Source organism: Arthrobacter sp. PAMC25564, from assembly GCF_004798705.1.
In the GTDB taxonomy this organism is placed as follows: Bacteria; Actinomycetota; Actinomycetes; order Actinomycetales; family Micrococcaceae; genus Arthrobacter.
The window spans coordinates 1,947,948-2,003,853 of the sequence record NZ_CP039290.1 but is presented as its reverse complement, the minus strand read 5'-3'; the positions used below and the strand labels follow the sequence as shown (position 1 = coordinate 2,003,853).

General features: G+C 68.5%; 54 protein-coding genes (2 of these 54 only partly in view). 15 read left to right on the top strand and 39 right to left on the bottom strand.

Annotation, left to right across the window (positions count from 1 at the left end; all coding sequences use genetic code 11):
• The 4 genes in view from nadC to E5206_RS09125 are tightly spaced (at most 2 nt apart) and all read right to left on the bottom strand, a layout consistent with a single transcriptional unit that may run on beyond the window.
• On the bottom strand, positions 1-477 hold the 5' portion of the coding sequence (nadC, locus tag E5206_RS09140; protein WP_136322213.1) for a carboxylating nicotinate-nucleotide diphosphorylase. Its footprint begins 471 nt before the window's first position; the window shows 477 of its 948 coding nt (coding positions 1-477); its start codon is at positions 475-477; the stop codon falls past the left edge of the window.
• A gap of 2 nt (positions 478-479) precedes the next feature.
• Positions 480-2,273, bottom strand: a complete 1,794-nt coding sequence (gene nadB, locus E5206_RS09135) for an L-aspartate oxidase (RefSeq protein ID WP_136322212.1) — start codon at positions 2,271-2,273, stop codon at positions 480-482.
• Positions 2,270-3,580, bottom strand: a complete 1,311-nt coding sequence (nadA, locus tag E5206_RS09130; RefSeq protein ID WP_136322211.1) for a quinolinate synthase NadA — start codon at positions 3,578-3,580, stop codon at positions 2,270-2,272. The genes nadB and nadA overlap by 4 nt, the downstream gene beginning before the upstream one ends.
• Positions 3,577-4,287 (bottom strand): NUDIX domain-containing protein, encoded by a 711-nt coding sequence (locus tag E5206_RS09125; RefSeq protein WP_136322210.1) that lies wholly within the window; start codon positions 4,285-4,287, stop codon positions 3,577-3,579. The genes nadA and E5206_RS09125 overlap by 4 nt, the downstream gene beginning before the upstream one ends.
• Before the next feature lie 212 nt (positions 4,288-4,499).
• Here E5206_RS09125 and E5206_RS09120 point away from each other — a divergent pair, with 212 nt between their 5' ends.
• A complete protein-coding gene (locus tag E5206_RS09120) occupies positions 4,500-5,126 on the top strand; it encodes a maleylpyruvate isomerase N-terminal domain-containing protein (protein WP_136322209.1) in 627 nt (208 codons plus the stop codon).
• A gap of 34 nt (positions 5,127-5,160) precedes the next feature.
• On the opposite strand, the gene E5206_RS09115 is transcribed toward E5206_RS09120, so the two are convergent.
• Positions 5,161-5,634, bottom strand: coding sequence for an Lrp/AsnC family transcriptional regulator (locus tag E5206_RS09115; RefSeq protein ID WP_136322208.1), 474 nt, complete (start codon positions 5,632-5,634; stop codon positions 5,161-5,163).
• A gap of 187 nt (positions 5,635-5,821) precedes the next feature.
• Between E5206_RS09115 and E5206_RS09110 the strand changes: the two genes are divergently transcribed.
• The 5 genes from E5206_RS09110 (at position 5,822) to E5206_RS09090 (ending at position 10,572) form a co-directional block, all read left to right on the top strand.
• Entirely contained in the window at positions 5,822-7,192 is a 1,371-nt protein-coding gene (locus E5206_RS09110) for an amino acid permease (RefSeq protein ID WP_136322207.1), read from the top strand.
• A gap of 146 nt (positions 7,193-7,338) precedes the next feature.
• Positions 7,339-8,376, top strand: coding sequence for a thiamine pyrophosphate-dependent enzyme (locus tag E5206_RS09105; protein ID WP_136322206.1), 1,038 nt, complete (start codon positions 7,339-7,341; stop codon positions 8,374-8,376).
• A complete protein-coding gene (locus E5206_RS09100; RefSeq protein WP_136322205.1) occupies positions 8,369-9,418 on the top strand; it encodes an alpha-ketoacid dehydrogenase subunit beta in 1,050 nt (349 codons plus the stop codon). The genes E5206_RS09105 and E5206_RS09100 overlap by 8 nt, the downstream gene beginning before the upstream one ends.
• Positions 9,411-9,740, top strand: coding sequence for a biotin/lipoyl-containing protein (locus tag E5206_RS09095; RefSeq protein WP_043482513.1), 330 nt, complete (start codon positions 9,411-9,413; stop codon positions 9,738-9,740). Before E5206_RS09100 ends, E5206_RS09095 begins: the two co-directional genes overlap by 8 nt.
• 4 nt (positions 9,741-9,744) lie before the next feature.
• Positions 9,745-10,572, top strand: coding sequence for an alpha/beta fold hydrolase (locus tag E5206_RS09090; RefSeq protein WP_136322204.1), 828 nt, complete (start codon positions 9,745-9,747; stop codon positions 10,570-10,572).
• A gap of 149 nt (positions 10,573-10,721) precedes the next feature.
• Here E5206_RS09090 and E5206_RS09085 read toward each other — a convergent pair whose 3' ends face one another.
• The 3 genes from E5206_RS09085 to E5206_RS09075 form a co-directional block, all read right to left on the bottom strand.
• Complete coding sequence (locus E5206_RS09085) at positions 10,722-12,086, bottom strand: MFS transporter (protein WP_136322203.1); 1,365 nt, start codon at positions 12,084-12,086, stop codon at positions 10,722-10,724.
• 253 nt (positions 12,087-12,339) lie between these two features.
• A complete protein-coding gene (gene hpaB, locus E5206_RS09080) occupies positions 12,340-13,794 on the bottom strand; it encodes a 4-hydroxyphenylacetate 3-monooxygenase, oxygenase component (RefSeq protein WP_136322202.1) in 1,455 nt (484 codons plus the stop codon).
• Positions 13,795-13,875: 81 nt separating this feature from the next.
• The gene (locus E5206_RS09075; protein ID WP_136324050.1) at positions 13,876-14,412 is read right to left on the bottom strand and encodes a flavin reductase family protein; all 537 of its coding nucleotides are present in this window, start codon (positions 14,410-14,412) and stop codon (positions 13,876-13,878) included.
• A gap of 178 nt (positions 14,413-14,590) precedes the next feature.
• Between E5206_RS09075 and E5206_RS09070 the strand changes: the two genes are divergently transcribed.
• Positions 14,591-15,307 (top strand): helix-turn-helix domain-containing protein, encoded by a 717-nt coding sequence (locus E5206_RS09070; protein ID WP_136322201.1) that lies wholly within the window; start codon positions 14,591-14,593, stop codon positions 15,305-15,307.
• Between the two features lie 111 nt (positions 15,308-15,418).
• On the opposite strand, the gene E5206_RS09065 is transcribed toward E5206_RS09070, so the two are convergent.
• The 5 genes from E5206_RS09065 to E5206_RS09045 all read right to left on the bottom strand — a co-directional run bounded on the left by E5206_RS09065 (position 15,419) and on the right by E5206_RS09045 (position 21,566).
• The gene (locus E5206_RS09065; RefSeq protein WP_136322200.1) at positions 15,419-18,475 is read right to left on the bottom strand and encodes an SMC family ATPase; all 3,057 of its coding nucleotides are present in this window, start codon (positions 18,473-18,475) and stop codon (positions 15,419-15,421) included.
• Positions 18,472-19,659 carry an exonuclease SbcCD subunit D gene (locus E5206_RS09060; RefSeq protein WP_136322199.1) on the bottom strand — a complete coding sequence of 396 codons (1,188 nt, stop codon included), beginning with the start codon at positions 19,657-19,659 and terminating at the stop codon, positions 18,472-18,474. Before E5206_RS09060 ends, E5206_RS09065 begins: the two co-directional genes overlap by 4 nt.
• A gap of 128 nt (positions 19,660-19,787) precedes the next feature.
• Positions 19,788-20,714: an aquaporin gene (locus E5206_RS09055; protein ID WP_136322198.1), complete on the bottom strand. Its 927-nt coding sequence runs from the start codon at positions 20,712-20,714 to the stop codon at positions 19,788-19,790.
• Between the two features lie 148 nt (positions 20,715-20,862).
• Entirely contained in the window at positions 20,863-21,213 is a 351-nt protein-coding gene (locus E5206_RS09050; protein WP_136322197.1) for a DUF202 domain-containing protein, read from the bottom strand.
• Positions 21,210-21,566 (bottom strand): DUF202 domain-containing protein, encoded by a 357-nt coding sequence (locus tag E5206_RS09045; protein ID WP_136322196.1) that lies wholly within the window; start codon positions 21,564-21,566, stop codon positions 21,210-21,212. Before E5206_RS09045 ends, E5206_RS09050 begins: the two co-directional genes overlap by 4 nt.
• Positions 21,567-21,663: 97 nt before the next feature.
• On the opposite strand from E5206_RS09045, the gene E5206_RS09040 reads away from it, so the two are divergent.
• Positions 21,664-22,833 (top strand): ADP-ribosylglycohydrolase family protein, encoded by a 1,170-nt coding sequence (locus E5206_RS09040; protein ID WP_136322195.1) that lies wholly within the window; start codon positions 21,664-21,666, stop codon positions 22,831-22,833.
• A gap of 23 nt (positions 22,834-22,856) precedes the next feature.
• On the opposite strand, the gene E5206_RS09035 is transcribed toward E5206_RS09040, so the two are convergent.
• The gene (locus E5206_RS09035; protein WP_136322194.1) at positions 22,857-23,405 is read right to left on the bottom strand and encodes a DUF4395 domain-containing protein; all 549 of its coding nucleotides are present in this window, start codon (positions 23,403-23,405) and stop codon (positions 22,857-22,859) included.
• A gap of 133 nt (positions 23,406-23,538) precedes the next feature.
• Entirely contained in the window at positions 23,539-24,555 is a 1,017-nt protein-coding gene (locus E5206_RS09030; RefSeq protein WP_136322193.1) for an exonuclease domain-containing protein, read from the bottom strand.
• Between the two features lie 125 nt (positions 24,556-24,680).
• Here E5206_RS09030 and E5206_RS09025 point away from each other — a divergent pair, with 125 nt between their 5' ends.
• Positions 24,681-25,448, top strand: coding sequence for a VTT domain-containing protein (locus E5206_RS09025; protein WP_136322192.1), 768 nt, complete (start codon positions 24,681-24,683; stop codon positions 25,446-25,448).
• A gap of 105 nt (positions 25,449-25,553) precedes the next feature.
• Here the strand turns inward: E5206_RS09025 and rdgB are convergent, their stop codons facing one another.
• The 6 genes from rdgB to clpS form a co-directional block, all read right to left on the bottom strand.
• Positions 25,554-26,207 (bottom strand): RdgB/HAM1 family non-canonical purine NTP pyrophosphatase, encoded by a 654-nt coding sequence (gene rdgB, locus E5206_RS09020; RefSeq protein WP_136322191.1) that lies wholly within the window; start codon positions 26,205-26,207, stop codon positions 25,554-25,556.
• On the bottom strand, positions 26,204-26,962 hold the full coding sequence (gene rph / locus E5206_RS09015) for a ribonuclease PH (protein ID WP_136322190.1): 759 nt from the start codon (positions 26,960-26,962) through the stop codon (positions 26,204-26,206). Before rph ends, rdgB begins: the two co-directional genes overlap by 4 nt.
• 68 nt (positions 26,963-27,030) lie before the next feature.
• Complete coding sequence (locus E5206_RS09010; protein ID WP_136322189.1) at positions 27,031-27,828, bottom strand: MBL fold metallo-hydrolase; 798 nt, start codon at positions 27,826-27,828, stop codon at positions 27,031-27,033.
• Complete coding sequence (murI, locus tag E5206_RS09005) at positions 27,825-28,826, bottom strand: glutamate racemase (RefSeq protein ID WP_240690069.1); 1,002 nt, start codon at positions 28,824-28,826, stop codon at positions 27,825-27,827. Before murI ends, E5206_RS09010 begins: the two co-directional genes overlap by 4 nt.
• 152 nt (positions 28,827-28,978) lie before the next feature.
• Positions 28,979-29,545 carry a DUF2017 domain-containing protein gene (locus E5206_RS09000; RefSeq protein WP_136322187.1) on the bottom strand — a complete coding sequence of 189 codons (567 nt, stop codon included), beginning with the start codon at positions 29,543-29,545 and terminating at the stop codon, positions 28,979-28,981.
• Positions 29,538-29,909 carry an ATP-dependent Clp protease adapter ClpS gene (gene clpS, locus E5206_RS08995; RefSeq protein WP_136322186.1) on the bottom strand — a complete coding sequence of 124 codons (372 nt, stop codon included), beginning with the start codon at positions 29,907-29,909 and terminating at the stop codon, positions 29,538-29,540. The genes E5206_RS09000 and clpS overlap by 8 nt, the downstream gene beginning before the upstream one ends.
• 37 nt (positions 29,910-29,946) lie before the next feature.
• Here clpS and E5206_RS08990 point away from each other — a divergent pair, with 37 nt between their 5' ends.
• The 3 genes from E5206_RS08990 (at position 29,947) to E5206_RS08980 (ending at position 32,405) form a co-directional block, all read left to right on the top strand.
• Positions 29,947-31,275: a nicotinate phosphoribosyltransferase gene (locus tag E5206_RS08990; RefSeq protein ID WP_240690067.1), complete on the top strand. Its 1,329-nt coding sequence runs from the start codon at positions 29,947-29,949 to the stop codon at positions 31,273-31,275.
• Entirely contained in the window at positions 31,275-31,931 is a 657-nt protein-coding gene (locus tag E5206_RS08985) for an isochorismatase family protein (protein WP_136322185.1), read from the top strand. The genes E5206_RS08990 and E5206_RS08985 overlap by 1 nt, the downstream gene beginning before the upstream one ends.
• Before the next feature lie 126 nt (positions 31,932-32,057).
• The gene (locus tag E5206_RS08980; protein WP_136322184.1) at positions 32,058-32,405 is read left to right on the top strand and encodes a hypothetical protein; all 348 of its coding nucleotides are present in this window, start codon (positions 32,058-32,060) and stop codon (positions 32,403-32,405) included.
• Positions 32,406-32,457: 52 nt separating this feature from the next.
• Here E5206_RS08980 and E5206_RS08975 read toward each other — a convergent pair whose 3' ends face one another.
• From E5206_RS08975 to E5206_RS08940, 8 genes are all read right to left on the bottom strand, one after another.
• Positions 32,458-34,242, bottom strand: coding sequence for a DEAD/DEAH box helicase (locus E5206_RS08975; protein WP_136322183.1), 1,785 nt, complete (start codon positions 34,240-34,242; stop codon positions 32,458-32,460).
• Between the two features lie 230 nt (positions 34,243-34,472).
• Positions 34,473-34,799, bottom strand: a complete 327-nt coding sequence (locus E5206_RS08970) for a DUF3039 domain-containing protein (protein WP_136322182.1) — start codon at positions 34,797-34,799, stop codon at positions 34,473-34,475.
• A 50-nt stretch (positions 34,800-34,849) separates the two neighbouring features.
• Positions 34,850-35,632, bottom strand: a complete 783-nt coding sequence (gene nagB / locus E5206_RS08965; RefSeq protein WP_136322181.1) for a glucosamine-6-phosphate deaminase — start codon at positions 35,630-35,632, stop codon at positions 34,850-34,852.
• Between the two features lie 160 nt (positions 35,633-35,792).
• Positions 35,793-37,364 (bottom strand): transporter, encoded by a 1,572-nt coding sequence (locus E5206_RS08960; protein ID WP_136322180.1) that lies wholly within the window; start codon positions 37,362-37,364, stop codon positions 35,793-35,795.
• Positions 37,346-38,152, bottom strand: coding sequence for an ABC transporter ATP-binding protein (locus E5206_RS08955; protein ID WP_240690065.1), 807 nt, complete (start codon positions 38,150-38,152; stop codon positions 37,346-37,348). The genes E5206_RS08960 and E5206_RS08955 overlap by 19 nt, the downstream gene beginning before the upstream one ends.
• A 39-nt stretch (positions 38,153-38,191) precedes the next feature.
• A complete protein-coding gene (locus E5206_RS08950; RefSeq protein WP_136322179.1) occupies positions 38,192-39,292 on the bottom strand; it encodes an NADH:flavin oxidoreductase/NADH oxidase in 1,101 nt (366 codons plus the stop codon).
• Positions 39,292-40,308 (bottom strand): tetratricopeptide repeat protein, encoded by a 1,017-nt coding sequence (locus E5206_RS08945; protein WP_136322178.1) that lies wholly within the window; start codon positions 40,306-40,308, stop codon positions 39,292-39,294. The genes E5206_RS08950 and E5206_RS08945 overlap by 1 nt, the downstream gene beginning before the upstream one ends.
• A 70-nt stretch (positions 40,309-40,378) precedes the next feature.
• Positions 40,379-42,253, bottom strand: a complete 1,875-nt coding sequence (locus tag E5206_RS08940) for a hypothetical protein (RefSeq protein WP_136322177.1) — start codon at positions 42,251-42,253, stop codon at positions 40,379-40,381.
• A gap of 330 nt (positions 42,254-42,583) precedes the next feature.
• Between E5206_RS08940 and E5206_RS08935 the strand changes: the two genes are divergently transcribed.
• The gene (locus tag E5206_RS08935; RefSeq protein ID WP_136324047.1) at positions 42,584-43,756 is read left to right on the top strand and encodes an AI-2E family transporter; all 1,173 of its coding nucleotides are present in this window, start codon (positions 42,584-42,586) and stop codon (positions 43,754-43,756) included.
• A 27-nt stretch (positions 43,757-43,783) separates the two neighbouring features.
• Here E5206_RS08935 and E5206_RS08930 read toward each other — a convergent pair whose 3' ends face one another.
• Both E5206_RS08930 and E5206_RS08925 read right to left on the bottom strand, forming a co-directional pair.
• A complete protein-coding gene (locus E5206_RS08930) occupies positions 43,784-44,599 on the bottom strand; it encodes an alpha/beta fold hydrolase (RefSeq protein ID WP_136322176.1) in 816 nt (271 codons plus the stop codon).
• 10 nt (positions 44,600-44,609) lie between these two features.
• Positions 44,610-44,963, bottom strand: coding sequence for an ATP/GTP-binding protein (locus E5206_RS08925; RefSeq protein ID WP_136322175.1), 354 nt, complete (start codon positions 44,961-44,963; stop codon positions 44,610-44,612).
• Between the two features lie 59 nt (positions 44,964-45,022).
• On the opposite strand from E5206_RS08925, the gene nucS reads away from it, so the two are divergent.
• Both nucS and E5206_RS08915 read left to right on the top strand, forming a co-directional pair.
• Complete coding sequence (nucS, locus tag E5206_RS08920) at positions 45,023-45,718, top strand: endonuclease NucS (protein WP_136322174.1); 696 nt, start codon at positions 45,023-45,025, stop codon at positions 45,716-45,718.
• Positions 45,719-46,049: 331 nt separating this feature from the next.
• Complete coding sequence (locus E5206_RS08915; RefSeq protein WP_050687909.1) at positions 46,050-46,253, top strand: cold-shock protein; 204 nt, start codon at positions 46,050-46,052, stop codon at positions 46,251-46,253.
• A gap of 344 nt (positions 46,254-46,597) precedes the next feature.
• Here the strand turns inward: E5206_RS08915 and E5206_RS08910 are convergent, their stop codons facing one another.
• The 8 genes from E5206_RS08910 to E5206_RS08875 all read right to left on the bottom strand — a co-directional run.
• Entirely contained in the window at positions 46,598-49,219 is a 2,622-nt protein-coding gene (locus E5206_RS08910; protein ID WP_136322173.1) for a rhomboid family intramembrane serine protease, read from the bottom strand.
• The gene (locus E5206_RS08905) at positions 49,216-50,583 is read right to left on the bottom strand and encodes an alpha/beta hydrolase-fold protein (RefSeq protein ID WP_136322172.1); all 1,368 of its coding nucleotides are present in this window, start codon (positions 50,581-50,583) and stop codon (positions 49,216-49,218) included. The genes E5206_RS08910 and E5206_RS08905 overlap by 4 nt, the downstream gene beginning before the upstream one ends.
• A gap of 5 nt (positions 50,584-50,588) precedes the next feature.
• Positions 50,589-51,020, bottom strand: a complete 432-nt coding sequence (locus tag E5206_RS08900; protein ID WP_136322171.1) for a DUF2550 domain-containing protein — start codon at positions 51,018-51,020, stop codon at positions 50,589-50,591.
• A 10-nt stretch (positions 51,021-51,030) separates the two neighbouring features.
• Complete coding sequence (locus E5206_RS08895; protein ID WP_104172348.1) at positions 51,031-51,315, bottom strand: F0F1 ATP synthase subunit epsilon; 285 nt, start codon at positions 51,313-51,315, stop codon at positions 51,031-51,033.
• A gap of 1 nt (position 51,316) precedes the next feature.
• Positions 51,317-52,771, bottom strand: a complete 1,455-nt coding sequence (gene atpD, locus E5206_RS08890) for a F0F1 ATP synthase subunit beta (RefSeq protein ID WP_136322170.1) — start codon at positions 52,769-52,771, stop codon at positions 51,317-51,319.
• An 82-nt stretch (positions 52,772-52,853) separates the two neighbouring features.
• Complete coding sequence (locus tag E5206_RS08885; RefSeq protein ID WP_136322169.1) at positions 52,854-53,747, bottom strand: F0F1 ATP synthase subunit gamma; 894 nt, start codon at positions 53,745-53,747, stop codon at positions 52,854-52,856.
• 76 nt (positions 53,748-53,823) lie between these two features.
• On the bottom strand, positions 53,824-55,461 hold the full coding sequence (gene atpA, locus E5206_RS08880; protein ID WP_136324046.1) for a F0F1 ATP synthase subunit alpha: 1,638 nt from the start codon (positions 55,459-55,461) through the stop codon (positions 53,824-53,826).
• A gap of 87 nt (positions 55,462-55,548) precedes the next feature.
• A protein-coding gene (locus E5206_RS08875; RefSeq protein ID WP_136322168.1) for a F0F1 ATP synthase subunit delta crosses the window boundary here: on the bottom strand, positions 55,549-55,906 show its end. The gene runs 467 nt beyond the window's last position; the window shows 358 of its 825 coding nt (coding positions 468-825); its start codon lies off the right edge, out of view; it ends in the stop codon at positions 55,549-55,551.

The window sequence follows — 55,906 nt, the reverse complement described above, 5'->3', positions numbered from 1 at the left end:
CAGCCCCGGCGTCGTCTTGCGGGTGTCGGTGATCCGGGCCCCGGTGCCGGCCACAAGCGCGACGAATTCCGCCGTCCTGGTGGCGATGGCGCTCATCCGCTGGACCAGGTTCAAGGCCACCCGCTCCGCCAGCAGCACGGCGCGGGCATTCCCGGTGACCCTGGCCAGCACCGTGCCGGCTTCAAACGAGGCGCCGTCCGCCACAAGCAGTTCGACGGCGGCGTCCGGGTCCGTCAGCTTCATCGCGGCGGCGAACACGTCACCGCCGCTCAGCACGCCGGACACACGGGCGGCCAGGACCGCCGTCGCGCGTGCCTGCGCCGGAATGAGCGTCTGGGACGTGATGTCACCGTACGGGGCGTCCTCGGCGAGTGCGGCGCGCAGGACGGCCTGGACGGCGGAATCCGGCAGGGTTCCGGCGAGCGCGGCGGGGGCGGGTGTGGTGCGGCCGGCGGCGGGGGCGGCGGTTGCTGTCATCGTCAGATCCTTTGCATGGGGCGGGTACCGGCGGCGTGCCGGTCCTTGGACTTACTGGATGCGGCTGCTGGACGGGCACGTCCGCCAGGCCCGACGGGCTGTGCGGCCGCCTGCGCGGCAGCTGGCGCGGTGTCTGCCCGGTAGTGGGCGCCGACAGAGACTGTCCGCTTCCGCGCCGCTGCGACGAGCAGCCGGGCGGCGAGCAGCAGGTTCCGGTCCTCGTGGCCGGACCGGTCCAGGGTTGCCGGATCCTCGGCTCCGGTGCCGGCTGCCCAGCGGGCCAGCTGCTCGCCGGCGGCGTCGAGTTCGGCTCCGGTGCGCATCACTCCGGCGGCACCCGTCATAAGCCGTCCCAGCGCCTCGCGGCTGAACGGAACCTCAGCCTGCCCCGGGGCCGGTACCGTGTTCACGCGCCCGTCTCCGGTGCCGGCCGGGACGCCGGGCAGGACACCGGAAGTGGCGTCGGCTGTGGCCTGCCTTCCACGGACCGGCCAGGGCGCCGGTTCGGACAGGAAGGCCTCGACGGCACGGCGGCCGAACACGAGGCCTTCGAGCAGCGAATTGCTGGCCAGCCGGTTGGCGCCCTGCACGCCCGTGCGGGCAACCTCGCCGGCGGCGTACAGTCCCGGCACCGAGGTGCGGCCCCACAGGTCGGTAGACACCCCGCCCATCCAGTAGTGGGCGGCCGGAGACACGGGAAGCGGTTCCGCGGTCCAGTCGTAGCCGGCGGCACGCGTGGCGGCGCTGATCGTGGGGAAGCGCCGGGCGAGGAAGCCCGCGCCATGGGCCGCTTCGATGCCCCGGGCATCGAGGTAGACCGGGCTGCCGGCCGGGGCGCCGGTGGCGGCCAGGTGCAGGGCGATGCTGCGGGAGACGACGTCGCGCGGGGCCAGTTCCGCGTCCGGGTGGTAGTCCGGCATGAACCGGTAGCCGGTGGCATCGAGCAGCAGTGCCCCCTCGCCGCGAACCGCTTCGGAGATCAGCAGCGCGGGCGGTCCGCCCGGGATTTCCTCCGCGGCCAGTGTGGTGGGGTGGAACTGGAAGAACTCCAGGTCCCGTACCTCCGCGCCCGCCCGCCAGGCCAGGGCAAGGCCGTCGGCGGTCGCAACGGACGGGTTGCTGGTCCGGGCAAAAAGCCGGCCGGCGCCCCCGGTGGCGAGGAGCACGGCGTCGGCGTCCAGTTCCTTCGGCGCCCCGTTGGACAGGTAGGCGACGCCGGTGACCCGGCCCGCCGCCGCCGGAGCGCCAGCCGGCTCTGTCAGGAGTCCGGTCACGAAGGCGCCGGTCTCCACCCGGAGCCGGCCCTGGGCTGTCCGGTCCAGGACGGCGCGGTCCAGGACAGCGGCGACCAGCCCCCGGGCAATGCGGGCACCGGTCGCATCTCCTCCGGCGTGCAGGATGCGCGGGGCCGAGTGCGCGGCCTCGAGGCCCAGCGCAGGTCCGCCGTCGGGCCCGGTGTCGAAGTGCACGCCAAAGCGGCGCAGCCCTGCGATGTCCCGGACGGCTTCCGTGCACAGGATCCGGACGGCCTCGGGGTCGTTCAACCCGGCGCCGGCGGCGAGTGTGTCGGCGATGTGGGCCGCCACGCTGTCGCCCGGGGATGCCTCCCCCGGCGCCAGCACGGCCGAGATGCCGCCCTGGGCGTAGAAAGTGTTGCTGGCCTCGAGCGTGCCCTTGCTCAGGAGCACCACCTCGGCGGCCGGACCGCCATCAGCCGCGGCCTCGGAGGCCAGCAGCGCAGCGTACAGACCGGCGATCCCGCTGCCGACAACCACCAGGCGCAGCGGCCTCGTCACGGCCGCGCCGCCAGCATCCGCTCGAGCGCGACCCTGGCCGGGGCCGCGACGTCGTCCTCAACCGTGATGCGGTTGACCACTTCACCGCGGACCAGCGACTCCAGGACCCACGCGAGGTAACCGGGATGGATGCGGTACATCGTGGAGCACGGGCAGATGACCGGGTCCAGGCAGAAGATGGTGTGCTGCGGGTATTCGGCGGCCAGCCGGTTCACCAGGTTGATTTCGGTGCCGATCGCAAACGTGGTGGGTTCCGTGGCCGCGGCGATGGCCTTGCGGATGAAGTCGGTGGAACCGGCGGAATCCGCGGCATCCACCACCTCCATGGGGCATTCCGGGTGCACGATGACCTGGACGCCGGGGAACTCGGCGCGGGCCTTCTCGATCTGGCCCACGTTGAAGCGCTTGTGGACCGAGCAGAAGCCGTGCCACAGGATCACGCGGGAATCTTCGAGGGTCTGTTCGTCGTTGCCGCCAAGGTCCTTGCGCGGGTTCCACATCGGCATCTGCTCCAGCGGCACGCCCATGGCCTTGGCGGTGTTGCGGCCCAGGTGCTGGTCCGGGAAGAACAACACGCGCTGCCCTCGCTCGAACGCCCACTCAAGCACCGTGGCGGCGTTGGAGGAGGTGCAGACAATGCCGCCGTGCTCCCCGCAGAAGCCCTTGAGCGCAGCCGAGGAGTTCATGTAGGTGACCGGGATCACCGGAACCCGGCCGTGGGCGTCGGGCTCCGTGCCGAACAGCTCTTCGAGCTGCTCCCAGCATTCGGTCACCGAGTCGATGTCCGCCATGTCCGCCATCGAGCAGCCGGCGGCGAGGTTGGGCAGGATCACGGCCTGCTCCGGCCGGGACAGGATGTCCGCGGTCTCGGCCATGAAGTGCACGCCGCAGAAGATGATGGCCTCGGCATCGGGCCGGGTCAGTGCCGCGTTTGCGAGCTGGAAGGAGTCGCCCACGAAGTCGGCGTATTCGACGACCTCGTCGCGCTGGTAGAAGTGGCCCAGGATGACCGCCCGGTCCCCCAGCGCCGCCTTGGCAGCCCTGATCCGGGCGTCCAGTTCGGCGTCGCCGGCCAGCTTGTATTCCTCCGGGAGCTGGATCTGGCGGGGGGTCGACGGCGGGGCGACGTCGGCGGCGGAGGCGCCGGGGCCGTAGGCGGGCAGGCCGGCCAGCGCCTCGGCGAGGTCGTAGTCCCAGGGCCCGCGGGCGAGCGCCGGGCTGCAGGTCGAGGCGGCCGCAGGGCCGGCGGCCAGCGTGGTGGCCTGTTCGCGCGTGATCAGCTGGATTGCCGTGTTGACGCTGCTCATGGTGTGCTCCTGTTGTCTGGGTCAAGGCCGGGGCGGCCGGTGAAGCGGTAGAGGCGGGGCGGGCGGTGTTTGCCGCCCTGGAGGTATTCGCCGGTTTCTTCGATCTCCGGCGTGGCTTTGATCTGGCGGCGGAAGTTGGCCGGGTCCAGCTGGCGGTCCAGGACCGCCTCGTAGACCTCCCGGACCTGGGCCAGGGTGAAGTACTCACCGAGCAGGTGGTAGGCGATGGCCCCGTAGGCCAGTTTGTTCCGCAGCCGCCACAGGGCGTACTCGATGATCGCGTTGTGGTCGAAGGCCAGCTCGCCGAGCCGGTCCGCCCGGAGCCACCGGACGTTTTCGGATTCGTCGGCGAGCGCGGCCTCGGTGGGCCGGACCAGCGCCCAGTACACGATCGAGACCACGCGCTGGGTCGGCGAGCGGTGCAGCCCGCCGAAGGCGTAGAGCTGTTCCAGGTAGCTGGGGGCGAGCCCGGTGGTTTCGCGCAGGTTCCTGGACGCGGCGTCCTGCAGGGATTCGGAGTGGGTCAGCGGTCCACCCGGGAGTGCCCACAGCCCCTTGAACGGTTCCCTGATCCGGCGCACCAGCGGGATCCAGAGGGTGGGGCGTCCGGAACGCTCGCTGGGGCGCAGTGCGAAGATCACGGTGGAGATGGCCAGCGACGGCGGGGCGAGTTGGCGCTCCGAGACATTGGCGGCTGTGGCATACACGGTGATTCACCCCGCATTCCGGACTTCTGGGCTGTCCCTGCGGGACCGCCCGGAGGGTTCCGGACCGACCGCCGGACTAGTTATAGTCAATTTGACTAGAACTAATTCTACGACCCGTTCCCGCATCGGCAAAATGTTGCAGCTCACACCGGGCGCTCCGTCCTGGCGTCCATGGTTGTAAGCCGGGGCCCGGAGCGGTATTAATCGGCGTTATGGACGGCACTTTGGACGGCGAAAGAATCAGATCCTGCTACTTGGGGGCGGCAAATGCCTTCCTCGAACTGGTCGGACAGGTGCCGGAGGGCGCCTGGGCGCAGCCCGCGCTGGGCGAATGGGACGTCCGCGGGCTCACCGGCCACGCAAGCCGTGCCCTGGGCACGGTCGAAAGCTACCTCTCCACACCGGCTGCCGGGGAGCTGGTGGACGGCCCGGTGGCCTATTTCCTGGCCGTCCGCCGTGCCGCTGACCCGGAGATGATCGCCCAGCGCGGCCGCGACGCAGGCCAGGCCCTGGGCGATGACCCGGCCGCAGCCGTACAGGATCTCGTCCAGCGGGTCACGACCCTGCTCGGGAACACGCCGGACGATGCGGCCGTCGGAACCCCGGCGGGAGCGATGACGCTGACCGGCTACCTGCCGACCCGCACCTTCGAACTCGCCGTACACAGCCTGGATCTGGCCCGCGCGCTGGATCTCCCCGCACCGCCGGCCCTCCGCCCTGCGGTCGCGGCCTCGCTGGAACTCGCGGCGGCGGTCGGCGCCCATCTGCCCACGGCGGCGGAGTTGCTGCTCCTGCTGACCGGCCGGTCCGGCCTTCCCGGAAACCTCAGCGTCCTCTAGGTCACCCGGGTCATTGGCCGGGTCATTGGCCGGGTCACCGGCCCTGGGCGGCGGCTTCCAGCAGCGGCAGGGTGCGGCCCTGGAAATGGGTGTTCAGCACGATCACCGAGGAGGACCGCAACACGGTCCGGGTGGCGATCATGGCGTCGAGCACCCGCTGGAGGTCCGGGTTGGAACGCGCGGCGATGCGTGCCATCAGGTCCGAACTCCCGGAGACCGTGTGGATTTCGATCAGTTCGGGGATCCGCGCCAGGGCCTCCACGACGGCGTCGTGACCGAGGTCCTGGTTGATGGTCAGGGAACAGAACGCCACCACCGGATAACCGAAGTGCGCCGGATCCGGCTGCGGGACCCAGGAGCCTATGACACCACTGTCCTGCATCCGGTCGAGGCGGGACTGCACGGTGGCGCGGGCCACCTTCAGCACGCGGGAAGCCTCCAGGACAGAGGCCCGCGGTGAATCCGTGAAGAATCGGACAATCTTCGCGTCCAGAGCATCCACATCCATAGGATTTCCTTTCCCCGGCGATGGCAGCAGGACAAACCGCTGCCGGCACTGCATTTTAGGCTGACAAACTGCCACCATGCTCTCACGGCGGCCGTGCCGCGCGTGGCCGGCGGGAGGATTCAAAGGCGGTAAATTCAATAAGTCCCAGAAGGACACACAGATCAAAAACCACACGAAGGTTCGCCACATGACAATGAAGTCCACCGCGGAACACCGGTCCGTGAAGCTCGGCCACAGCATGAAGCCACGCCAGCTCACCATGATGGGACTCGGGAGCGCGATCGGCGCCGGCCTGTTCCTCGGCTCAGGGGCAGGAATCCAGGCAGCAGGCCCTGCCGTGCTGGTCTCCTACCTTGTGGCCGGAACGCTGATCATCCTGGTCATGTGGGCCCTGGGCGAGATGGCCGCCGCCAACCCGAACAGCGGTGCATTTTCCGTGTACGCGCAGAAGGCGATGGGTAAGACGGCAGGTGCCACCGTGGGCTGGCTCTGGTGGCTGCAGCTTGTGGTGGTCATCGCAGCCGAGGCCCTCGGCGCCTCGGCACTGCTGTCCACGGTATGGCCGGTGATCCCCGTATGGGCGCTGTCGCTGATCTTCATGTCCCTGTTCACGGCCATCAACCTGGCCGGGGTGAAGAACTTCGGCGAGTTCGAATTCTGGTTCGCCATCCTCAAGGTCGCGGCCATCCTGCTGTTCCTCGGCGTCGGCGTCGCCCTGCTGCTCGGCTGGCTCCCCGATGTTGCCTCCCCCGGGCTGGGCAACATCACCTCCGGCTTCGCGCCGGCGGGCCTTGGCGGCATCGCCACCGCCCTCTTCGTCGTGATCTTCGCCTTCGGCGGCACCGAGATTGTCAGCGTGGCCGCGGCGGAGACCGAAAACCCGCAACACAGCGTGGGCGTGGCCATCCGCACCGTGGTGTGGCGGATCCTGGTGTTCTACATCGGCTCCGTCTTCGTCATCGCGGCGATCCTCCCGTCAACGTCATCGGCCCTGAAGTCCCCGTTTGCAGGCGTCCTGGACGTGGCCCGGATTCCGGGGGCGGGCACCGCCATCACGCTGGTCGCCGTCGTCGCACTCCTCTCCGCACTGAACGCGAACCTCTACGGCGCGTCGCGGATGGCGTACTCACTGTCCGAGCGCGGCGAGGCTCCACGGATCCTGTCCAGGCTCAACAAGGCCAGGGTCCCGATGGTGGCCGTCGGCATCTCGGTGGCGTTCGGTTTCCTGGCCGCCGTGCTGGAACTGCTCTTCCCCGACCGGATCCTTCCGGCCCTGTTCCAACTGGTCGGTTCCACCTGCCTCGTGGTGTGGGGCTCCGCCCTCGTGTCCCAGCTGATCCTCCGCCGCCGTGCGGACCGTGACGGTACGGCCCTGCCGCTGCGGATGAAGGGCTTCCCCGGATTGACCATCTTCGGGCTCGTGCTCCTGGCGCTGATCTTCGCCGTCGGCTTCAGCAGCCCGGACAGCAGCAAGCAGCTCTTCAGCACCATGGCGCTCGTCGCCGGCATCGCCGCGGCCTGCTGGATCGGCGCCCGCGTGACCCGCGCCCGCACCTAACCCGCCGCCGCACCCCTAAGTCCGGCGCAGCAAAAGCTATACAAACTGTCAATCTATGTCGGGCAAAGACGGGCAACTTTGTGCAGTCTGGCCAGCGTTTCCTGAGCTGATTGCCCAGGCAGGTTGGGGTGACTAGGGTCACAGGCATGGACACACTCCCCCCGGTGGCTTCCGGCGACGTTGCCGCGCCGCTCGCTCCTGCCCAGCTCCGCGAGCTCTACTCGCTGATGGTGGCGGTCCGCCACCTCGACACTTCGGCCATCGCATGGCAGCGGCAGGGCCTGATCCCCGGCTACGCGCCCGAGCTCGGCCAGGAAGCAGCCCAGGTGGGCAGCGGCTACGCCGTGGACACCACGCGTGACTTCGTCTTTCCCACCTACCGCGAGATGGGCGTGGCCCGGACCATGGGCGTGGACATGATCGCCTACATGTCCACCCACAAGGCCACGTGGCACGGCGGACTCTACAACCCGCTGGAGTCCCGGCTCGCCCCGATCCAGGCCGTGGTGGCCGGCTCCGTGCTGCACGCCGTCGGCTGGGCCCACGGCCAGACGCTGGACCACAAAGACGGCGTCGCGCTGAGCTACTTCGGCGACGGCGCCTCCTCGCAGGGTGACGTCCACGAGGCCATGAACTTCGCCGCCGTGATGAAAGCCCCCGTGGTGTTCTTCGTCCAGAACAACGGCTGGGCCATCTCGGTCCCCACCGAACGCCAGGTGGCCGGCGGCTCCGTCGCCGCCCGCGCCGCCGGCTACGGCATGCCCGCGCTGCAGATCGACGGCGACGACGTCGTCGCCGTCGTCGAGGCCACCCGGCGTGCCTTCGCCCACGCCCGCGCCGGCAACGGCCCCGTGGTCATCGAGGCCATGACCTACCGCCGCGGCCCGCACTCCACCTCCGATGACCCGGGACGCTACCGCTCCCTGGCCGAGGAGCGCGACGGCGCCGGCGCCGACCCGCTCGAACGGTTCCGGCAGCGGCTGCTCACCGAGGGGATCGCCGATGAGGCCTTCTTCGCCGAGGCCCTGGCCGCGGCCAAGGCCGAAGAGGAGCAGATCAGGACGGGCGTCCAGGCGCTCGGCCCGCGCCCCGGCGCCGAAATGTTTGACCTGGTCTTCCAGGAAACCACCCCGACCCTGCAAGCCCAGGCCGCCAGCTGGCGCGAGGAGTCCGAACATGTCTAACTCGATTCTCGAAGGCGGAACCACCGTGGCTGCCGGCGCCACCGCGAACACCGTGGTCCTTTCCATGCAGCAGGCCCTGAACCGCGCCCTGGACGAGGTCCTCGCGGAAAACCCGAAAACCCTGGTCTTCGGCGAGGACTGCGGCCGGCTCGGCGGCGTCTTCCGCATCACCGACGGGCTTCAGGCCAAACACGGCGACCAGCGGGTCTTCGACACCCCGCTGGCGGAATCCGGCATCCTCGGCATGTCCGTGGGCCTGGCGATGGCCGGCTTCCACCCCATTCCCGAGGTCCAGTTCGACGGCTTCGCCTACCCCGCGATCAACCAGATCGTCTGCCAGGTCGCCCGGATGAACTACCGCAGCCGCGGCACCCTGCCGATGCCGATCACGCTCCGCGTGCCCAGCTTCGGCGGCATCCGTGCCCCCGAACACCACGGCGAAAGCCTCGAGGCACTCTTCGCCCACGTTCCCGGGCTCAAGGTGGTCTCGCCGTCGAACCCGCACGAGGCCTACCACCTGCTCAAGTACGCCGCCACCCGGCCGGACCCGGTGATCTTCATGGAGCCGAAGTCCCGCTACTGGCAGAAGGGCGACGTCGACCCCGCCCGGGCCGATGCCGCCGACGGCGCCCCCACCGGCGCCAAGGTCATGCGCGAGGGGCGGCACCTCACCCTGGTCGCCTGGGGCGCCATGGTCGCACGCTGCCTGCAGGTGGCCGGACTCGCCGCCGAGGACGGGATCGACGTCGAGGTCCTGGACCTGCGCTGGCTCAAGCCGATCGACGCCGGGTCCCTGGCCGCTTCCGTGCGGAAGACGCGGCGCGCCGTCGTCGTCCATGAGGCGCCACTGACCTCGGGGCTGGGCGCCGAAGTGGCACAGCTGATCACCCAGGCCTGCTTCGACACCCTCAAGGCACCCGTGGAGCGTGTCACCGGCTTCGACGTCCCGTATCCCTCGGGCGACCTGGAGGACGAATACATCCCGAACATTGACCGGATCCTCTTCGGGATCCAGCGAGTATTGGAGTACAAACGTGGCTGAAATTTCCTTCCCGCTCCCGGATCTCGGTGAAGGCCTGATCGAGGCGACCGTGCTCGAATGGCTGGTTTCGCCCGGCGATCAGGTGGAACGCAACCAGCCCCTCGTGGAGGTTGAAACCACCAAATCCGCCGTTGAACTGCCCAGCCCGCAGGCAGGTAAGGTAGTGCGTATCCACGGCGGGCCCGGTGACAAAATCAATGTCGGCGAGCCCCTGATTGTGTTTGAAGTGCCGGACAACACCGCCGGCATTGTGGGCACCGTCCCGAAGGAAGAGGCACCGAAGCGCCGGGTCCGCCTGAGCGCCGTACTTGATGAGGACTGACACCATGAGCGGCAGACACACCGGCGAGCAGCATTCCCACACCGTGGAAGGCACCGACCCCCAGCTGTATGTCGCGGTTTACGAGCCCGGGACCGACGCCGGCCTGCGCCCCGTGCTGCTGTTGCACGGCTTCTCCTCCTCCGCCCGGCTCAACTGGGAGGACACCGGCTGGCTGACGGCCCTGCTCGAGGCCGGCCGCCGCGTCATCACCGTGGACCTGCCCGGCCACGGCCGCAGCGGCGCCCCCGAGGACATGGACTCCTACGCCCCCAGCCGGATCCGCGCGGATCTGCTCCAGATAGCGGTCGACGCCGGAGCTCGGCCCCTGCGCGACGGCGATCCATCCAGCGGGCTCGACGTGATCGGCTATTCGCTGGGCGCGCGGCTGGCCTGGGAATTCGGCGCCACCCAGCACGAACTCGTCCACCGGTTGGTCCTGGGCGGTCCGAACATCGCCGACCCCCTCGCCGACTTCGACCTCGTCGCCGCGCAGCGCTACCTGGCGGACGGCACCCCCATCGCCGACGAATCAACCGCGCGGCTGCTGAAGATGGCGCAGATGCTGCCCAGCAACAACATCTTCTCGCTGCTCTCCCTCGTCGAGGCGATCAAGGGCGAGCCCTTCGACGCCGCCGAGGCCGTCCCGCGCGTGCCGATGCTGCTCGTGGCCGGGGACAAGGACGACCGCGCCGGGTCCATGCCGGAGCTCGCCGCCCTGGGCGCCAAGGCCGGCGCCCAGGTGGAGCAGCTCGTCCTGCCGGGCCGGAACCACACCAACTCCATCACCAGCCGCGCGTTCAAGCAGGGTGCCATCCGCTTCCTTGCCGCCTGACTTCCTTGCCGCCTGGGCAGCAACGCGGGGTCACATCGCGCCCATAATCCCCTCCAGGATGGGCGCGATGTGACCCCGCGTTGCTCAAAAAAAGGGGGCACGGACCGTTGGTCCGTGCCCCCAGAAGTTCCGGCGGAGTACTTTCCTGCCTAGTGCTTGGCAGCCTTGCCAGCCGCGGCAGGCTCGTGGGCGGGGACACCGAGCGGACGGCCCCGGGTTTCCTTGGCCAGCACGACGCCGACGGCGGAGATGACGCACAGGATCATGATGTAGATGCCGATGGAACCGGTCCACTTGGTGCTCTGCAACAGCCATTCGGCGATCGTGGCGGCGAAGGCGCCGCCCAGGATGGCGCCGAAGGCGTAGCCGATCGAGATGCCCGAGTAGCGCACGTTCGCCGGGAACATCTCGGCGTACATGGCGGACATCGGGCCGTAGGACAGCCCCAGGCCGATGGTCAGGACGAACAGCGCGGTGCCGTACAGCACGATGTCCTTGGTCTCGATGAGGGCGAACATCGGGATCATCCAGGCGAAGACGATGGCGTAGCCGAGCAGGAAGGTCTTGACACGGCCGATCTTGTCCGAGAGCCAGCCGCCCACGAGGGTGAAGATCAGCCAGCCAAAGGATGCCAGCGTGGTGGCCAGCAGGATCTGCGGAGTCTGCATCTTCAGCGACTTCGTGGCGTAGGAGATGAAGAACGCGATCAGCAGGTAGCCGGCGGCGTTGTTGCCGATGAAGATCATGGTCGAGAACAGGACGGCCTTCTTGTGGAACTTCAGCAGCTGGCCCAGCGGGGCCTTGCTTTCTTCCTTGCGGGCGGCCATTTCCTTGAACACGGGGCTCTCGTCCACGGCACGGCGGATCAGGTAGCCGACGACGATCAGCACGATGGAGAGCAGGAACGGTACCCGCCAGCCCCAGGACGCGAAGTCCGCCTTGGACATTCCGGTGTTGAGGAAGTAGAGCAGGCCCGTGGCGAGGATCATGCCCACGGGGACGCCGATCTGCGGGTACGCGCCAAACAGGCCGCGCTTGCTCATGGGAGCGTGCTCGACGGCCATCAGGGCAGCGCCGCCCCATTCACCGCCGGCCGAGAAACCCTGGATGACGCGGAGGGTGATCAGCAGGATCGGAGCCCAGACGCCGATCTGGCCGTACGTGGGCAGCATGCCGATCAGCGCCGTTGCGGCACCCATCATGACGAGCGTGAAGACCAGCATGGCCTTGCGGCCGAGGCGGTCACCGAGGTGGCCGGCGATGATCGCACCGAGCGGGCGGAACAGGAAGCTGATGCCGATGAGGGCGAAGGACAGGATCTGTGCCAGGCCCGGGTTCGAGTCCTGGAGCGGGGTGAGGAACAGCGGCGACAGCAGCGTTGCGGTCAGCTGGGCAAAAATGAAGAAGTCGTACCACTCGATGGTGGTACCGACCAGCGTCCCGGCCAGTACCTTGCGTTCCTCATGCTTGCTGCTGGGGCCCGCTTCGGAATCGACGGTTGAAGTTGCGGTCATTGGAACTCCGTTGCTGGGGGCAGAGGTACTGCCCGGGGTGGGTGCGAAGTGAATTACTGATCGTTCGGTCAGTTGGTATAAGGAACACTACTACGGATATGTGACAAAGCGCACATATTTCCCGATAAGGCTTCTTTCCCGGATGGCGCCGCCGTCCCCAAGGACCAGGCGGCGACGCCGGGGCGGGGCCCAGCGTCCGCTGCGCCCCGCCCGTTGCCTGCCTCCCCGGTGGCCGGCGGGAAGGGCGGCGGCCTCAGTCCTCGCGGGCGAGGAATTCGCGGACCCTGGCCCGGACGGGTTCGCGGTCATAGCTGTTCACCAGGGCGCCGGCCATCCGGACCGGGTCGCCGAAGAAGAAGTACTCGTACAGGGACTGGCGCCCGGAGAACCCGGAAACCGAGGCGTCGAAGGCCAGCTTGAAGAGCCGGACGCGCTCCGGGCCGGTGAGCGTCTTGCCCTGCAGGTACATCTCGATGTCGGCCCGCGCATCGCTGTTGACATCCGCCTCGCCGGGAAGTGCCATCAGCCCGGAGGCGGAGAACTTGCGGATGATCTGCGGGAAGCGCTGGGCGATCTTCGGGTACCAGTTGCGGGCCGCGTTCAGCGTGGACCACTTCGGCAGCATGACGCCGGCCTCGTTCAGCTCGGCGTCAGCCTCCGAGGCGCGGACCAGCGCCCGGCCGATTTCGACGTCGACGATCAGTTCGGCGATGTCCTCCTGGATGTGCTGGAATCCGTCGATGCCGATCGAGTCGGCCAGCTCGGAGGCCAGGCCCAGGAAGAACTCGCTCTTGGCGATGGTGCGGGTGACCACCTGGTGCGTCATGAGGGCGCCGGCGCCGGTTTCGGCGTAGAAGCCGTTGCACAGCTGGGGGTTGCCGAGCATGAAGATGCGCTCGTTGGGAACGAAGACGTTGTCGAAGATCGCGACGGCGTCCATTTCCTCATAGCGGGAGGCCAGCGGCTCGTCGTGGGTGCTGCCGCCGTTGTACAGCGAGGTCCGGCAGAGGTAGCGCAGTCCCGGCGCGTCGTTGGGGATGGCGAAGGCGTAGGAGTACGGGGCATCCTCCGGGGTGCCGCGGAGCACGGTGGAGGGGAAGACCAGCAGTTCGTCCGCGATCGGGGCTATGGTGGCCAGCATGCGGGCGCCGTGGACGACGATGCCGTCCTCGCGCTCTTCCACGATCCGGGCCGAAAGCTGGCCGCCGAGCTGTTCGGAGCCGGAGACCGAGCGGTTGACCTGCGGCGGGATCAGGGTGTGGGTGGCGAGGACGTCGTTTTCACGGGCCCACTCGTAGTACTTGCGGATGTTCTCCGCGAACTTGGGGTCCGCCTGGGAGAACCACTTCTGGGCCGTGCTGAGGGCCGTCAGCGAGGAGTTCATGTAGTCGCCGGAGCGGCCAAGGAAGCCGTTGGAGGACTCGGCCCAGGTGGAGATGGCGCGGCGCCGGCGCTTGAGGTCCTCCGCGGTCTTCGGCACCAGGAAGGAGGCGTTCACCAGGTCTCCCGTGCTCGGCGAGGTATAGGTCAGCGCTTCCTGGTACCTGGGGTCGTGCTGCATGTCGAAGAGCTTGGCGTAGGAGCGCGCCACGTTGCGGAAGGCGGGGTGCTCGGCGATCTTTTCGCTGACCACCTCGCCGTCGATCACCACGTGCGGCGTCATCGCGTTGAGTTTGTCCAGGTACTGCTGTCCGGTACGGATACCCATGGCTGTCTCTCCAGTCGTCTGTGTCGTTCTTGTCGTCTAAAAGGTCTGTGGCCTCAGGGCCTTGTGGCCGCGGCGGCGCGGTCAGAGCAGGTCTTCCATGCCCAGCTGGCTTTCCGGGATGGTGGTGAAGGTGCTGTTGGCGAAGGCGAGGGCGTCGCCGTTGCGGTAGTTGAAATCCACCACCTCGCCGATGTAGAGGGTGTGGTCGCCGCCGTCGTATGCCGCCCAGGGCTTGCATTCGAAATAGGCGAGGACCTTGGACAGGCGCGGCGCCGTTTCGCCCTCGACCCAGAGCGGCTCGGGCCCGGGGCGGCCGGCGAAGTGCATCGCGAGCTGGCGCTGTTCGGCGCCCAGGATGTTGACGGTGAAGGGCCGGCCGGCGAGCTCGTCATGGGCCTTGGTGGTGCGGGCAATGCTCACGAGCACGAGGGGCGGTTCCATGGACACCGAGGTAAAAGAGTTCACGGTGATGCCGTGGCGCTTGGTGACCCCGTCAAAGGTCACGATCGCGACGCCGGTGGCGAACCGTCCCAGGCTGCCGCGGAAATGATTGGCACGGGGTGCGGTGGTCCGGCCCGGTACAACCGGAACAGGCTCGGTGCGGGGCTTGGCAATCATCATCGATCCCTTGCGTTGTGGTGGGGGTGACTGCAGGAACGCTATTCTTTCCCATTCCTGTGTTCTATAATCGAACTCACCGTTCCCATATAGAACACTAGCGCACTGTGAGCTGAGGCACAAGGGTTCGCCCTTCGGGGTGACCGGAACTGCCGCAGTCCGCACCTAGGATGGACAAATGACCCCGACTGCCGGCAGTTCCCAGGCTTCCCCGTCCCAGACGCTTTCGCGCGGCATCCGGGCCCTGGAGATCCTCGCCGAGGCCCAGCAGCCGCTCACTATCGCCGAACTCGCCGACGCGATGGGAGTCCACCGCTCGGTGGCGTACCGCATCCTGCGCACCCTTGAGGACCATTCCCTGCTGGTGCGCGACGACGGCGGCCGGGTCCAGCCCGGACCCGGACTCGCCGTCCTGGCACGGGGGGTGGCCCGCAGCCTGCAGACGGCCGCCCTGCCCGAACTCACCCAGCTTGCCAATGCCCTGACCATGAGCACCTTTGTGGCGGTCTGGGACCACGAGGACTGCGTCACGCTGGTCACCGTCGATCCGCGGCATACCGGAGCCACCGTGGTCCAGCACCCGGGTTCCCGGCACCCGATCAGCGCGGGCGCCCCCGGCATCGCCATCCAGTCGGCATTCTCCGAACCGGAATGGAACGCACTGGCTCCGGGGATCCCCTACCGCGCCGAGGCGGCCGAGGCCCGCCGCCGGGGTTTCGCGGCGAGCCACGACGAGGTGATCGCCGGAGTCTCGTCGCTGGCCGTGCCGGTCCGGGTCCCGGGCGGGCGTCCGGCTGCCCTCGGCGTCGTCTACATCCGCGCCGCGCAGGACCCGGAGGAAGTGGCCGCCGCACTGGTGGCGGGCGCCGCGCGCATCGAGGGCCAGCTGGGCTGAGACCCCGGCCGCCGTCTTCCGGTCCCGCGCCCAACTGACCCGCAGTCGAGGGCGTTTTCAGGGTTCAAAACGGCCCCGACTGCGGGCCAGTCGGGGGCTTAGGCTGCCGGCTCAGCCCTGGGCGTCGTCGGAAATGTGCAGGGTCGAACCGTTGCGGCCCTTGACCACCTGGAGCTGGGTGCCGATGCGTTGTTTCATTTCGCCCACGTGGCTCACGAGCCCGACCACCCGGCCGCCGTCCCGGAGCCCTTCGAGGGCGTCCATCACCTGTTCCAGGGCCTGTTCATCGAGGCTGCCGAAGCCCTCGTCGACGAAGAGGGTCTCGATGTCCACACCGCCCGATTCCTGCTGCACCACGTCCGCCAGTCCGAGGGCCAGGGCAAGCGAGGCCATAAACGATTCGCCGCCGGACAGTGTGGCCGTGTCGCGGCGCAGGCCGGTCCACTGGTCAACCACCTCCAGGCCCAGACCGGACTTGGCCCCGCGCGCAGCCTTGGCGTCCGTGTGCTGCAGCGTGTACCGTCCGTCGCTCATGCCGATCAGCCGTTCCGAGGCGGCGACCGCCACCTGTTCGAGCCTGGCGGCGAGCACGTAGCTGTTCAGGCTCATACGGTAGGTGTTGTCCCCGCCGCCCCGGGCGGCGTCGGCCAGGGCACTCAGGAGCGACGCGCGTTCCCGCGGCTCCCGGCCGGCGGCGGCGAGCTCCAGGTACCCTGCCGTGATCCGGGCCAGGGTGAGCACGGATTTCTCCGCCAGGCCGGAGGCGAGCACAGCTGCGCCGGCTTCACGTCCGGCCAGGGCGGCGGCAGCCTGGAGCTGCTCCAGGACGTCGTCTCCGAGTGTCCCCTCGGCCTCCAGCTCACGGGCGGCCCGGACGAGTTCTTCACCGGCGAAGAGTTCTTCAACCCGCGCGGCTTCATCCTGCCCGGCCCGGATGGCTGCTTCCAGCCCCGCAGCGTCCGGGGCGGCGAGCAGCGCGGCCCGGGCCTCGGCCGCGGACCCGAAGCCTGAAGCGGGAAGAGCCTGCTCCAGCTGTTGCCGGGCGTCCGCCGAGCGGGTCCCGGCCTGTTCCAGCCGGGTCCGTGCGTCCTCGGCCCGTTCCAGCACCGCCGTCGCCCCGTCGAGGGCGACGATGCGCTCCCCCAGGCCGGGGTGCCCGGCGCGCAGCTTCCCGAGGGCCCGTTCGAGGCCTTCCGCCTGTCCCTGGATTTCCACAATCGTGGATTCCGTCTGGACGATCGCTGAGGCGGCGTCCGACTGTGCCTGTTCGGCGGCGGAGATCTCTTCCTCCAGGCCAGCCTGCCGGGCACGGCTGGCAGCGAGCTCCTTGGCCGCGGTGGAGGCTTTGGCCGCCCGGTCCTTGGCTGCGGCGGCATCCAGGCGTGCTTCCTCGGGCGCCGTACTGCCGCCCTGCGCCGCCAGGACGGCAACTTCCTGCCGGGCCTCGGCGAGTTCGCGTTCGAGCGCGGACAGCGTCACTTCCGCTGCCTCAGATGCCTCCTGGGCGGTCCTCTCCGCCGCGGCGACGGCCAGTGCGGACGCCGCTGCCGGGGCGGGTACCGGATGGTCCGGGCTCCCGCACACCGGACAGGCGACGCCGGAGACCAGCTGTGCGGCCAGCTCCCCGGCGGCGTTGGCGAGCCGTTCTTCGCGCAGATCAAGCCAGCGCTGGCGCCGGTCCTGGTGCTCATCGCGGGCGCGGCGGTGGCGTTCCCCAACCCCCGCACACACCGCCTCGGCCGCAGCATAGCGACCGACCAGGGCGACGAGTTCCTCGGCCGCAGCCGCCTCCTTGGCGCGCAGCTGGACCTCTGCCGCGAGTTCCTCGAGCGGACGGAGCCCGGCGAGCAGCCCGGCCGATTCCGCCCGCAAAGCCTCCAGAGTTGCGGCACCCGAACGGCGTTCCGAGGTGAACTGCTCCAGCGACTTGCGCAGCTGGCCGGCGCGGTCCATCAGCTCAGCGAGCCTGGACTCATCCGGCAACCGTTCCTCCAGCACCGCCCGCACCGAGCGCAGGCGTCCCAGGGTGCTCCGCAGCGCCGTGCCGTCAGTGCGCGAACCGGCGGCGTCGCCGTCGGCGAGGTCGAGGCCGGTGAGTTCGGGATCCGTGAGTGCCGCGGCCCGCAGCTCCTCGGCTGCCTCAGCCATGGCCTGGGATGCCAGGGCCTCGGAAGCTTCGGCGCTTTCCGCGGCTTGCAGCTGTCCGCCGAGTACCTCTGCCTTGCGGTGCAGACCCAGCTGGGCGGTTTTGCCGGCGAGGACGGGCGCGGCAGCCTCGGCGTCGGACCGCCGTCGTTCCGCGGCGGCGAGCCTGGCCTGGCGTGCGGCGCGGGCTGTGGCCGCATCGAGGGCCGCCGCGTGTCCGGCCCTGGCTGCCTCCGCTTCCGCCGCGGCCGAGTGCCGCTCCCGCGCGGCGGCGGCGGCACCGGCCTCCAGCCAGGCCAGCAGCGCCTCGGCGTCTTCCCGGTCCGGAACATCGGCCGTGTCCAGCCCGAGGGCCGCGGTCTCGGCCTCTGCCTGGGCGAGCAACAGTTCCAGCTGGTTGTTAAGGCTGCCGACTTCGGCCCTGGCCGCCAGTGCCTTCCGGGCCAGTTCCTGTTCGACGGCTTCGAAGCGCTGGGTGCCGAACAGGCTTTGGAGCAGCTCGAGGCGGTCTGTGGCCTTGGACCGGAGGAAGGCCGCGAAGTCGCCCTGCGGCAGCATAACGACCCGGGTGAACTGTTCCCGGTTCATGCCAAGGACGTCGGTGATCTCCGCCCCGGCCTCGTCGTTCCGGCCGGACTTTTCCACCCACGCGCCGTCGATGCGCTCGCGCAGCAGCGTGTTGGCCTGCTGGAGCGTGAATCCGTTTTTCCCCCTGGCACTGGGCTTGTCCCAGGCGGGAGACCGGGACACCTCAAAGTGGCGGCCCTTTGCCGAGAACTCGCAGGTGACCCGCGGTTCGGCAGCGGCTTCGGCGTGGTCGCTGCGCAGCCGCTTGCCGTCCTGCCGGGCTCCGGGCACCGAACCGTACAAGGCGAAGCAGATGGCGTCGAGGACACTGGTTTTACCGGCCCCGGTGGGCCCGTTCAACAGGAAAAGTCCGTGTGTGCTGAGCCGGTCAAAGTCGATGCTCTCGGTCCCGGCGAACGGGCCGAACGCGGAAATCTCGAGGCGGTGGATCCTCACAGGGAAATCCCTTCGAGCCGGACGGCTTCCAGCGCTTGCCCGAGGACAGCCGCTTCGGCGTCGTCGGCACCCCGGCCACGGACATGCTCAAGGAAGCCGCAGCAGATGGACAGGTCGTCGTCGGCCTCGGCGAGCCGGCTGCTGTAGCTGGTCCTGGCCGTCGCAGCCGCGCCTTCGGGGTCGAACCCGAGCACCAGGGTGTCCGGGAAACGTGCGCGCAGCCGTTCCATGGCCTGCGCGGGACGCTGGGCGTCCGTAAGGGTGATCTGGCAGTAGGCATCTTCCGCCCAGCCGAATTCCTCGGCCGAGAGCAGATCCTCGATCCTGCCCCGCAGCACGGCCAGGGTCCGTGGCGCCTCCCAGAGCACCTCGGTGACCCCGGTGACGCCCGAGGCGTCGACTTCCACGAGCCAGCCGCCCTTCTTGTGCTTCGCTTCGGAGAAGGAGTAGGCGAGCGGGGATCCCGAGTAGCGCACGGCGGCCGAGAGCTCCTGCCGGCCGTGCAGGTGTCCGAGCGCGGTGTAGCCGAAACCGTCGAAGAGATCCAGCGGCACGGCGCCGACGCCGCCGATGCTCAGGTCCCGTTCGCTGTCCGAGCTGATCCCGCCGCTCGCGAAGGTGTGGGCCAGGACCACGGAGTGGACGGTCCGCGTCTTGGAACGAACGCCCAGATCGTCCCGGATGAGGGCCGTGGCGGCGCGCGTCACCTCGAAATGGCTGGCCGTCCCGACACCCAGCTGTTCGGCGACGAGCCGGGGTTCCAGCCAGGGAATGCCATAGACGGCCAGCACGGGACCGTCATCGGAGCCGTCCCCGGCGCCGGCGTCGAGCGGAAACAGCACCGGTTTGTCCAGTTCGGCCAGCCGGGTGCGCAGGTGCACTCCCCCGCGCTCCAGCAGCCGGGACGCGAACCCTAGCCGGATCGCCGAATCGTGGTTCCCGCTGGTCAGCACCACCTGGGCGCCGGCGCCCGTGAGGCGCACCAGGGCGTCGTCGAGCAGGCCCACGACGTCGACCCCGGGCAGGGCGCGGTCATAGACGTCTCCCGCGATCAGGACGACGTCGACCGACTCGTCACGGACGAAACTGACGAGCTGGTCTACGTAGGCGCGCTGCGCATCGAGCATCCCGACGCCGTGGAATGACCGGCCCAGGTGCCAGTCCGAGGTGTGCAATAGCCGCATGCCTCTACGGTATCGGCTGCCACGGACAGTTTTGCGCAGCCGGACTCCAAGGCAACGCGGGGTCAGCTACGGCCCATCCCGGGGCCCCGGATGGGCGCCAAGGATCCCCGCGTTGTTTGGAGAGGCTGTTACACCCCGCGCTTGTCAAAGAAGTCGCGGGCCTCGTCACCGTCCGCCGTCCGGGAATCCTGTGCCGGGGCCGGAGCAGCGGCGGCGCGCGCCCCGGCGGCGTCCTCCTCGCCGTCATCCTCGTCCGGCACGGCGTTCGGAACGGCCGGCTGCAGCTGCGCGGCGGTCTGCGCGAAGCCGCGGAAGACCAGTCCCGCGAGCGCGGCACCGACCACGGGGGCGACCCAGAAGAGCCACAGCTGTCCGAGCGAGTCCACGTTGCTGAAGAGGGCGGAGGCGGTGGCGCGGGCCGGGTTGAAGGGGTCGTTGCCGATCGCCTGCCCGAGCTGCAGCAGCACGGCCGTGGTCAGGCCGACGGCGAACGGAGCCGCCGCCCTGGACGGGTTGTGGCGCGAGGTGGTGCCGAGGTAGACCGCGACGAGCAGGGCGGCGCCGAGGACCTCCACGAGCAGCACGCCGGCCATCGGGGCCTGGGTGATGGAGTGTTCGCCGAAGCCGGCCGTGACGGTGTCAAAGGCGGCCCGGGAGTCGCTGATCTTGGGGATGGTGCGCAGGATGGCGAAGAGGGTGACGGCGCCAAGCAGGGCGCCGACCAGCTGCGCACCGAGGTAGGCTGCGGCTTCGGTCAGCCGGATGCGGCCCGCAATGGCGTTGCCCACCGTGACCGCCGGGTTGAAGTGGCCGCCGGAGAGGTAGCCGAACGCCAGCATGGCCGCCGTCAGCGCCAGGCCTGCCGCAAGGGAAGCGGGCAGCGGGTTGGACTGCGGAATCGTGAACAGCGGTACGCCCAGGCCTGCGACCACCACGAACAGTGTCCCGAGGGCCTCGGCGGACAGCCGGGCCACAAATCCGGGCCGGGGCGAATCGTCGCGGGCGGCGGACGGCTTGATGCCGCCCGTCACGGGGGCTGACACAGGCGTGCTCATGGTCGGTAATTCCTTTGTTTGGGGTGTGCGGCGTCCCGGGCTTTCGGCCCGCAGCCGGCCGCGGTCCGGGCGCGCGGTGTACTGCCGTCCGGAAGTTCGGTCCGCGAGCAGTCTGCCAGCGAATTCTGGACGTTCGCTGGGTCCGGGCTCAGCGTCCCAGTGCCACCGCGGCGACGGCGCTGCCGGCCAGGACGACGACGGCGGCGGCCGCCCAGCGCATCAGCGCCGCCCGGGGCGCCGCCGAGGAACTCCGGAGTTCCCTGCCGCGGGCCAGCACGCACAGGCAGAGGACGACGGTGGCCGCCATCGCGGTCAGCGCGCAGATCCCCAGGTAATCCGGGGCTCCGGCGGCGGAACCAGGAGCGGCCCGGGTTACCGCAAGCGCCCAGCTGCGCCAGACCAGCAGGTCCACCACGACCAGGGCCAGTACCGTCCGGCGCCAGGCCAGGGAGGTCCGCTCGGGCTGGAGCCCGGGGTCCCGGCGGGGCCCTGCGCTCAACGCGCCACCAGGATCAGGACGGCAAAGGTGAAGGCCGCGGCTGCCACCCCAATGGTCATCACCAGCATCAAGCCGGAGAACGGCAGCTCCCGGTTGTTCCGCATGGCCGCCTCCATCTGGCCCCAGCGGTGGTAGGCGAGCGCGGCCAGGCCTGCTCCCAGGACCGCCAGCACGACGCACAGGGCAATCCGGACCGGGCCGGGAGCAATGGACGGGGCCAGTTGGTCAATCGCCAGGGCACCGGCGATGAGGGCAAGCGAGGTCCTGATCCAGGCCAGGAAAGTGCGTTCGTTGGCCAGGGAGAACCTGTAGTCGGGGGTGTTTCCGGTCTTCCGCCACGCTGGTTCGCGCATCTGCTGGTCTTCCTCTGCTCGGCCTGACGGCACCCTGCCGGTCCAACAGCACCCTACCCGGCGCCCGGCGTCGCGGGACCGGGGTAAATTTGAAGGCATGAGCACCGAGCCCGGCACCACCCCTGCGCCACGTCCCCTGCCGTCTGCGCCGACCCCACCCGTGCTGTCCCACGGGTCCCGCATCCACGGCTGCCTGCTCGGTGGCGCACTGGGTGACTCACTGGGGTACGCCGTCGAATTCGATGACATCACCGCCATCCGGGCCAGGTTCGGCCCCGCGGGGCTGCAGGACTTTGCGGCGCTCGACGGCGGCAGCCACTTTTCCGACGACACCCAGATGACGCTCTACACCGTTGATGGCCTCGTGGAGGCGCTCGAATGGGCCAACTCGGGGGTCGGCGCGGATACCAACGCCTGCCTGTGGCTTGCGTACCTGCGCTGGCTCGGCACCCAGGGTGTGCCCCTCCCGCCGTCGGCCCCGGTGCAGCCGCCCCGCTGGATTGACACGCACGAAGTGCTCAAACACCGCCGTGCCCCGGGCAGCACGGTCCTGAGCGGCCTCGCCAGCGGCGAAATGGGCACGGTGTACCGGCCGGTCAATCCGGAGTCGAAGGGCTGCGGCACGGTGATGCGCTCCGCGCCGTTCGGCCTGATCCCCTACATCGCGCCGGAATCCGTCTATAAAATCAGTGCCGACGCGGCGTCCCTGACCCACGGCCACCCCGCTGCCCGGCAGAGTTCGGGCGCCCTGAGCCTGATGATCCACTCCCTGACGGCCGGCCGCGGCCTGCGTGAAGCCGCGGACTACGCGCTCGGACACCTGCGGGCCGGAAACCTGGGCAGGAACGAGTCCCCGGACGCGGCGTTGCTCGAACGGCTGGAGGGGGCACTGCGCCTGGCCGCGCAGCCCGGACAGCCCGGAAACCCGGCCGCCCGCGGACTGCTCAGCCCGGAGGAACTGGTGCGGGAACTGGGCGAAGGCTGGGTGGCCGAGGAGGCACTCGCCGTCGCCGTCTACGCGGTGCTGGCAACTGAACCGGACCCGACGGCGGCGGTTTCCGGCCGTCCGGAGGCCCACTTCCGTGCGGCGATCGCCGTCGCGGTGAACCACAGCGGGGACAGCGATTCCACCGCCTCGATTGCTGGGAACATCCTGGGCACGTTCTACGGCGAGGAATGCCTGCCGGCGGGGTGGCTGCAGACGCTCGAAGCCCCGGAGGTCATCCGGGGCATGGCGGAACAGCTGGCGCTTGTGACCGGCGCCTGAGCACGGGGCCCAGGAAGCGGGCGTCAGGCGCGGCGCAGCGAAATGTTGTTGCAGGCCTCGCAGATGTCTTCGGGGATGAAGCCGCGGCGCTGCAGGAAACCGAAGATGGTGCAGCCAAGGCAGAAGCCGGCAAACGATTCCAGCGAGGCCGCGACGATCAGGATTGCGAGCAGGATCCACGCCCCCGGCGCCAGGCCGGCGGCGAAAAGGATCGCTGCGGCGGTGGATATGGCGGCGCCGATGCCCTGCGCGAAGCGCTTCGGGGGCCCCGCGACCAGGCGTTTCTTTCCGAGGATAGGGGTGAGGACCTTGACGGAGAGTATCCCGAAGGGCGAGATCCGGGGGCCGAACAGCACCCGCAGCCAGAACCCGAGGGCGATGACGGCCAGCCCCCAGCCAAGGCCGGTCAGCAGGCCGGTCACCAGGGTCGCGACGGACAGCACCACAACGAGTCCGGCCGTGATGCGTGCTGAATACTCGTTCACCGGGTTCGGGAACGCGAAGACCTTGCGCCAATCGATTCCGCCGTGCGAGGCAACGGCAGGCGTCTGTGCATCGATCAGTTTGCTCATGGTGCAAGGCTAGGAGAACACGTGCCGCGAGGAAATGTTTGTTGCGCCGGGTGACGGCGGGCGGCGCCCCGCGGCGCCGGCGGACAGCGCTGCCACAGGCGGCGGTGGGACTCGGGCCGCGGCCCGCCGGGGCTCAGGCCCGGGCCGCAGAGGCCACGTGGCCTCCCACCATCTGCAGGAATTCGCCTTCGGACAGGACTTCAATGCGTTGCCCGCGTTCGTGCAGTTCCAGGACACGGCGTGCCTTGCCGGTGAGCCTGCCGGAGCGCAGGTCCGCGGCCACGAACCCGTCCCCCACCACCAGGACCGTGGTCCGGGCCGTGACCCGGCTTTCTGGCCTGGCGCCAAGCTCGGCCGAGCGGATCTTCGCCTCAGGCCGCGGAATCGCCAACTCTCCGGTGAACACGACGGTCTGGCCGTACAGGGGGTGGTCGGGAGCGGCGGCGGCGTTGGGTGCCGGGTTGGCGCCCTCTTCCGGCCAGCCGGGCAGGAACGGCCGGCCCGCGGGGGCAGCCACGCCCCCGGCAAGACCATCGAGGGCCGACCGGGTGGCCTTGGACAGCGGGTCGCGCGCGGGATCGAAGGCCGGCTGGTGGGACACCGCGAGGCCCAGGGACAGGAACAGCCCGGCGATGCTGCCCGCGCCGTTGCGGGCGGCGATATCAATCAGGATCCCGGCGCAGGCCCTGGCGTCCTCGGCCGCATCGTGGTGGTTGATCAGCGGGACGCCGGCTTCCTCAGCCGCGTACGGCAGGGAATTGGACACCAGCGAGTAGCAGCGGCGGGACAGCAACACCGTGCAGACGTAATCGTAGGCGGGCCCCGGCAGGCCGGATACTTCCAGGCCCGAGCGGATCACGCCGAGGTCGAAGGCGGCGTTGTGGGCGGCCAGCACGTCGTTGCCGATGAAGGCACCGATCTCCGGGAACAGCTCTCCGAAGCGCGGCAGCCCGGCCACCTGCTCCGGCTTGATGCCATGGATCCTGACGTTGTGGTGGTCGAAGCGGTCATGGTTTTCCGGCGGCCGCATCAGCCAGGAGGCTTCCTCGACGACGACGCCGCCGCGGACCTTGCTCAGGCCAACAGCGCACGGTGAACCGCGGAAGCCGTTCGCGGTCTCAAAGTCGATCGCCGTAAAGTCCAAACCCACGGCACAACTTTACCGCCGGATCGGGGCGCGGCCCGCATCGCCGCCCGCGTCCCGTCCACCAGCCACTGCCGCAGCAATGTCCGACGGCGGCCGTCAAGTACCCTTAACGGGTGAACCTTTTAGCGATGAGTGACTTTGCCGTGTCCGCGATCGGAGGCGCAGGCCCGGTACAGCCGCACCTGTCCTCGCTCCTGCCCGACTGGCTCAACCCCCAGGTGTTCCTGGCCAATCCGGCCTTCGCGCCGTGGGTTGTTCTCCTGGTCTGCGGCATCATCTTCGCCGAAACAGGGCTGCTGGTCGGTTTCTTCCTGCCGGGCGACTCCATGCTGTTCACGGCCGGCCTGCTGGTTGCCACCGGCACGATCAAGTTCAACATCTGGGCCTTTGTGGCGCTCATCATCGTCTCGGCGGTCCTCGGAAACCAGGCCGGCTACCTGATCGGGTCCAAGGCCGGTCCGGCCCTCTTCAACAAGCCGGACTCGAAGCTGTTCAAACGCGAAAACGTCGAAAGCGCCCACGCCTTCTTTGAAAAACACGGCGGCAAGGCCCTGATCCTGGCCCGCTTCGTCCCCATCATCCGCACCTTCGTCCCGGTGATCGTGGGCGTGGCGCAGATGAGCAAGCGCAAGTTCTTCCTGTTCAACGTCATCGGCGCCGTGCTCTGGGGCGGCGGCGTCACGCTGCTGGGCTACCTGCTCGGCGACACGGTGCCGTGGGTCCGCGACAACCTGGACATCATCTTCATCGCCATTGTGCTGGTGTCCGTCATTCCGATCGCGATCGAAGTCATCCGTGGTTTCATCGCCCGGCGCCAGGCCGCGAAGTACAGCACGGATGTCGTCGAGGAGTTCATCGAAGAACACGAGCCCGAAGCAGAGCGCAAGACCCCGTAACGCAGCTTAAGCCGGGAAGGCGCCCCCACCTGTGGGGGCGCCTTCCCGGCTTAAGCACGCTGGTGTTTAGTCACACCGGTGTCCACGCGCACCGCTCGCCGGCGCCTACTTCCCCGCCAGTGCCTCCACGATGGCGGGCAGCAGCGCCCGGAAGGCGTGGCCGCGGTGGCTGATGGCGTTCTTCTCCCCGGGGCTCAGCTCGGCACAGCTGCGGTCCAGGCCGTTCGGCTGGAGCACCGGGTCGTAGCCGAATCCGCCCTCACCGCGCGGTTCGCGCAGCAGCGTGCCTTCAAGCTGCCCGTACTCCACGACTTCCCGCCCTTCCCCGGCCGCCGATCCGGGCACGGCCAGCGCCGCGGCGCAGACGAACGCGGCACCCCGGTACCCGTCCGGCACGTCGGCCAGCTGGGCCAGCAACAGCTGCAGGTTCGCGGCGTCGTCCCCGTGCCGGCCCGCCCAGCGGGCCGAAAAGATCCCAGGTGCCCCGCCGAGCACGTCGACGGAGAGCCCGGAGTCGTCGGCGATCGCCACGAGCCCCGTCGCCGCAGCGACGGCCCGCGCTTTCAGGAGCGAGTTCTCGGCGAACGTCACCCCGGTCTCCGCGACGTCGGGGGCGCCGACGGCGCCGGCGTCCACCACCTGGGTGTCGACGTCGAGCCCGGGGACCTGCCCGCGGAGGAGTTCGCGGAGTTCCCGGAGCTTGCCCTTGTTGTGCGTGGCGAGAACCAAGACCGGCGCGGGCGCGGGGGTTCCTGTCACGGGGCTTCCGCGAGGGTTTCACGCTGGATGGCGGCGAGCTGCTCGGTGCCCAGCAGTGCCAGGTCCAGCAGCTTGTTCAGCTCGTCGCGGTCAAATGGCGCACCCTCGGCGGTCCCCTGGACCTCGACGAATTTACCGGATCCGGTCACGACGACGTTCATGTCGGTTTCGGCCCGGACGTCCTCGACGTACGGCAGGTCCAGCATCGGAATGCCGTCGATGATGCCGACGGAGACGGCGGCGATCGTGTCGATCAGGGGCTGGGCGTTGCGGGCGAGCATCTTGTTCTCGCGGGCGAAGCGGATGGCCTCGGCCAACGCCACGTAGGCGCCCGTGATGGCGGCGGTGCGGGTTCCGCCGTCGGCCTGCAGGACATCGCAGTCCAGGACGATGGTGATCTCGCCCAGGGCTTTGGTATCGATGATGGACCGCAGCGAACGGCCGATCAGCCGGGAAATCTCGTGGGTGCGCCCGCCGATCTTGCCCTTCACGGACTCGCGGTCGGAACGGGTGTTGGTGGCGCGGGGCAGCATGGCGTATTCGGCCGTCACCCAGCCGCGGCCCTCGCCCTTGAGCCAGCGCGGCACGCCCTCGGTCAGGGACGCCGTGCACAACACCCTGGTGTTGCCAAACTCGATCAGGGCCGAACCTTCGGCCTGGTTGGACCAGCCGCGGGTGATGCTGATCGGCCGGAGCTGGTCCGGGGTGCGGCCATCGGCGCGGATGACGGGTGCAGTAAGGGCTTCGGAAGTCATGCCATCAGCTTATCGACTCGGCGCGGCGCCGCGGCCACGCATCCCCGGGCCCGGCCCGGGACGGCGCCTCAGATCGTGTAGTGCACGCCGGCCACTGCCACGGCGACGTCCCGGCCGAAGACGTCCTTGGCCTCGGCCATGACAGTCGTCGGGGAGGTCCACACCGGAATGTGGGTCAGCAGGAGCCGCCGGGCGCCCGCGGCCACGGCGGCCTCCCCGGCCCGCTTTCCGGTCAGGTGGACGTCCTTGATCCCGTCGTCGCGGCCTTCCTCGAAGGCCGCTTCGCAGAGGAATAGATCGGCGTCCCGGGCGGCATCCTCAAGGCCGCTGCAGGAGTCCGTGTCCCCCGAATAGCTCAGGACGCGCGTCACGGGCGTGCCGTCACCGGCCGGCTCCGTGACCTCCACGCGGAGCGCGTAGGCCTCTTCCACCGGGTGGTTCACCGCATACGGCGTCACGGTGAACGGGCCAAGGGTCACGGGCTCGCGTTCGGCCCAGTTGCTGAAGTCGAACTCTTCGTGCATGCCCGGGTCAAGCTCCAGCCCGTAGGCGGTGGCCATCCGGTCGGCCGTCGCGGCCGGTCCCCACACCGGAATCCGGCCCCGGCCCCAGCCGCCCGGCTTCCAGCGCACCGCGACGTGGAGTCCGCACAGGTCCATGCAGTGATCCGGATGCAGGTGGCTCAGGAAGATGGCATCAATGTCTTCCAGGTCCGTGTACCGCTGGATGGCGCCCAGTGCACCGCTGCCCAGGTCCAGGACGATCTTCCAGTTCCGCTCGCCGTCGTTCGCGGTCAGCAGATAGCACGACGCCGGCGAGCCCGGTCCGGGGAAGGAACCGGAACAGCCAACAATGGTCAGCTTCACAGGCCAGGTCCCCCCACGAAGTTGGAGATCCGCGGGCGCCCCGTGCCGGCTTGCGCGGCGGCGATCATTTCCGGCGTGATCCGGGCCAGGCTCCCCGTGGGGTACTGGGCCGCCACATGGTCCACGTGGCGCACGCTGAGGACCTCCGGGCCCAGGAAGCGGCGCGCGAGGTGCTCGAACTGGGCCGCGTCCCCGGTGGCGATGAAGTTATGCTCCGGCGCGGCGGCGTCCATCCGTTCCAGGCCACGGGAGGCCAGGGCGCGGTAGACATCCTTGGCCGTTTCCTCGGCACTGGAGACGAGGGTGACATCCTCGCCCAGGACGAACGAGATCACGCCGGTGAGCAGCGGGTAATGGGTGCAGCCCAGTACCACGGTGTCCACCCCGGCTGCCGTGAGCGGTGCGAGATATTCGCGGGCCACGGCGAGCAGTTCCGGCCCGGTGGTGATTCCCGCCTCGACGTAGGACACGAAGGCCGGGCACGCCACGGAGGTGATCTCCAGGTCCGGGGCGGCGGCGAAGGTGTCCTCGTAGGCCCGGGACCCGACGGTGGCCGAGGTGCCGATGACGCCGACACGGCCACTGCGGGTGGCCGCGACGGCACGCCGGACAGCCGGTTGGATCACTTCGATCACCGGGATTCCGTAGCGCGCCGTGTACCGTTCGCGGGCGTCGCGCAGCACGGCGGCGGAGGCGGAGTTGCAGGCGATCGTCAGCAGCTTCACACCGGAATCTACGAGCTCGTCCATCACCCCCAGCGCGTTGGCGCGGACTTCGGCGATGGGCAACGGCCCGTACGGGCCGTGGGCCGTGTCGCCCACATACAGGATGGATTCGTTGGGCAGCTGGTCGATGATGGACCGTGCCACGGTGAGTCCGCCGACGCCTGAATCGAAGACACCGATGGGCCGCGATCCCATCTGGCTGTTTGCGGTGCTGCTCGCTGGGGAGTCCGCAACAGCTCCCGCTGCCGGATCCATGCTCGATGCTGAAGTCATGATTATTCGAGGATAGGGCTTAGCCATGGGTGCGGCCATCACATTGTGGTGTCCGACTCATGTCTAATTTGTCACACGCCGGCCGCCCCTCCTGCGTCCGGACGGAGTCCACACGGGCTCCGCCGGGGCCCGGGCTGTCTTCGGCCGGGAGCTCAGCGGCGCGGTTCGAGCGACTGCAGCATGGCCTGGACCAGGGACTCCTGCAGCCAGGAGGTGAAGTTGTAGACCAGGGCGAGGTAGCTCTCCACGTCCTCGGCCTGGGACCAGTCCTGCATGCGGTGGACATGCTCGGCGTCGGCCTCGTCGCGGATGTCGAGTCGTTCAGCAAGCACCAGCCGGACATCGTTCAGGGCGGTAGACCAGTGCCCCGCGTCCGCCGGGGTCAGCACCAGCTCGTCCTTGTCCAGGCCCAGCGCGGCGGCCTTCAGGGCGCCGGTCTTGCTCTCGCGCAACGAGCGTTCGGTGAGCCGGCGGAACTCGAGGGAGGCGTCGTCGTCGTTCTTCATCACGTTCGGCAGGAGCCGGCGCAGGGCGCGGTCCGTGGGCTCCCGGGCCTCCGTGTCGAGCCCGACGAGCGCGGCCAGGGGATCCTCGTTGGCACGCGCTTCCGGCTCCAGCATGGAGATGACGTCGTCGAAGAGGCTGCGCAGCAGTTCCCGTTCGGCCGGTTCCAGATGCCCGGTGATGCCCTTGCGTCCGTACTTGAATGCCTTAGCCACGTTTCCCTTTGCCCTTGCCAGATCCTGTGCTGCCGTCCCCGCCGCCGGCGGCCTTTTCCACGGTCGCCCAGAGGCCGTAGCCATGCATGGCGACGGCGTGCTGCTCCACCTGTTCCTTGCTGCCGTGCGCCACGATGGAGCGACCCTTCTTGTGGACCTCCAGCATGAGCTTGTTGGCCTTGGCCTCCGAATAGCCGAAATAGCTGCGGAACACATAGCTCACATAGCTCATCAGGTTCACCGGATCGTTCCAGATCACGAGGTTCCACGGGATGTCCGGGGCGGTCAAGACGTCGGTGGACGTCGCTGTTCCGGTCTGGGTGCCGGCCCGGGTATCGGGGCCGAGCGCAACGCTGAGGCTCATCTGTCTATTCTATGGGGATGCGCACTAGAGTGAATTTGTGAGTACCTCACCTGGCTGGGACCGGCCCCGCACGTCCCTGTACACCGATCACTACGAGCTGACCATGCTGCAGGGGGCGTTGCATTCCGGCGCCGCCCACCGCAAATCGGTGTTCGAGGCCTTCGCCAGGCGCCTGCCGGACGGCCGACGCTACGGGATCGTGGGCGGCACCGGCCGCCTCCTGGAGGGGATCACGGACTTCCGCTTTGGTGGGCCCGAGCTGGACTTCCTGCGCCGCACCCATGTGGTCAACGACGAGACGCTGGAATACCTCGCCGGCTACAGCTTCTCCGGCGATATCTGGGGCTATCCGGAGGGCGAGGCGTACTTCCCCAACTCCCCCGTCCTGATCGTGGAGTCCACCTTCGCCGAGGCCTGCATCCTCGAGACCTACATCCTGTCCGTGCTCAACCACGACAGCGCGATCGCCTCGGCTGCATCCCGCATGATCACCGCTGCCGGCAGCCGGCCCTGCATCGAGATGGGTTCACGCCGCACCCATGAAGAGGCCGCGTCCGCCGCCGCCCGCGCCGCCGTCATCGCCGGCTTCGACAGCACCTCCAACCTTGAGGCCGGGTTACGCTACGGGCTGAAGACGGTCGGCACCGCCGCCCATTCCTTCACCCTGCTGCACGATTCCGAACGCGAGGCGTTCGAGGCCCAGATTGCCGCGTTCGGACCGGAGACCGCGCTGCTGGTGGACACTTACGACGTCGAGGCTGCCGTCCGCGCCGCCGTCGAACTGGCAGGGGCCAGGCTCGGCGCCGTCCGGCTGGATTCCGGCGACCTCATCGCGCAGGCCCAGTGGGTCCGCCGGCTGCTGGACGATCTCGGCAACGAGCAGACCAAGATCGTGGTGACCTCCGACCTGGATGAATTCGCCATCGCTGCCCTGCAGTCCGCCCCGGTGGACTCCTACGGCGTCGGCACCTCCCTCGTCACCGGATCGGGCGCGCCGACGGCGAGCATGGTCTACAAGCTCGTCAGCCGCACCGATGACGCCGGCGGGTTCGTCCCGGTCGCCAAGGCCGCCAAGAACAAGACCAGCAAGGGTGGCCGCAAATATGCACTTCGCAAACTCGATGACCGTGGCACCGCCACCCACGAGATCGTCGGGATCGGCCACCGCCCGGAGGATGACGGCAACGACCGTCCGCTGCTGCAGCAGTTCATCAAGAACGGAGAACTGCTGCCGGGATGGACGGGCCCCGAGGGCGTGCTGCGCGCCCGCCGGCGCCATGCGGAGACCATGAAGGAACTTCCCGCCGTCGTCAACCGGCTGCAGCGCGGCGAAGCGGCCATCCCCACCATCTACGAGGAGAACTGATGTCCCGCGCCCTGATCATTGTTGACGTCCAGAACGATTTCTGCGAAGGAGGGGCGCTGGCCGTCTCCGGCGGGGCGGCTCTCGCCGGGGCCATCAGCGAGTATCTCGACGCCCATCATGGCCAGTTCGACCACATCGTGGCCACCCAGGACTGGCACATCGAGCCGGGCGCGCATTTCTCCGAGGAACCGGACTTCGTGGACAGCTGGCCGCGGCATTGCGTGGCCGGCACACGCGGCGCCGAACTGCACCCGGACCTCGATACGGAGTACATCCAGGCTTACTTCCACAAGGGCCAGTTCACCGCGGCCTACTCGGGGTTCGAAGGGATCCTGGCGGCGGACGACGCCGTCCCCACCGGGGACCGCAAACCGGGCGTCATGCCGCTGGGCGGGCATGCCGTGGACGGTGCCGTCGTAGACAGTGATGCCGTGGGCGAGGACGCGATCGGACTCGACGACTGGCTGCAGAGCCATGACGTGGAGGATGTGGTGGTTGTCGGCATCGCAACCGACCACTGCGTGAAGGCGACCGCGCTGGATGCGGTCCAGGCCGGCTACTCAGTGACCGTGCTCCGCGGACTGACCGTGGGGATCGCGGAGGACCTCGACGACGCCGTCGCCGAGATGGAATTCGGCGGCGTCGACATCGCCTAGGGACGCAGTCCCCGGGGCGTGCCGGTGGCGACGCATGGCCGGGAGGTTTGGCCGGAAGACCCTTGCCTCACAGTAGACTCGAAATCGTTGCCATGTCGTCTGACCCGTAGAACCCCGGAGTACACCATGAAGAAGATCCTTACCGTCCTGATCGCTGCCGGGGCTCTCCTCGGCGCCGCCGGCTGCTCGCCGGCCCCGAAGTTGAGCAACGCGGATACCTGTGCCCGGGTCAAGACTGTCGTCTCCTCGCCGACGGCCACCTCGGACAAGGCCGGCATGTCCCGGCTCGCCAATCAGCTCAGGCCCATCGAAGCAGTGGCCTCCGATGACCTGAAGGCCCCACTGAAGGCCATCATCGACTTCTTCGACGAGTCGGCGAAGGACAGCCCGGACACCGCGAAACTCGATAGCCTTAAGGGCGGCTACTCCGCCGCCGGCCAGACCTACAGCACGGCCTGCGCCGCCGGACAGTAACGGCCGGCCGGCCGTTTGACGGAAGAGGGACCGGGTCAGCCCGGTCCCTCTTTTATTTGCGGCCGATGAACCAGTCCTGGAGCTTCCGCAGGCGCGTCTGCAGCTGCTCCTGGTTGGCCTGCGCCACGGCCGGACCGCCACACACCGTCCGGAGCTTGGTGTGGATGACCCCGTGCGGGGTGCCCGTGCGGGCGGACCAGGCCGCCACGTTCTTGGCCAGCTCGGTGCGCAGGTCCATCAGCATCCGGTGGTCCGGCACGGCGGGTACGGCAGGCGGGCTATCAGCCTGCGGGGCGCGCGCGTTCTTGCGGTTCAGCTGCTCGTGCTGGCGCTGCCGCAGCAGCGTGCCGACCTGTTCGGCGTCGAGCAGGCCGGGGATCCCGAGGAAGTCCAGTTCGTCGTCCGAGCCCACCTCGCCGCCGGTGCCGAACTCGCCGCCGTCGAACAGCACACGGTCAAAGGACGCCTGCGAATCCAGGGCCTCGAACTTGCCTTTGGTGAGGCTGTCGGAGGCCTTCTCCTCGCGGTTTGCCTCGTCCATGAGCGAGTCTTCCGGGTTGAAGAGGCCGTCACCGTCTTCCTTGTCGGGGCGGTCCAGGGCATGGTCCCGCTCGGCCTCCATCGAGTTCGCCAGCGCCATCAGTGTGGGAACCGAGGGCAGGAAGACCGACGCCGTTTCACCGCGTTTCCGGGCACGGACGAAGCGCCCCACGGCCTGCGCGAAGAACAGCGGCGTGGAGGTGGAGGTCGCATACACCCCGACGGAAAGCCGCGGGACGTCCACACCTTCGGAGACCATGCGGACGGCCACCATCCAACGCTTGTCGCTGGCGGTGAATTCTTCAATCTTGCTCGAGGCCTTCGCGTCATCGGAGAGGATGACCGTGGGTGATTCGCCGGTGATTTTCTTCAACTGCCCGGCATAGGCCCTGGCATCATCGTGGTCGGTGGCGATCACCAGCCCGCCGGCGTCCGGGACACTGCGGCGCACCTCGCTGAGCCGCTTGTCCGCCCCGGCCAGCACGGCCGGGATCCACTCGCCGGCCGGATTGAGCGCGGTCCGCCAGGCGTGGGCGGTGATGTCCTTCGTGACCGCGGATTCGCCGAGCGACGCGGCCATCTCCTCCCCGCCGCTCGTGCGCCAGCGCATCTGCCCGGAGTAGGCCATGAACATGACCGGCCGGACCACGTGGTCCCGCAACGCCTTGCCGTAGCCGTAGGTGTAGTCCGCCTTGGAGCGCCGGATCCCGTCGCGGTCCTCGGCGTATTCCACAAACGGGATGGGGGAGGTATCGGAGCGGAACGGCGTACCGGTCAGGGACAGGCGGCGGGCCGCCGGCTCGAACGCCTCGCGGAGCCCGTCGCCCCAGGCCAGGGCCTCGCCGCCGTGGTGGATTTCGTCGAGGATGACGAGCGTGCGGGCGGCCTCGGTCTTGGCCCGGTGCAGCATCGGCTTGCTGGCGACCTGCGCATAGGTGACCGCGACGCCAATGAAGCCACGGCCGTGCTGGCCGTCGGCGTTCTTGAAGTTGGGATCGATGGCAATCCCGACCTTCGCGGCTGCATCGGCCCACTGGCGTTTCAGGTGGTCCGTGGGAGCCACGATGGTGACCCGGTTCACGACGCCGGCATCGATCAGCATGGATGCCACCCGGAGGGCGAACGTCGTCTTCCCGGCGCCCGGCGTAGCGACGGCCAGGAAATCCTTCGGGTGTGTGCTGAAGTAGCTGTCCAGGGCTTCCTGCTGCCAGGCACGAAGCTTGGGTGCGGTGCCCCAGGCCGCCCGCTCAGGATACGCCGGAGGAAGCGTGGGTCCGCCGAAGAGTGTCTCTGTCACTTAGGTGCCCTCCACTCCGCGCACGGCTGCGGCTGACGGGGTAACCCAATTAAGCACAAAAACACCAATCTTTTTCGGATGATACGGACAGCCCAGACCCGGGCATGGGCCGGAACCCGGGCACGCAAAAGCGCCGGTCCCGGTGGCTGCTGGCGGCGTGCGGAGGCCGCGGACGGACCACGACGGCGCGGACCGGCAGAGCGCCGGCGCGCCGCTGCGAGGTGGTTCTGCTACTTGTCTCCGGAGCCCTTGCCGCCGTCGTTGCCGGGGCGGAGCCCATCGTAGACTTCCTTGCATTCCGGGCATACGGGAAACTTCTTGGGATCGCGTCCGGGCGTCCAGACCTTGCCGCAGAGGGCAATGACAGGCTCGCCGGACAGCGCCGATTCCATGATCTTTTCCTTGCGCACATAGTGCGAGAAGCGCTCCCGATCGCCCGGCTCCACTTCCTGGCGCAGTTCCTCGCGCTCGATCGTGGCAGTCGAGGTCCCGGCTCCGGAGAGCTCACGCATCGGGTCGTTTTCGAGGGGGTCGGTCATGCTGCTCATGACACCCATCTTAGCCGCTGGAACGGCCGGAACCGCGACGCGATGGTAACGGCGGCCTCCTACAGGCCCTGCCATGATGGCTTGTTGTCATAGCTGTGGCGGTAGTAGTCGGCGAGCCGGAGCGAGGATGCCGCCGCCTCGTCCAGCAGGACCGTGGCGTGCGGATGCAGCTGCAGCACGGAGGCCGTACAGATGGCGGCGACGGGCCCCTCGACCAGATCCCGGACGGCCTGCGCCTTTTGGGCGCCGGCGGCCACGAGGATCACATGCCGGGCCTCCAGGATGGTTCCCAGGCCCTGCGTGACCGCGTGGTGGGGCACCTCGGCCAGGCTCCCGAAAAACCGTGCGTTGTCCCGGCGTGTCTGCTCGACCAGCGTTTTGATCCGGGTCCGGGACGCGAGCGAGGAAACGGGCTCGTTGAAGCCGACATGGCCGTCCGTGCCGATGCCGAGGAGCTGCAGGTCCACTCCCCCGGCCGCACGGATGGCGTCTTCGTAGGCCTGGCAGGCCGCGGGAATGTCGGCAGCCGCGCCGTCTGGCCCGTGGACGTTGTCCGGGCTGATGTTCACCCGCCCGGTAAACTCGCGCCTGATGACCTCGCGGTAGGACTGGGGATGGCCGGCCGGGAGGCCCACGTATTCGTCGAGTGTGAAGGCATGCGCCCGGCTGAAGTCGAGGCCGCGCTGCTCATGCCGGAGCACCAGTTCGTCATAGACGGGCAACGGTGAGGAGCCTGTAGCCAGCCCGAGGACGGCATCGGGCTTGCGCCGGAGCAGGGCCTCGATCGCGTCCGCCGCGAGCGTGGCCAGCGGCCTGATGCCCGCCAGGATGACTACTTCCATGGTCCCTCTGCCTTTGCTGCCAGGGCCCCTGTGCCGCTGCTGCGCGGTGCGGGCCGTGTACCTTACAGGCAGGCTATCCCAGCCGGGCGGCCCTGTCCCGGGCCGTCGGGCCCCGTCTTCAGCCCGCCGGGTCCATGCCCGGCGGCCTCCGGGAACAACGTCAGCGGTTGACCGCCAGCTGCGCCAGCAGCTCCGGTCCGCGCGCGTCCATCCACTTCCCGCCGAGCCGCACCCCGGCCGCGAACAAGGCCAGGCCCAGCGCGGGCCCGAGGAAAAGGTTGATCCAGCCGGGCACCGCACTGCCGGTGATCAGCTGCGCCGCCGTCAGCCCGGCCTCGGGTGCCACCAGCAGCAGCAGCACCCCCATGCCCCCGAACTGCACCGCCATGGTCTGCGCCATGTTGCCCGGCGGTTTCTTGAACGGGCTGTCGCCGGGCAGCGGGACGGTGACCGTGTAGCGGGCCGAGACCACCGAGGACAGCCCCAGCCCGGTGAACAGCACCCCTAGGGACAGCCCCAGCATGCCCGGCAGCGCGCCCCAGTCGCCGGTGAAGAAGAACGGGCCGATGCTGAACGCCAGCACCACCGGGAGGCCGAAGACCAGGCACGCCAGGCGGCGGCCGAGCCGGTCCTGGGCGCCGCGCACGCCGCTGGCCAGGTGCAGCGCGAAGGCGGTGCTGTCGTAGGAGACGTCAGAGGAGATGACCCAGGCCAGCAGGAAGGCAGTCAGCGGCCCGACGGACGGGAGCATGCCGTAGGACCCGGTCTGGCTGGCCTGGAAGAGCAGGATCACCGGCATCAGCGGGAGGACGACGAGCGTCCCGGCGTAGCGGGGGTCACGCAGCCAGTAGCTCAGGCACCGGGCAGCGATGGCCCCGGTCGGCGTCGCCGGGAAAACCCCGAACAGGCCCAGGCCGCCGGTCCGCCTCTTCGACGCGCCCGCGTGGGATGGTGTGACGAGTGCCCGCTGCAGCAGGACACTCCAGCACAGCGTCAGGGCGGCGAGGGTACCGACGGCAATGAGGAACTTCAGCGCCGCGGCACCGTAGTGTCCCATGGCGAGCTCGCCGCCGAGCGAGAACGCCGCGCCGGCCGGTGTCCAGGCCAGCGTCCTGGCAAGTTCCCTCAGGAAACCGCCCGAGCCGGCGATCCCCTGGGCGACGCCGGCCACGATCGGCCCCGTCAGCATCAGGGGAATCAGGAGGCCCACGGCGCTGATGTCCTTGAAGCGCCGGGAACTGGCCAGCCCGGCGGTGGCGGTGGTGACGACCTTGGACAGGACAACGCAGCTCAGCACGCCGAGGACCGCGCCCGCCAGGGCTCCGGCGGCGGCGGGGAAGCTCCGGGACCAGGTGCCAACCGTGGCCAGCGCCACGAGCGAAGTCGCAATCCCCGGGATGCCGATGAGGCCGCCCAGCGCGAGCCCGGCGAGCAGTTGCGGCAGGGGAACGGCGAAGGTGGTGAACCGCGCCGGGTCCAGGGTCATGTCCGCGGCCGAGACGGCCACCGGAACCACTGCCCAGCCCACGAGCGCGGCAGCGCCTCCCAGCACCACCACCGTCTGCGCGAGGGCTATGTCCGCTTCGCGCAGGAACAGAAGTGCGGCCATGCAGAGCCCCGCAACGCCCAGCGCATAGAGTGATCCGATCACCAGTCCTGCGAGCTGCCAGGGGCTGCGCCGGACGCTGTTGCGCAGCAGGGTGAGTTTGAGCCTCAGAAGGTGCGCAACCATTCCAGCCCTTCCGCGTGGCTGCGGCCGCCGACCAGCTGGACGAAGCGCTCCTCCAGGGATTCACCCGCCCGCACTTCCTCCACGCTGCCTGCGGCGAGCAGCCGCCCGGCGGCCACGACGGCAACGTGGTCGCACATGCGCTGGACCAGGTCCATGACGTGGCTGGAGACGATGACGGTGCCGCCGGAGGCCACGTAGCGGTCCAGGATCTCGCGGATGTTCGCCGCGGAGACCGGATCGACGGATTCGAACGGTTCGTCGAGCACGAGCAGCCGCGGCGCGTGGATCAGCGCCGAGGCGAGGGCGATCTTCTTGGCCATGCCGGCGGAGTAGTCCACGACGAGGGTGCCGGCGTCCTGGCTGAGGTCCAGCGCCGCGAGCAGTTCGGCGACCCGCGACGCGACGACATCCCTGTCCATACCGCGCAGCAGGCCCGCATAGCTCACGAGCTGTTCACCGCTGAGCCGGTCAAAGAGCCGGACGCCGTCGGGCAGGATCCCCATCAGCTTCTTGGCCTCGAGCGGGTGCTGCCAGACGTCGACGCCGTGCACGAGGGCCGTGCCGAACTCGGGGCGCAGCAGTCCCGTCGCCATCGACAGGGTGGTCGTCTTGCCCGCCCCGTTGGGGCCGACGATCCCGTAGAAGGACCCGGCCGGGACGTCCAGGCTCAATCCGTCGACGGCGATTTTCGCACCGAAGCGCTTGGCAAGCCCGCGCAGGGACAAGGCCGGGATCGGCGGCGCCGGCATGGTCTCCGGCAGGGGCGGATCCGGTTGCTGGAAAGTCATGTCGTTAGACTAACTCCCGCGCGGCGGGAAATGGAGGGCCTAGAACGAGTGACGCGGGATGGCCCGTTCGTACGGCGGCGGCCAGGCCAGTTCGTGGCCCAGTTCAAAGGCGGCCCGCAGCCACCAGTGCGGATCGCGCAGCGCGGCCCGGGCGATGAAGACGCCGTCCGCCTGGCCGGTCGCCACGGCATGTTCGGCCTGGCCCGCCGAGGTCAGCAGGCCGACGGTGCCGGTCCGGACGCCGGTTTCGCGGCGGATCCGTGCGGCAAACCCGGTCTGGTAGCCGGGGCCCACCGGGATCCGCTGGTGCGCCACGGCACCGCCGCTGGAAACGTCCAGCAGGTCCACCCCATGGTCCGAGGCGGCGCGCGCCAGCCGGACCGAGGCCTCGGTGTCGATCCCGCCCTCGGCCCAGTCCGTCGCGGAGATCCGCAGCAGCAGCGGCATGGAGTCGGGGATGACGTTCCGGACGGCGTCCACGACGGCCAGTGTCAGCCGGTTCCGGCCGGTTTCGTCCCCGCCCCAGTTGTCCGTCCGGTCGTTCACGAGGGGGCTCTGGAACTGGTGCAGCAGGTAGCCGTGGGCGCCGTGGATTTCGATGGTGTCGAATCCGGCATCCACGGCGCGGACCGCGGCGGCAGCGAAATCGGCGATCACGCCGTCGATCTCCTGCACCGTCATGGCGGAGGGGGCGGCGTAGCCGTCAAACGCGCCGGTACCGGGGCCCACGGTGTCCCAGCCGCCGTCGGACGCCGGCACCGAGCCCTGCTTGCCGGAGAACGGCCAGTAGGAGGATGCCTTCCGGCCCGCGTGGGACAGCTGGGTGCCGATCTTGGTGCCGGCGGTGCCGTGGCGGTGCACGAAGGACGTGATCCGTTCCCAGCCGGCCGCCTGCTCCTCGTTGTAGAGGCCCGCGTCCAGCGGGCTGATCCGGCCCACGGGGTTGACGGCGGCAGCTTCCGTGAGGATGAGGGCCGCTCCCCCCGTGGCGAAGGAGCCCAGATGCATGAGGTGCCAGTCGTTGGGGACCCCTTCCCCGGTTTCCGGGCCGCAGCTGTACTGACACATGGGCGACACCCAGCCGCGGTGCTGCAGCCGCAGGGACCGCAGCTCCAGGGGCGTGAAGAGTGCCGGCCCCATCAAAAAAGCACCCGGGCGAGGTTCTGGCGCGCCTTGGCCACGCGTGCATCGCCGGTACCCACGACGTCGAAGAGCTCCAGCAGCCGGACCCGGGCAGTTTCCCGCTCCGGGCCGAAGTTCCTGCCGATGAATGCGACAATCCGGCCCAGGGCGTCCTCGACGTGGCCGCCCGCGACGTCGAGGTCGGCGACACCGAGCTGGACGTCGAGGTTGTCCGGCTCGCCGGCTGCCTGCTGGCGGAGGGCCTCGGTGTCCGCGGCGGAAAGCGGCTGCAGGCGTCCCATCAGCTCCACCTGGGCCAGCCCGGCCTTGGCATCGGCATCGGCCGGCATCTCGAGCAGGGCCCGGCGGTAGGCCGCAGCAGCCGCGGCGTAATCGCCGGCCTCGATGGCGTCGAACGCGGCCTGGTGCAAGGGCGGAAGCTGCGGCGCGGCAACTTCGGCCCCATCCGGACTGCCGGGTCCGCCGGCGCCGATCCGGCCCGTCACCCCGTTCGCTGCGGCCACCTTGAGCAGTTCATCGAGCAGGCTGCGGACCTGCTGTTCCTCGGCGCCGCCCTGGAAGAGGGGCACCGGCTGGCCCTTCACGAGGGCGACGGCGGTCGGCACAGCCTGCACCTGGAACGCCTGCGCCAGCTGCGGGAAGGCTTCAACGTCGGCGGCGCCGAGGACGAGCCGGCCGTCGTAGCTCTCCACGATCTGCTCGAGGGCATCCACGAGTCCGCCGGAACCCGGCGAATAGGCCGCCCAGAGGGCGATCACCACGGGCACCTTGGCCGAGAGCTCCACGAGCTCCTGGAAGTTCGCCTCCGTGACGTCCACGCGCAGGGGGCGGCCGGGGTGTGCCTCGGCTCCCGGCGCGGCAGCTCCCGCGGCGGGGGCACCCACAGCAGGGGCTGCGGGTCCGGCAGCCGGCGGGGCCGGACGCTGTTTCAGGGACGACAGGTCGACGGCGCCGCGCAGGTTAAGCGGGTTGGCGGCAGCTGGCGGGACCGGGCGGGAGGCTGGCGAAGTCATAGCTCCACTCTAGCCACTCCGGCCCCCGCCGGTGCTACCTCGAAACGCCCAGGCCGCTGCTTGAACGCGCTTACTTGAAACTGGCCCCGACGAGGCCGCGGGTGGCCGCCACCAGCTTCATCGGGTCCTTGGACCCGGTCGGCGGGATGTAGACGGCCATGGACTCGGCGAAGTTCAGCACCATCCCGGTGCCCGTCTCCTTGCCGCCGGCCAGGGCCGCGGCGTCGTCACCGATGGTCAGTTTGTCGCCGGCGGCCTTGGGTGTGCCGTCGAACTCGAAGTTCAGGCGTCCCAGGACCAGCGCCCCGCCGTCGGCCGTGCGGAACACGACGGTGTTCTCCGGAACCACCTTGTGGGTGAAGGAGAAGGTGCCGTTCACGCCGGTGCTCACCGCATCGGCCTGGTATGCGAGCGTATCGGCAATGTATGGGGAGGACTGGCCCTCCACGAGTTTGTCCTTGAACGCGGAGTCGGCAGAGGTCAGGCGGTCACCGAGCCCGGCCAAGGCTTCCTCGCCGCTGTATAGCAGACCGGATTTGTCCGACGGCGCCAGCGACTCCGTGCCGCCGCGTGCGATGCCCGGGAAGGTCGTGCCCGGCTGCAGCGGCGTGGTGCCCACCAGCTTGTAGTTCTCCCGGGGGGATGTCTGGGTCAGGGTGAGCAGCTGCGGAACCACGTTCCCCTCGCCCTGCGTCACGGCCAGGACCGAACGCGGCCAGGCGCGCTTGGTGGTGACGACGGTGGTCAGGAGTTTGGTGGCGCGCACCGGCATCCGGGCTCCGTAGGACCCGACCTGGGAACGGATCTTGTAGTTCTGCGTCCGTACATCCAGCTCGGTCTGCGCCACGCGCGGCTGGAGCTTGGCGGCGTCCTTTGCCGCGTCGCCAGCATCCACGGCACCGGCAACCTGCTCGAGGATGCGGCGGAACTGGGCGTCCAGCAGCACCGGAGCATCCGGCGCCTTGTCCGCGGCGGCGGTCGAAGACGACGTCGGGGACCCCGACGGGGAGGCCGACGGGGAGGCCGACGGGGAGGCCGTGGACGAGGTGCTCGGCGAGGGCGACGGGGTCTGGCTGGCCTGGGCCGCAACGCCGCCGCCGACGACGGCGGTGGCCGTCAGTACTCCTACCACACCGACCATGCCGGAACGCCACCGGCGAACCGCGGTCCGCCCGGCCGTGTTCCGTTCCGCCGCGGTCGTGTCGGTCGGCTTGGCCGTTGTCGGCGCCGGGGCGGTGCCGGCGGAATTTTTCGCGCCGGTGCCGGCGGCCGCCGTAGGACGGGCGCGCCGGACGAACATGCTGCCGATCGGACCGCCGGCGCCGTTCCCGGTGCCGGAGACGCGCTTGAGGACCAGCAGTGCGGCGCCGGCCAGGATCAGCAGTCCGCCGACCACCATGAACGGAATCGCCCACGGTGTGGAGGTGTCATTGGGGAAGGTCATGGTGATCGACGCCGGGGCCGGCTTGGTGCCGTCCGTCGCGAGCATCAGCGACCAGTCGCCATCGGCGGGCGCCGTCCATGAATAGTTCATCTCGCCGCTGGCATTTTCGGTGCTCACCCACAGATCCGACCCGGCGGGCGAGGGGGCGGTGGCCTCGCCATCCGTGTGCGTCAACTGCAGCGCCTTGCCGTCGTCCGAGATTCCGGAGACCGTGTTGTGGGCGGTCTTGCCAACCCACGCCTCGACGTCGTCCGGCCGGCCGGCAGCCAGCAGGAAACTGCCCTCGCCCTTGACATTGATCTTCACCGTGCCGCCGTGCAGCGTGCGCAGCTTCTGGTCCACAACGGTCAGCGGCGCGGCCTGGCCGCCAGCCGGCGCGGTGGCCGTGAAGTACTCGGCCGGAGCCCAGAATGTCTTCTGGCCGATTCCGGCCAGCAGTGTCAGGAGGCCGAGCAGCACTAGTGCAACTGCAGTCTTGAAACGCAAAATATTACCCATCATCAGCGGACACTTAGCCTTAAGAGTAACCGTTTTGTTACCGGGGAGTCAGATCGGTGCCGCCGCCGGCCACCTCCGCAGGGGCCGCGGACGGCGTCGGAACCGCACGCTGATAAGCCTGCTGATAAGGTTTGCGGTGATCATCACACCCGGCCCGCGCCCGCGGAGCCAGGGAGGGTACGCAGAGGACAAAGGGCTTTCAACGCAGTGACTGAACACACGGATCCGTCCACCCCAGGACAGGAAGCACGCCTGGAATCCGGTGACAAGGAGCACGGTCCGCGGAAGCAGGTTTCCAGCCAGCGGGCCGCCATCGCGGGAGCCCTGATTGCCATGGGCCGGCGCCTGCGCCAGCCCATCCCGGGAGCGCAGCCACGGCTGCGCTTCGAAATGCCGCCGGAGTATGCGGAAACCGCCGGCACCGCGGACAACGAATCCGAGGCCCGCTTCGGCGATCCCGGGCCACGTATGTCCGCCCAGCACCCGCTCTACGTCGGCTTCATGGGAACGGTCGGCGTCGGCGTGGCGCTGTTGGTCTACTGGATCGGTTCCAACACCACCCAGCTGCTCCTCTGGATCGTGACGGCGCTCTTCATCGCCCTGGGCCTGGACCCGGTGGTGCGGTGGCTGGAAAGCAAGAAGTTCCCCCGCGCCGCCGGGATCGTGGCGGCCGTCTCCGCCCTGACGCTGGCCGTGGCCGGGTTTTTTGCCACCCTGATCCCCACGATCGTGCAGCAGGTCACCCAGATTGTGCAGCAGGCGCCGCACTGGATCCAGGAGTTCATTGACTCGGACTTCTTCCGCACCATCGACAGCCAGTTCGGCGTGCGGGACCGGATCACCCAGGAGCTCGGAAAGTTCGTCAACAACCCGGACGCGATGGGCGGCATCTTCGGCGGGGTCCTCGGATTCGGCTCCACCGTGGCCAACGGGCTTTTCGGCGCGCTGATCGTGCTGGTGCTGAGCCTGTACTTCCTGGCCGCCCTCCCGGCTATGAAGAAATGGGCCTACCGGCTTGCCCCGCGTTCCCGCCGGGCCCGGGTGGAGGCCCTGTCCGAGGAAATCACCGGTTCGGTCGGCAACTACGTCATCGGCCAGGCCGTCGTCGCGCTGCTGAACGCGACGTTCGCCTTCATCGTCATGTTCATTGTCGGCGTCCCGTTTGCCGTGCTGCTGGCCTTCGTCGTCGCCCTGCTCGCCTTCATTCCGCTCGTCGGCGGCATGATTGCCGGGGTGATCGTGACCCTGATCGGTCTGACCGCGGGCTGGCAGACGGCCCTCGTGTACGCCATCTGCTACTTCGCCTACCTGCAGTTCGAGGCCTACTTCATCTCACCGCGCGTCATGCAGAAGGCCGTCGCGGTGCCCGGTGCGGTGGCCGTCATCTCGGTCATCGCCGGCGGCAGCGTGCTCGGCGTGCTCGGCGCACTGATTGCCATCCCCACCGCGGCGGCGATGATGCTGCTGATCAAGGAAATCTTCATCGTGCGCCAGGACAAGCACTGATCCGGTAACCGCCCGGGTCTTCCCGGCTCAGGCGTGCGCGGTGGCGACCGGCCCGTCCCATTCCGATGGCAGGGAGGCCCCGCCGGCGGGCCCCGGGATGACCTCAGCCACGATCTCGTTGAGCACGCGGGAGGCGTACTTCTCCCCCACCCAGAGGTGCTTCGCGCCGTCGACCCCCACCACGACGGCCTGGGGCACCGCGGCGAAACGCTCCGCGGCGGCAGCCGGCTGCAGGTAGTCGTCATGCTCCGGGACCAGGACCTTCAGCGGCTTGCCGGCGTCCGCCCATTCCTTCAGGTGCACGTCCGTGGCCCGGTGCAGCGGCGGCGAAAGCAGGATGGCGCCCTCCACCTCGGAGGCCACCGGCTCGGACGCCCCGTACATCAGCGCCAGTTCGGTGCCGAAGGACCAGCCCACCAGCCAGCGGTTGGGCAGGCCCCGCTCGACGGCGAACCGGACGGCGGCCTCGACGTCGAGGCGTTCACCCACTCCCCCTTCAAAGACCCCGCCGCTGGTTCCCCTGGGCGAGGCGGTGCCCCGGGTGTTGAAGCGGAGCACGGCAATTCCGGCCAGGGCCGGCAGGCGGTAGGAGGCCTTCCGGAAGACATGGGAATCCATGAAGCCGCCGTGCGTCGGCAGCGGGTGGAGCGTGATGATGGTCGCCTTGATGCCGCCGGTTTCCGGGACCGCGAGCTCGCCCACCAGCACGTGGCCGTCCTCGGTGCGGAGCTCCACGTTCTCGCGGCGGGCCGGCAGCACCGTGGAGGCGCGGATCGCCGTCGGTCCGGCCGGCTGGCTGAAGACGAACGGCGCGGGATCAGAAGCCACGGAGTGAAAAGTCATGCTGTCCAGCTTAGCGATAGCGGTAGCTGCGCGAGGTCCAGCAGTTGGAATGCCAGTGCCGGCGCTCCGCGAGGCCCGCGGCAGCGCCGAAGAGGTGGTCCTCCGACCAGACCACCAGGTGGGCTACCCCGGGCAGCACCGCCGTCGAGCAGCCTGGACAGACATAGGTTTTCTCCGCCCGGCCGGCCGTGATGGAGCGGACCATCCATTCACCGTCCGGCGCGCTCTCCCGGCGGGCAACACCCGTCCGCGCCCGCTCAAGATCCAGCTCCGGCACCGGGCCGGACCGCGCCCCGGGTTTCGCTGCCTTGCCGGCGGCTGTTCTTCCGGAGACGGCTCGGCGGGGTCGGTTGGAACGGGGCATGCCTCCATTCTGCCTCAGCCCGGATGCCCGCCGTCACTCCAGACGGTACTGTTGACCGGGTGCGTTTAGTCATAGCCCGTTGCTCCGTTGATTATGTCGGCCGGCTCAAAGCCCATCTCCCGCTGGCCACCCGGCTCCTGCTGGTCAAGGCCGACGGCTCCGTCCTGGTCCATTCCGACGGCGGATCCTACAAGCCGTTGAACTGGATGAGCCCGCCGGCCTCGCTGCGCGTCTCCACCCCGGACGAGGTCGACGTTGAACTCGGCGTGACCGAGCGGTGGACCGTCCAGTCCGCCAAGACCGATGACCGGCTGATCATCAACATCCATGAACAGCTGCATGACACCTCCCATGAGCTCGGCGTGGACCCGGGCCTGATCAAGGATGGGGTCGAGGCGGATCTGCAACGGCTTCTGGCCGAGCAGATCGAGCTCCTCGGCAGCGGGTTTTCGCTGATCCGGCGCGAATACTTCACCGCGATCGGCCCCGTGGACATCCTGGCCAGGGACGCCGACGGCGCCACCGTCGCCGTCGAGCTCAAACGGCGTGGCGACATCGACGGCGTCGAACAGCTCACCCGGTACCTGGAACTGCTGAACCGTGACCCGCTGCTCGCCCCGGTCCGCGGGATCTTCGCCGCGCAACAGATCAAGCCGCAGGCCAAGGTCCTGGCGAACGACCGCGGCATTGACTGCGTCACACTCGACTATGACGCCATGCGCGGCGTCGATGACAGCGAGTCCAGGCTCTTCTGAACGGGCCTCCGTCGGGGCGGTCACGGATGCGGTAACGGCGTCCGCTGCCGTTTCCTGCACGTCCGGGGTGCCGGCCGCGTTCATCCGTTTTTTGCCCAAAATTTATGGAATTGTGCGCCGGTACCGTTGACCAGACGCGGCTGTCATGGAATTCTTATACGAGTCTTTGTGTAGGTGTTCTTTCATGCTCGCAAGACATGTTGCGAGCGTGAAGCGCCTGCCGCTGAAGTCCGGTTGATCCGGTCCGAAGGCCACGGTTCTTCTCGCAGAGTGACCAAGTCCGGCACGAAGTGTGCCGGACTTAAACAAGTTCCACTATGAGGAGAAATACATGGCACAGGGAACCGTCAAGTGGTTCAACGCTGAAAAGGGCTTCGGCTTCATCACCCCGGATGACGCGGATGGCGATGTCTTCGTTCACTATTCCGAGATCCAGACCGGTGGCTTCAAGACCCTCGACGAGAACCAGCGTGTTCAGTTCGAGATCGGCCAGGGCGCCAAGGGCCCCCAGGCAACCGGAGTAACGCTGGTCTAGTCTCCCGTTTGGGGAGCCGCCTGCGACGGTCTCCGCGAAATGATCCCCGGTATCAGTGCCGGGGATCATTTTTTTGGCTTCGCCGGGCAGGCCGGGCCCCGTTGTGGGCGTGCTCCCAGTGGTCTTCGTCCTCAGCTCGTCGGGGTCAAGCGGCCTGGACCTCCTCGCGTCGGGAGGACATGCCCATTCGTCGCGCCCTGGACCGGGCATAACCGGACCATGTCCATCCACCGACCCCGGCGCGGGGCATCTCAGGCTGCATCGTGGGCCGGCACGAATGCGTCACGGCCCGGCACCGTTTCCAGCCGGCCTCCTGCCGGGCCTGAACGACCCGGGACGGGCAATCAGCGCACGAGTGTCCTGAGCAGGCGTGCGCTTTGCCGCACCGAAAGCCCTGGGAGGTATGCCTGGCTCAGGGCCCGGCCCATGGCGGGCAGCTGCAGCGGATCCTGGTAGTACAGGTACAGGGTGCGGTACTCGGGCTTGAACCGCGACTTAAAGGTGGCCAGTGAGCGGAAGCCATACACGGGTTCCAGCGCCCGGCCCACGACGTCGAGGATTCCGGCCAGCCCCTCCGGTTCTGCCCCGGACTCCCGTCCTTCCGGCGCGGCGCCGTCCGCCCCGCCCGGAGCGTCCGCGCCTGCTTCCTTTACTGTCCCTGCGGCTGCTGAGGGCGGCGACGCCTTTGCCAGCGGCGAGCCGGACAGGGAGATGATTTCCACCGAGCCCTTCAGCTCCTGCACCGCGGAAGCGATCAGGAACTCCATCACCCCGGGGAAGGCATCGCTGCGCCGGCGCATGAAGTCCAGGGTCCAGCAGACGAGCCTGCCGTCCTCATATACCGGAAGCCAGCTGGTGACGCCCTGCACGAGTCCCCCGGCGTCCACGGCCAGGCAGCAGAGCACCTCGTCGTCGTCGAGTTCGTCGATTCCGCCGAGCGTGAAGCCCATTTCGGGGACAGGCTTCTGGGCTGCCCATTCTTCGGACACCTCGCTCAGCTGGGTGCGCAGGGACGGCGAAAAGCCGCTGTAGCGCCCCCAGACGGCATGCACGCCCGTCTTGGCCGCGCGGTTCAGGGCGGTCCGGACGTTTTGCCATTCCTTGCCCTTGAACTCGATCTCGCGCACGGCGAGCCTGGTTTCCTGGGCGACCGCCACGCGCCGGAAGCCACGTGCCCGGAGCATCGGCCACAGTTCATCGGTGCAGGAGTAGAAGCACGGGATGAGTGCATGCCGGGCACAGTCGGTGATGAATCCCGCCGCGGTTTCCTCATGGAGGGCCGCCGGGCCCAACGGGCCGGACAGGGTCAACGCGACGTTGCCGTGCTGCTGGTAGGCCACTCCCCCGCGGCGGTCCGGTGTGAACCAGTACTTGTTCGGCTCCCAGAGCGCCATCCAGGACAGCGAGTCCCCGCCCTGGCGGACCAGCCCGCGGGCCACGTCCCGGTCGCCGGAGCCGGCGTCCGTCCGGTGCAGCCGGCCGAGGAGGACGAGCCACACCGCGGCCAGGGCCACCACCCAGAAGACAATCCCGGAGTAGGCGAACAGGAAGGCCTCGACGGCGTCGCGGTTCTGGAAGATCCGCGCGTAGGCGCCGGGGATCGGAAGCGGCAGGTACTGGCGGGCCAGTTCGGCCGCGAGGCCCAGCGTGCCGCCGTCGCGGTCCATTCCCCCGGCGGCCAGCCACGCTGCGGTATAACTCCCCGCCAGCACCAGCCAGGTGCCGCCGACCACCATGCCCAGGATCCGCCGTGCCCGCGGGGCCGTCTCGACGCGGAACTGCCGCCGGTTCGCCAGGAGCAGCACCACCAGGAGCAGCGGGACGGCCACGAGCGGCAGGATGTGGACGAAACCGGAACCCATCACGGCCGTGTGCGCCCTGCTGGGGTAGTGCGGAATGCGGGCGAAGAGCGCGAGGTACACGGCTGCCAGGACGGTCACGGCGAACTGGACGATGATCGCGATCCGCAGGGCCAGCCGGCGGCCATGCCGCATGCCGTCGGCGCAGATGAGCAGCAGCACGACGGGGACCACGGCGAGCGCGAGTCCCAGCGGGCCCGCGAAACCCGACCGGCCGGCCTCGAGGCAGGTGACATCGACGGTGCCGCCGCAGTTCTGCTCGAGCTGACTCAGCGTCGGGAGCGGATTCAGGACGACGTCACGCAGCAGGGCGAGCGGACCGGTAGGGGCCCGGACCGCGGCTGTCAGGATGGGGCCGACGGCGAAGATGGCGACCGTCAGCGCCAGCAGGTTCCGGGTTTCACGGCCGGTGGAGCGGTGCCGGTGCAGTGTGCCCTTGTCACCCTGGATCCACCAGCCCGCCGCCAGCCCGGCCACCGCACCGGCGAGGCCCACGACGGTCTCCGCGTGCCCGACATAGAGCACCAGCAGCAGCGCCGCGGACAACACCGCGGTCCGCAGCCGCCGTTGCCAGAGCATCGGCAGGAGCCCGCTGGCAGCCAGCGTGACGGCCATGATCGCGGCGTAGGGGCCGATCAGGGTCGCATCGACCATCAGTCCGAGCCAGCCGTCCCCGGCATAGCGGGCCAGCTGGGTCAGCAGCAGGAACAGTGTCACGGCCCCAAACTGACCGGCAAAGTAGAACACCGCCGTGCGCACCGTGCCCAACTGCCGCTCGGCGAGGCCCAGCAGCGTGAGCATCATCAGCGCCGCCGCAAGGTAGGCCAGCGGGTTGGTCGCGAAGAACAGCGAGGTGAACAGGGACCACCAGTGGCCCGCCTTCAGGCCCGGAGCACTGACTGAAGCCACGTCCAGCAGCGACTCCGGCGGCCCGTCCAGGAAACTGCCGGTGGCTGCACCCGTTGCCACGAACACTGCCAGGACGGCCAGCGTGAACGGCACGGCACGGAAGTGCTGCAGCGTCCGGCGCACACCCTGCCGCCCTATGGCCAGGAGCGACGCCCTGTACTTCCCGGGTTGACCGCCGGACCCGGTCTTCGGACTCATGGCTGGATGCCCCAGCGCCCGGCGAGGAAGTCCAGGCCACCGGGCAGGCCCTTGGACGCCGTCTCCCAGGAGTGCCCGGCATTGGGAATCCGGCGGGTTTCCACCGCAAACCCGGAGTTCCGCGCCGCCGCCGACAGCAGGTCCATGTAGCCGATGAACTCGGGGTCCCGCTCGCCGGCGCCGAAGTAGATGGCGCTGCCCGCGAAGCTGTGCTCCTTCATGAGCTGCAGCGGCGTCTGCCGTTCGAAGGCCGCGGTGTCCCCTCCGAAGGATGCCTGGATGGTCTTGTCGCGTTCCTTGGCGAGGGCAGGTTCCTTCTCGCTGGAGAAGGCCAGCGCGGCGTTGTATACCTCCGGGTGCCGGGTCACCATCTGCACGGCGCAGGTGGCGCCGTAGGAGAAGCCCCCCACGGCCCACTGCCGGGGATCCGGGTCGACGTCGAGGGTCCTGTTGATCCATGCCGGCACGTCACGGGCAAGGAAGGTGTCCGCCTGAGCTATCCGGCTGTCCATGCACAGGGTGTTGCCGGTGGCCGAGCCGTTCGGGTCGACCACCACCACCACCGGCGCAACGCCGTTGTGTGCCGAGGCGAAGCGGTCCAGGCGGCCCCGGAGTGCGCCCCCGGAGAGCCAGTCGGCAGGGCCGCCCGGCTGGCCGGAGAACAGCACCAGGACGGGCAGGGCCGGGCGCGGGGAGCTCTGGTAGGCGGGCGGAAGGTAGAGGTACGCCTCGCGGCTGTGGAACCCGGAACTGGTGCCGGGGATCTCGGCCCTGCGTACGGCACCTTCCGGAAGTTCTCCCGGTGCGTTCCATCCGGCGAGGCCGACGGCGGTCGGGGCTCCGGCGGGCCGCTCCAGGCCGGCTTCGAGCGGCTGGATCCGCGCCACGGCTGTGCCGGTCAGGTCGCTGACGGTCTGGTTCAGCCCGAAATAGACGTTGATCTGGACCGCGGAGAGCGCGACAACGCCCAGCAGGGCGCCGGTGGCGGCGGCGGTCGAGCGCAGGCGGTGCACGACGGGCCGGGGAGCGTGCGGGATGCTCGCAAGGAAGGGTTTCCGTCCCCAGATACCGTGCAGGCGCAGAAGCCACAGCAGCAGGCCCGAGACGGCCGGAACAGACCAGACGAGGGTCTCCCAGGGAAGTTCTTCGGGGAAGACGGAGAGCACGTAGATCAGCAGCAGGTGAATCCCCGCCACGAGGGCGGCCGAGAGCATCAGTGCAGCAGCGAGCACGACGGCGGACGCACTGACGGAGTGGCGCCGCCCGCTCCGCCAGAGCAGATAGGCCATGCCTGCTGCGCCGGCAAACCAGGCAATCCACAGCACCGGCCCGTCAACCAGCCTGATGTCCTCGATGAAATCCACCGGGGCTAACGCCAGGTGCCGACGCCGATGACCGGTCCGGCCTCAAGCCAGGAGGACAGCCCGGTGTAGGCGTCGAACCTCATGGCGAGCAGGACTTCCTGCCCTTCGTACCGGAGTTCCACGATCACGGAGTCAGGCTGCACCTTAAGCAGCTCGGACTCGGTGGGCTTGCGGCGGCCCAGCAGTTCCAGGGAGCTGCGCCGGAAGGTGTGCTTCGGACGCAGGCTCACGGAGGCCAGGCGGAACCACTCCAGGGCATTGTCCTGATAACGACAAACCCCCATCTGCCAGCTGTTTCCAGCCGTGCAAATGGAGGCGTCCACCGTGCCCAGGGCGCGCCGCAGGTTGAAGCGGCGCACCCCCGAAAGGCACAGTGTAATGACCAGCAACGCAAAGAGCGTCGCCAGGACGATGAACGGCAAACCGGTATCGTTCATCAAGGTCGTGCTAGCGGATCCCAGCAGTAGCCGCGTCACCCATTTGGGCGTTGTCAGCAACAATGACAACGCGGTTGTTGTCGACGGAGAAGAACCCGCCGTCGACAACTACTGCGATGCGGTCACCGGACACCGGCTCGATGGCCAGTTCACCTTCGGCCAGAATCGCCAGCAGGGGCGAGTGGCCGGGCAGGATTCCGATTTCACCATCGCTGGTGCGGGCCTTGACCATCTTGGCCGCTCCGGACCACACAAAGTGGTCCGCTGCGACAATCTCAACCTCAAGCTCAGCCATATTACTTGGTCTGTTCCTGGATCTTGGCCCACTGGCGCTCGACGTCATCCAGGCCGCCGACGTTGAAGAACGCCTGCTCTGCGATGTGGTCGAGCTCGCCGTCGCAGATCGCCGTGAAGCCCTCGACCGTGTCCTTGATGGAAACGGTGGAGCCTTCAACGCCGGTGAACTGCTTGGCGGTGTAGGTGTTCTGCGAGAGGAACTGCTGGATGCGGCGTGCACGCGACACGACGATCTTGTCTTCTTCAGAGAGTTCGTCAACGCCGAGGATGGCGATGATGTCCTGAAGTTCCTTGTTCTTCTGGAGGATCTGCTTCACCCGGACGGCCGTGTTGTAGTGGTCGTTGCCGATGTACTGCGGATCCAGGATGCGCGAGGTCGACGTCAGCGGGTCAACGGCCGGGTACAGGCCACGGGAAGCGATTTCACGGGAAAGTTCCGTGGTCGCGTCGAGGTGTGCGAAGGTCGTGGCCGGAGCCGGGTCGGTGTAGTCATCTGCGGGGACGTAGATGGCCTGCATCGAGGTGATGGAGTGGCCCTTGGTGGACGTGATGCGCTCCTGGAGGAGGCCCATCTCGTCTGCCAGGTTGGGCTGGTAGCCCACGGCCGACGGCATGCGGCCGAGGAGGGTGGAAACCTCGGAGCCTGCCTGGGTGAAGCGGAAGATGTTGTCGATGAAGAGCAGCACGTCCTGGTTCTGGACATCGCGGAAGTACTCCGCCATGGTCAGTGCGGACAGCGCCACGCGCAGGCGCGTTCCCGGCGGCTCATCCATCTGGCCGAAAACAAGGGCCGTGTCCTTGAGGACGCCTGCCTCTTCCATTTCAACCCAGAGGTCATTGCCTTCGCGGGTACGCTCGCCGACACCGGCGAACACCGAGGTGCCACCGAAGTTGCGGGCAACACGGGTGATCATTTCCTGGATCAGCACGGTCTTGCCGACGCCGGCACCGCCGAACAGGCCGATCTTGCCACCCTTGATGTACGGGGTGAGAAGGTCGATGACCTTGATGCCGGTTTCCATCATCTCGGTGGAACCCTCGAGGGTCGCAAAGGCGGGAGCCTTGCGGTGGATCGGCCAGCGTTCCGTGATCTGCAGTTCGGACTCGGGCACGTCCAGCGGCTGTCCGAGGACGTTGAAGATGTGTCCCTTGACGACGTCACCGACCGGTACGGAGATGGGGGCTCCCGTGTCGACGACGGCGCTGCCGCGGACGAGTCCATCGGTTGCCTGCAGGGAGATGGCGCGAATGACGTTGTCGCCGAGGTGCAGGGCAACTTCAAACGTGATGGTCTTGGTCTCACCGTTGAGAGTAATCTCGGTGGTGAGTGCGTGGTAAATCGAGGGGATTGCGTCAGCCGGGAATTCGACGTCGACAACCGGGCCAATAACACGTGCAATACGGCCGGTAGCACCGGTCGTCGCGGCTACGTGTTCGGTAGCAGTGGCAGTCATCTCTCTCACTTCACTCAGTAGATGGCGTGGGGGTTAAGTTTATTCTTTGGTGCAGGTACAGCTGGATCCGGACCCGGACCGGCTAGGACGCGTTCAAGGCGTCAGCGCCGGCAACGATTTCGGAAAGCTCCTGCGTAATCTCAGCCTGGCGGGCAGTGTTGCGCAGACGCGTGAATTTCTTGATGAGGTCCGTGGCGTTGTCGCCGGCGGACTTCATCGCGCGCTGGCGTGCAGCGAGCTCCGAAGCGGCTGCCTGCAACATTGCGGCGAAGATACGGGACTCGATGTAGCGCGGCAGCAGAGCATCAAGAACCTGCTCCGTTTCCGGCTCGAATTCGTAGAGCGGCAGGAGATCCGATTCGGACGCGGCCTGCTCTTCGACAACCTCAAGCGGGAGGAGACGGACAACCGTCGGCTCCTGGACAACCATCGACTTGAAGCGGGTGTAGACGACATGGATCTCGTCGACGCCGCCCTCTTCATAGGCCGTCGCGAAGTCTGCCAGCAATGCCTCGCTGATTTCCTGCGCGGTGGCAAACTCCGGTGCGTCCGTGCCGCCGGTCCAGACACGCCCGTAAGGGCGGTTCCGGAAGTCGAAGTATGCCTGGGCCTTGCGGCCGACCAGGTACATCTTGACTTCCTTGCCTTCCTCAAGCAGCAGCTCGTTGAGACCTTCCGCTTGCTTGAGCACACTCGCCGAGTAGGAACCTGCGAGGCCACGGTCCGAGGTGATTACCAGGACGGCGGCACGGCGGATCTGCTCCGGTTCGGTGACCAGCGGGTGGTCGATTTCGCTCTGGCTTGCAACAGCAGAAACGGCGCGCGTGATCGCGTTTGCGTAAGGCAGTGAAGCTGCTACGCGTGCTCGGGCCTTGCCGATGCGCGAGGTAGCGATCAGTTCCATCGCCTTGAAGATCTTGCGCATCGAGGTCGTCGAGCTGATCTTCTGGCGGTAGACCCGGATCTGGGCTCCCATACTTATCCTTTCCTAAGATCCCGGGGGCCGGGACTGCCGGAACCTGGTGGGGTCCCGGCAGTCCCTGCCAGCGGAACTAGCGCTTCTGCTTGACGATTTTTTCCTGGTCGACCTGATCCTCGCCGATGGGGGCGTGCTCCTCGTGCCCCGCACCGACCAGGTAGCTGTCTCCCTCGCCGAAGAAGCCCTTCTTGAAGGCCACGATCGAGGTCTTCAGTGCTTCTGCGGTGTCGTCGTCCATGACGTTGGTCTGGGCCAGCGTCGTCAGAATGGAGGACTTGTGCTTGAGGTGCTCCAGGAACTCGGTTTCGAAGCGGTTGATGTCCTCAACCGGAACGTCGTCGAGGTGGCCGTTGGTGCCTGCCCAGATGGAGACGACCTGGTTCTCGACCGGGAACGGCGAGTACTGGCCCTGCTTGAGCAGTTCCATCAGGCGGGCACCACGGGTCAGCTGCTGGCGCGAAGCGGCGTCGAGGTCCGACGCGAACATTGCGAAGGCCTGCATGTCGCGGTACTGGGCCAGTTCCAGCTTCAAGGTACCGGAGACCTTCTTCATGGACTTGACCTGGGCGGCGCCACCAACGCGGGAGACGGAGACACCCACGTCAACGGCGGGACGCTGGTTGGCGTTGAAGAGGTCCGACTGCAGGAAGATCTGGCCATCGGTGATCGAGATCACGTTGGTCGGGATGTAGGCGGATACGTCGTTTGCCTTGGTCTCGATGAGCGGCAGGCCGGTCATCGAACCTGCACCGAGCTCGTCGGAGAGCTTGGCACAACGCTCCAGCAGGCGGGAGTGCAAGTAGAAAACGTCGCCCGGGTAGGCTTCGCGTCCCGGCGGACGGCGGAGCAGCAGCGACACTGCACGGTAGGCCTCGGCCTGCTTGGACAGGTCATCGAAGACGATGAGGACGTGCTTGCCGCCGTACATCCAGTGCTGGCCGATGGCCGAGCCGGCGTACGGTGCCAGGTACTTGAAGCCTGCGGGGTCAGACGCAGGGGAAGCCACGATGGTCGTGTACTCCAGTGCGCCGTTGTCCTCGAGGGTCTGGCGGACGGCAGCGATCGTGGATGCCTTCTGGCCGATGGCCACATAGATGCAGCGAACCTGCTTTTTGACATCGCCTGAGGCCCAGTTGGCCTTCTGGTTGATGATCGTGTCGATGGCGATTGCCGACTTGCCGGTCTGGCGGTCACCGATGATCAGCTGACGCTGGCCGCGGCCGATCGGGATCATGGCGTCGATGGCCTTGAGACCGGTCTGCATCGGTTCGTGAACCGACTTGCGCTGGGTCACGCCGGGCGCCTGGAGTTCCAGGGCCCGGGTGGTCTCGGCCTTGATCTCGCCGAGGTCGTCAATGGGCTCGCCCAGCGGGTCGACAACACGGCCGAGGAAGGCGTCGCCAACCGGCACGGACAGAACCTGTCCGGTGCGGTGGACTTCCTGGCCTTCTTCGATTCCGGTGAAGTCACCGAGGACGATGACACCGATTTCGCGGACGTCGAGGTTCTGGGCCAGGCCCAGCGTGCCGTCTTCGAAGCGAAGCAGCTCGTTCGCCATGACCGAGGGAAGGCCCTCAACACGGGCGATGCCGTCACCTGCGGTTGTTACACGGCCGACCTCTACGCGCTCCGCGTTTCCGGGTTCGTAGGACGCCGCGAACTCGTTCAACGCAATACGGACGTCGTCGGCGTTGATGGTCAATTCGGCCATCTGCAGTCCCTGCTCTCCTGTTTTCGTGATCATCGTTGCTCACGATGACCGGGGTTTCTTGTCGTTGGGTTGTGCTTGTCCGGCTGGCTAAGCGAGCTGACGGTGAAGATCGCCCAACCGGGCCAGGACGGAAGCGTCAACCACTTCGTCACCAACCTGGATGCGGATGCCACCGACCAGTGCCGGGTCAACAATCATGTTGATCTTGAGCTCGCGCCCGTAAAGGGTGTTCAGCCCTGCCTGCAGACGGCTGGTCTGCGTCTCCGTCAGTGGACGGGTGACGCCGACCGTTGCGATCCAGCGCTGCTGGCGCTTGGCTGCAAGCTCGGCGAACCGGTCGACGAGCTTGGTCACCTTCAGGCCGCGGGGCTGCGATACTGCCTGTCCGATAAGGACTTTCGCTTCCTCGCTTGCCTGCGGAACGAGCTTTTCGGCAAGGGCAATC

Excerpts from the sequence above, each read along its gene's own strand:
- nadA (WP_136322211.1), bottom strand. The coding sequence starts at position 3,580 with ATGAGCAGCGTCAACACGGCAATCCAGCTGATCACGCGCGAACAGGCC.
- E5206_RS09120 (WP_136322209.1), top strand. The coding sequence starts at position 4,500 with ATGGACGGCACTTTGGACGGCGAAAGAATCAGATCCTGCTACTTGGGG.
- E5206_RS09115 (WP_136322208.1), bottom strand. The coding sequence starts at position 5,634 with ATGGATGTGGATGCTCTGGACGCGAAGATTGTCCGATTCTTCACGGAT.
- E5206_RS09110 (WP_136322207.1), top strand. The coding sequence starts at position 5,822 with ATGACAATGAAGTCCACCGCGGAACACCGGTCCGTGAAGCTCGGCCAC.
- E5206_RS09105 (WP_136322206.1), top strand. The coding sequence starts at position 7,339 with ATGGACACACTCCCCCCGGTGGCTTCCGGCGACGTTGCCGCGCCGCTC.
- E5206_RS09100 (WP_136322205.1), top strand. The coding sequence starts at position 8,369 with ATGTCTAACTCGATTCTCGAAGGCGGAACCACCGTGGCTGCCGGCGCC.
- E5206_RS09090 (WP_136322204.1), top strand. The coding sequence starts at position 9,745 with ATGAGCGGCAGACACACCGGCGAGCAGCATTCCCACACCGTGGAAGGC.
- E5206_RS09085 (WP_136322203.1), bottom strand. The coding sequence starts at position 12,086 with ATGACCGCAACTTCAACCGTCGATTCCGAAGCGGGCCCCAGCAGCAAG.
- hpaB (WP_136322202.1), bottom strand. The coding sequence starts at position 13,794 with ATGGGTATCCGTACCGGACAGCAGTACCTGGACAAACTCAACGCGATG.
- E5206_RS09075 (WP_136324050.1), bottom strand. The coding sequence starts at position 14,412 with ATGATTGCCAAGCCCCGCACCGAGCCTGTTCCGGTTGTACCGGGCCGG.
- E5206_RS09070 (WP_136322201.1), top strand. The coding sequence starts at position 14,591 with ATGACCCCGACTGCCGGCAGTTCCCAGGCTTCCCCGTCCCAGACGCTT.
- E5206_RS09060 (WP_136322199.1), bottom strand. The coding sequence starts at position 19,659 with ATGCGGCTATTGCACACCTCGGACTGGCACCTGGGCCGGTCATTCCAC.
- E5206_RS09055 (WP_136322198.1), bottom strand. The coding sequence starts at position 20,714 with ATGAGCACGCCTGTGTCAGCCCCCGTGACGGGCGGCATCAAGCCGTCC.
- E5206_RS09045 (WP_136322196.1), bottom strand. The coding sequence starts at position 21,566 with ATGCGCGAACCAGCGTGGCGGAAGACCGGAAACACCCCCGACTACAGG.
- E5206_RS09040 (WP_136322195.1), top strand. The coding sequence starts at position 21,664 with ATGAGCACCGAGCCCGGCACCACCCCTGCGCCACGTCCCCTGCCGTCT.
- E5206_RS09035 (WP_136322194.1), bottom strand. The coding sequence starts at position 23,405 with ATGAGCAAACTGATCGATGCACAGACGCCTGCCGTTGCCTCGCACGGC.
- E5206_RS09025 (WP_136322192.1), top strand. The coding sequence starts at position 24,681 with ATGAGTGACTTTGCCGTGTCCGCGATCGGAGGCGCAGGCCCGGTACAG.
- rph (WP_136322190.1), bottom strand. The coding sequence starts at position 26,962 with ATGACTTCCGAAGCCCTTACTGCACCCGTCATCCGCGCCGATGGCCGC.
- murI (WP_240690069.1), bottom strand. The coding sequence starts at position 28,826 with ATGACTTCAGCATCGAGCATGGATCCGGCAGCGGGAGCTGTTGCGGAC.
- clpS (WP_136322186.1), bottom strand. The coding sequence starts at position 29,909 with ATGAGCCTCAGCGTTGCGCTCGGCCCCGATACCCGGGCCGGCACCCAG.
- E5206_RS08985 (WP_136322185.1), top strand. The coding sequence starts at position 31,275 with ATGTCCCGCGCCCTGATCATTGTTGACGTCCAGAACGATTTCTGCGAA.
- E5206_RS08980 (WP_136322184.1), top strand. The coding sequence starts at position 32,058 with ATGAAGAAGATCCTTACCGTCCTGATCGCTGCCGGGGCTCTCCTCGGC.
- E5206_RS08970 (WP_136322182.1), bottom strand. The coding sequence starts at position 34,799 with ATGGGTGTCATGAGCAGCATGACCGACCCCCTCGAAAACGACCCGATG.
- nagB (WP_136322181.1), bottom strand. The coding sequence starts at position 35,632 with ATGGAAGTAGTCATCCTGGCGGGCATCAGGCCGCTGGCCACGCTCGCG.
- E5206_RS08960 (WP_136322180.1), bottom strand. The coding sequence starts at position 37,364 with ATGGTTGCGCACCTTCTGAGGCTCAAACTCACCCTGCTGCGCAACAGC.
- E5206_RS08955 (WP_240690065.1), bottom strand. The coding sequence starts at position 38,152 with ATGACTTTCCAGCAACCGGATCCGCCCCTGCCGGAGACCATGCCGGCG.
- E5206_RS08950 (WP_136322179.1), bottom strand. The coding sequence starts at position 39,292 with ATGGGGCCGGCACTCTTCACGCCCCTGGAGCTGCGGTCCCTGCGGCTG.
- E5206_RS08945 (WP_136322178.1), bottom strand. The coding sequence starts at position 40,308 with ATGACTTCGCCAGCCTCCCGCCCGGTCCCGCCAGCTGCCGCCAACCCG.
- E5206_RS08940 (WP_136322177.1), bottom strand. The coding sequence starts at position 42,253 with ATGATGGGTAATATTTTGCGTTTCAAGACTGCAGTTGCACTAGTGCTG.
- E5206_RS08935 (WP_136324047.1), top strand. The coding sequence starts at position 42,584 with ATGGGCCGGCGCCTGCGCCAGCCCATCCCGGGAGCGCAGCCACGGCTG.
- E5206_RS08930 (WP_136322176.1), bottom strand. The coding sequence starts at position 44,599 with ATGACTTTTCACTCCGTGGCTTCTGATCCCGCGCCGTTCGTCTTCAGC.
- E5206_RS08925 (WP_136322175.1), bottom strand. The coding sequence starts at position 44,963 with ATGCCCCGTTCCAACCGACCCCGCCGAGCCGTCTCCGGAAGAACAGCC.
- E5206_RS08915 (WP_050687909.1), top strand. The coding sequence starts at position 46,050 with ATGGCACAGGGAACCGTCAAGTGGTTCAACGCTGAAAAGGGCTTCGGC.
- E5206_RS08910 (WP_136322173.1), bottom strand. The coding sequence starts at position 49,219 with ATGAGTCCGAAGACCGGGTCCGGCGGTCAACCCGGGAAGTACAGGGCG.
- E5206_RS08900 (WP_136322171.1), bottom strand. The coding sequence starts at position 51,020 with ATGAACGATACCGGTTTGCCGTTCATCGTCCTGGCGACGCTCTTTGCG.
- E5206_RS08895 (WP_104172348.1), bottom strand. The coding sequence starts at position 51,315 with ATGGCTGAGCTTGAGGTTGAGATTGTCGCAGCGGACCACTTTGTGTGG.
- atpD (WP_136322170.1), bottom strand. The coding sequence starts at position 52,771 with ATGACTGCCACTGCTACCGAACACGTAGCCGCGACGACCGGTGCTACC.
- E5206_RS08885 (WP_136322169.1), bottom strand. The coding sequence starts at position 53,747 with ATGGGAGCCCAGATCCGGGTCTACCGCCAGAAGATCAGCTCGACGACC.
- atpA (WP_136324046.1), bottom strand. The coding sequence starts at position 55,461 with ATGGCCGAATTGACCATCAACGCCGACGACGTCCGTATTGCGTTGAAC.